Raw genomic sequence first — 57,395 nt, forward strand, 5'->3', positions numbered from 1 at the left:
CCTGGTTTTTTTCGTCATCACGTATCGGCATCGCGTGGTCACCGCCCGCCACCTCAAACGCATGGAAGCGATCATCCGGACCGTGTGTACCGACGTCGAGGTCGAACTGGTCGAGTTCACCGGCGAAAGCAACCACGTCCACCTGCTCGTGAACTTCCCGCCGAAGGTCGCCGTGTCGACGCTGGTGAACAGCCTCAAAGGTGTGTCGTCGCGCCGGATGCGGCAGGAGTTCCCCGAACTGGTCCGGCACTACTGGCGAGCCCAGAGACTCTGGTCGGGGTCGTACTTCGCTGGATCGGTCGGCGGCGCACCACTGTCGGTGTTGCGGCAGTACATCGAGCAGCAGGACCGTCCGGTGTAGGGCACGCTCGGCCCGTGGCGTGCCTCCCGGTGCGCTAAGAGCTACCCCGTGATCGCAGGAGGCGGCATGCAACTCACGTGGCTCGACCGCACCTGAATCGACGAATACTCACCGAACATCAGGTACAGCGCGACTACGGTCGGGAAGATGATCGCCTTCCCCTCCATCGAGGCCACGCCCGCACTCGTCGTCGACCGCACCGCCCTCGATGCCAACATCGCGCGCATGGCCGCATCGGCGCGGGAGCGCGGTCTCGTCATACGACCGCACGCCAAGACCCACAAGTGCATCGAGATCGCACATCTTCAGCTTGCCGCCGGTTCGAGTGGGCTTGCCGTGGCCACCGTGTCCGAGGCAGAAGTGTTCGCGCAGGCAGGGTTCGACGACCTCTTCATCGCCTATCCGCTGTGGGCCGACACCGCGCGCGGTGCGCGGTTGCAGACGCTGGCCGAGACTGTGCGACTCACCGTCGGGGTCGACTCCACCGCCGGGGCTCGCGCACTCGCCGAACACTGCGATGCATCGGTCGGTGTGCTCGTCGAGGTCGACAGCGGACACCACCGGACCGGCGTCGCTCCCGAGCAGGCGGGCGCAGTCGCGGGTGAGGCACACGCCCGAGGTCTGGATGTGGTCGGCGTGTTCACCTTCCCCGGCCACTCGTACGGGCCGGGGCTTCCGCACGTCGCTGCCGCAGAGGAAACCGAAGCACTCGCGGTCGCGGCTGCCGCACTGCGCGACGCGGGGATCGATCCGGTGGTGATCAGTGGCGGGTCGTCACCTACCGCACTGATCGAGATTCCTACCGTCGCAACCGAACTGCGGCCCGGAGTGTACGTGTTCGGCGATGCTCAGCAGCTCGAACTCGAGACGATCACGGAGGCGGATATCGCTCTCACCGCGCTGGCGACAGTGGTGTCGGCTCGCGGGGAGGTGGTCGTGCTCGACTCCGGAAGCAAGACGCTCGGAGCCGACCGCGCATCGTGGGCCACTGGATACGGGCGTATTCTCGGTGAACCAAACGCGCAGATCACTGCCCTCTCGGAGCATCACGCCACGGTGGGGTGGCCGAATACATTTACCCGTCCCAACCTCGGACAACGGGTGCGAGTGATTCCCAATCACGTTTGCAACGCCGTCAATCTCGCAGATGAGCTGATTGTGACAGACGGGCGCCACGCCGACGTGGTATTGGACCGATGGCAGGTCGCCGCGCGAGGATGCAACACGTGACACCCGTATTGTTACGCCACCCCCTGTTACGTCGCGTCCTGTTACGTCGCATCGCCCTCACCGCCCTGGCGGTTCCACTCGTCGCGTGTTCGTCTCCGGAGGGAGCACCCGCGACGCCCGCCCCGTCGACCCCCGAGTCTGCACCTACAAGCCCTGAGTCTGCGCCTACAAGCCCTGAGTCTGCGCCTACAGAACCCGCACCGCGTGTCACCGACACCGTCGCGTCCGGTCTCGAGACACCGTGGGGTATCGCTTTCCTTCCCGACGGGGCAGCGCTGGTCACCGAACGCGACACGGGCCGAGTCCTCGAGATCGGCGCAGACCAGCAGGTTCGGGAGGTCGACAGGATCACCGAGACCGTCGCGCAGGGCGAATCCGGCCTCCTCGGCATCGCGGTCTCGCCCACCTTCGACACCGACCGGTTCGTCTTCCTCTATGTCACAACGTCGTCCGACAATCGCATTCTGCGCGCCACGTACGACGGGGAGGCACTCACCGACCATCAGGTGATCCTCGAGGGTATTCCCGCCGCACGAGTCCACGACGGCGGGCGGTTGCAGTTCGGGCCCGACGACATGTTGTACGCCGCGACCGGCGAGGCAGGTGATCGACCTCTCGCTCAGGATCCGACGTCTCTCGGCGGAAAGATCCTGCGGGTGACAATGGATGGCGAACCGGCGCCGGATAATCCCGACCCGACTTCTCCGGTGTATTCTCTCGGCCACCGGAACGTGCAGGGCCTCGCGTTCGATGACGAGGGCAGGTTGTGGGCGTCCGAGTTCGGCCAGAACGACGTGGACGAACTCAACGAGATCGTGGCGGGTGGCAACTACGGCTGGCCCGAGATCGAGGGCAGCAGTGGTAGAGACGGGGGCGGAGACCAGTACATCGATCCGGTCGTGACCTGGCCGGTGTCGCAGGCGTCGCCGTCCGGAATCACCTTCGACGACGGCAACCTGTGGATGACATCACTGCGGGGAGAGCGACTGTGGCGCATCGGTATCGACGGTCTCGACACCACAGACTATTTTTTCGGCGAGTACGGAAGACTGCGGACCGTCGTCAGCGCACCGGACGGCTCATTGTGGTTGACCACGTCGAACCGCGACGGTCGCGGGGACCCCGCGGACGACGACGACCGCATCCTCCGTATCGAAGTACCCGGTCTCGAAGTACCCAGTCTCGAAAATCCCTGACGGGTCAGGGAACGAGGACGGAGATCGTCTCGGCAATGAGGGCCGGTTTGCTGCCGCCCTCGATCTCGACGGTGTATCCCACAATGAGAGTGGCGCCCTTCGCAGTGCGCTCGAACGACTTGAATACCACCGAGGCACGGACTTTCGAGCCCACCGGGACCGGTGCGGGGAACCGCACCTTGTTGACGCCGTAGTTGACCTTCATCTTCACGCCCTCGAGCGAGAAGATCTGCGCACCGAGCACGGGAAGCAACGACAGCGTGAGGTAACCGTGAGCGATCGTCGCGCCGAACGGGCCGCTCGCAGCCCGCTCGGGATCGACGTGGATCCACTGGTGGTCGCCGGTCGCCTCGGCGAACAAGTTCACCCGTTCCTGGGTGATCTCGAGCCAGTCGCTCTGGCCGATGATCTCGCCGACCGACCTCTCGACCTCGTCAATTCCGTTGAAGACCCGCATATTCAGCTCCTGGGGTTGGTTTGTCACGTCAACGTCCGGAGCGCCGGAGGGTGACGCGATAGGTGTAATGCTCCGGCAGGAAGTAGCTCACCGACAGCTCGATGGGAACCCCCGCCTTGTTCGAGTACAACCGGTCGACCCGCAACAGCGGGTGTCCGGCAGCGCAGTTCAGAACCTCCGCGACCCGCTCGGACGCAGGTGCGACAGTGATCGATTGCGCAGCTTCGACGATGGGGCTGTCGAGATAGGGCTCGAGCAACCCGATCACAGTGTTGCGGCTGGATGCACCGAGTTGCAGCGCGGGTTCGTCCAGCACATCCGTCGCAATCTCGTCGGGGAGGTGGATCGTGGTGTGCACGAATGGAATTTCGTCATGAACTCGTCGTAGAACCAGGGTGTACAGCAGATCGGTGTCGAGGCGCAGTCGGCTCGCCGCATCGATATCGACCCCGCGCCTCAGCGGCGACACGATCTCCATGACCGTGTCGGCCGACAACGCGAGCAGATCCTCGATCGAGCCGAGCTGGCGACGGTAACGCTTGCTCGACTCGTTCGCGAACGTGCCTCGCCCGGGCACGCGATAGACGATCCCGTCTGCAACCAGGTCCTGGAATGCCCGCCGCACTGTCTGACGACTCACCCCGTACTGCTCCGCAAGCTCTGCCTCGGTCGGCAGCCGCACACCGTCGTTGTACCGACCGGCTTCGACGGCGTCGCGCAGCTGACGTGCGAGTTGCGCGTATACGGGTTCCGTCTCACGTGTTCTGCTGTCCATGGCGGACATGATCCTAGTGGGCGACCATCAGAGGCCACCACGCGCCACGAGCTGCGACGCGATCACATTACGCTGAATCTCGTTGGTCCCCTCACCCACGATCATCAACGGCGCATCACGGAAATACCGCTCCACGTCATACTCCGTCGAATACCCATAACCGCCGTGAATCCGCACCGCATCCAACGCAATCTCCATCGCAACCTCCGAGCAGTACAACTTCGCCATCCCCGCCTCCATATCGCACCGCTCACCACTGTCGTACTTCTCCGCCGCATACCGCGCCAGCTGCCGCGCCGCCGTCAACTTCGTCGCCATCTCCGCCAGATAGTTTCCGATCGACTGATGCTTCCAGATCGGCTTCCCGAAACTCTCCCGCTGCTGCGCATACGCCAACGAATCCTCCAACGCAGCCGCAGCCACCCCCAACGCACGCGAGGCGACCTGCAACCGGCCCGTCTCGAGGCCCTTCATCATGTGCCCGAAACCCTTGCCGGGCTCACCGCCGAGGACCGCATCCGCCGAAATCCGGTAGCCATCGAAACTGAGCTCGCACGACTCGACACCCTTGTACCCGAGCTTCGGCAGATCCCGCGAGACCGTCAACCCCGGACCGTGCTCGACGAGCACCACCGAAATTCCCTTGTGCCGCGGACTGGCCTGCGGATCGGTCTTACACAGCAGCGCGATCAACCCCGCACGCCGCGCATTGGTGATCCACGTCTTCGACCCGTTGATCACCAGATCATCACCGTCACGGGTGGCGGTGGTGGTCATCGCCTGCAGATCCGAGCCGCCACCCGGTTCCGTCAACGCCATCGTCGCCCGGATCTCCCCCGTCGCGAGCCTGGGCAGATACCGGCGCTTCTGCTCCTCGGTACCGAACAGCGCCAGCAGCTTCGCGACCACGGTGTGCCCGCCCATCGCACCCGACAGCGACATCCAGCCGCGGGCGAGTTCCTCGGTGACCTGCACGTAGCACGGCATCGACACCGGCGACCCGCCGTACTCCTCCGGCACCGCGAGCCCGTAGATCCCGATCTGCTTCATCTGCTCGATCCACTTCTCGGGGTACTCGCCGCTGTGCTCGACTTCCTGCACCGACGGCTTGACCTCGCGGTCGATGAAGTCGCGGACGGTCTTGACCAGGAATGTCTCTTCGTCGTTCAGATGGCTCACGGAAGTCCTTAGGCTCGTCGCGGGTCCCGGTGACAGGGACACACTTTGTACGGCCATTTTGGTTGGCCGTACCAGCGCTTGTCAATCACTGACCCCGCTATGTCAGCGCTCCGAACCAGTGATATCAGCGATCCGTGTCGCTACCGATACCTATAGAACTGGCGCATCGCGACACAATGGCCGTACATTTACTGGCGTTCCCCACCCGTCGAACCCATGAGGTTTCCCGTGACATCCGAGCAACACCTTCGCCGGCGAGCGGTGCTCGTCGCCCCCGGCTCCGACGAACGCAAGGCCGGCAAAGCTCTGGCCTCCGCCGCAGATGAGGTCGTTCTCGATCTCGAGGACGCGGTCACCCCCGACAGGAAGACCGCCGCGCGCGATCTCATCGCTCCTCTGGTCCGTGCACACGGCTCCGACCGCACGGTGTCGGTACGCATCAACGGGCGCCGCACCGAGTGGTTCGAAGACGACCTACGCGCGTGCGCTGAACTCGGCACCGCACTCGCATCGATCGTGTTCCCGAAGGTCGAGAGCGCCGACGATCTCGTCGAGGCCGACCGCATTCTGGGCGAGCAATCCGGCGTCGGAATCCAGGCTCTCGTCGAGACACCGGCAGGCGTCCAGAACATCGACGACATCGTTGCCGGCCCTCGAATTGGGGGCGTGATCATCGGCTATGCCGATCTGGGCGCTGCCCTGGGACGGGCACGCACCGCACTGCCCGAGCAATGGCTGTACGCGCAGGACCGCATCCTGCACGCGGCGCGCTCCGCAGGCGTGCAGGCCATCGACGGTCCGTTCCTCGGCATCGCCGACGACGATGCATTCCGCCGCTGGGCGCGGTGGGTTTCCGATCTCGGATTCGACGGAAAGTGGGTCATCCATCCAGGCCAGATCGATTCCGCTGCTGCAGCGTTCACGCCCACCGCCGGGCAGGTAGAGGCTGCCCGCATGGTTCTCGCCGCCCTCGAGGAAGCGGAGGCTCGCGGCGCCGGTGCCGCGCAACTGGACGGCCAGATGCTCGACGAGGCCGTCGCCGTCGCCGCCCGTCGCACCCTCACCAGGATCGGAGCCTGAACATGTCCAGCAACCACGCGTCGGTCGGCGGACCGTACTTCGACGAACTGACCGTCGGCCAGGTCTTCGACACCGCACCTGCCGTCACTCTCACCGATGGTCTCGCTGCCGCGCACCAGTCGATCCTCGGCGACCGTTTGCGCCTGCCCCTCGACAAGCACCTCTCCGCCCGGGTCACCGGCGGCGCGGTCGCGCACGCCGGTTTCGTCACCGACATCGCCATCGGTCAGTCGACGCTGGCCACGCACCACGTCAAGGCCAATCTGTTCTACCGAGGGTTGCGTTTCCGCCGGTTTCCGCACATCGGCGACACTCTGTACACCACCACCGAAGTCGTGGGTCTGAAGGAGAACTCGGCCAAGCCGGGCCGCACACCCACCGGTCTCGCGGCGCTGCGTATGAATACCGTCGATCACGACGGCAACCTCGTCCTCGACTTCTACCGCTGCGCGATGCTGCCGCTGAGCGAACGCCCCGACCGGAACCGAGTGGTGCACACCGACGACCTGTCGACGATCGGCCCCCAGGACGATCCGCAATGGGCCGTCCCCGAGGGATGGAACCTCGACGAATATCGCACCTCGGTGCCCGGCGCACACTTCGACGCGGCACTCGCCGGGTCTGTGCTGCAGTCGAGCGGCGACGTCGTGTCGAGCGCGCCCGAGCTCGCGCGGCTCAGCTTGAACATCGCAGCGACCCACCACGACGAACGGGTCGGGGCCGCGGGCAGGCTGGTGTACGGCGGGCATACGATCGGCCTGGCGTTGGCGCAGGCGTCGCGGGCTTTGCCCAATATGGTGACGGTGCTCGGCTGGCAGTCGTGCGATCACACCGGGCCGGTGCACGAGGGCGACACCCTCACCAGCGACCTGCACGTCGAGTCCGCTGAACCCCTCGCCGAGGGTGGCGGCGTTCTGGACCTGCGGTCGCTCGTGTATGCGCACCGCGGCGACGCCGAGCCGGCACGCGTTCTGGATTGGCGTTTCAGCGTGCTCATGGCGTAGGTATCACGAAGCTGGCATAGCCATCACGAATCTGACGTAGCCATCACGAGCCTCGGGTGTCGACCCGTCTCACCAGCCTCTCGTACCGCTGCCTTGCGGCCTGGGTGCTACCCAGGCCGAGCCCGAAAGCGATTTGCTGCCAGGTCATTCCGTGTTCACGTGCGATCCCGAGGATCAGAGCTTCCAGTTGGTCGATTTCAGATCTCACCTTGGGCATGAGCCCAAGGGCCGCGGTGATGTCGGCTTCGTCGACCTCCGGTTCCCCCGGGCCCGGAGAATGTACGCCACCGGCAAGCGCTCCGACGATGCGCACAGCGCCCAGCGGATCCAGCATGTAGGGCTGTGCTTGACGAGCGCGTTGCTCCGGGGTGGCACCGTGGCGTTCGGCGATTCGGAACAAGCCGGCGTACTCACGATCAGCGCGCTCACGACTCGGACTCGGGGGTGCGAATTCGTTCTCGGTCATACACCCAGAGTGACCTGTGAACGACATGTTGTCAACATTCTATTGTAAACATAATGTTGATTCAGCTGATCTCGTCGACCAATCCCCACCCGCGCGCGCGGTCGACATCCAGCGGATGCGCGGTCACGAACAGGTGCATCGCCCGCCACCTCCCGATCCTTCGCGGAACGCTCACGGTGCCGCCTGCCCCCGGGATCAGTCCCATCGACACCTCCGGAAGCCGGAAGACCGTGCCGGGCGCGGCGACGACCCGATTCGCGAAAGCCGGAATCTCGATCCCGGCGCCGACGCAGTGCCCGTGCACGCGCACCTCGACCCGATCCGCAAGCCGCGCAACCAGTCGTCCAGCCCCACCACGCGTGCGGATCAGGTGCGCGGTGGAGGTATCAGGTGTGCGTCCGAACTCGTCGAGGTCACCGCCCGCACAGAACGACGGGCCCGCCCCGTCGACCACCACATGGCCGATGCTGTCGTCGAGCTCGGCCAGGCGCAGCGCCTCGACCAGCGCATCCCGCAACTGCGTGCCGTAGGCGTTGCGCCGCTCGGGCCGGTTGAGCGTGATCCGCAGCGTGTCGCCGTCTCGCGCGACGAGAACCGGGTCGGCGGGCGCGGGCGGCGGCAGCGGGCGAGGTCCACGCACGTCGAGCCACCGCAGGAACTCGGGACCACCCTGCAACGTCGAATACCCGAGCGACTCGATATCGATCGCTGCGGCAACCCCCACCGTGTCGGCAGCACGAAGCACATGACGAACCACCAGCGACGCGTGCGGATTCTGCGCAACGGCATCGCCGAACGCCGACAGGCTCGCCTCGAGATCGTCCGTGCCCACCACCGTCGACGACCGGGGGTCCGGCCCCGCCGCGTATGTCAGATCCAGGGATTCGAGTAGCGGCGCCAGGCCGCTCGCCTCGATGGACGCACCACTGCTCCTGCCGACGAGCAGGTGATCGCTCACCCACGCTCGTTCCGCTGCGCGCTCGAGCACCGATGCCGGCGCATCGTCGAGGTCGACGATCAGAAGCGGGTTCCGGACCGCGCCGTCGTCTTGGAGGACCGGCACATCGGCAACGCCGCCCGCCAGCTCCACGACGGAGATCGTGTTCGCGCCCATCAGTTCCGTCCTTGTGCTCGCTGCCTGCCCATCCTCGGGCAATGTAGCATCACGAACGTGTTCGAAACCCTGTCCGCGGACACCACACGCGACTGGGCCGAGAGCGGAATCGCCTGTCTGACCGGCAGGTCCGATGGCCCTCCGCTGATCCCACCCGGCCGCGCCGCAACCGTCGCGCGGGCAACGACAGCATGGATAGAGTCCGCGACGAACGGGGCGGTACGACTCGACGGGGCGCGTGTACTGTCCGAGCGCGCCGCGTTCACAGGTCACCGACGCGCGGGCGCTGTCTCGGCGGGTGGCTCTTGCCGGCTGCTCCCCACCGCCGATGGGTGGGCCGCCATCTCGTGTGCCCGCCCGGACGACCCGTCGCTGCTCGGCGCTCTCGTCGGGGCCGACATCGGCGACGACCCGTGGCCCGCCGTCACCACCTGGCTGGCAGAGCACACCGGCGAGGACCTCCTCGCTCTCGCCGAGCCGCTCGGCATCGCGGCAGGCCCGGTCGCACCGATTTCCGCGGCAGTACCCGAGCCCCTGGTCCCTCGGCCGGCCGACGGGTTGCTCGTCGTCGATTTCAGTTCGCTGTGGGCAGGTCCGCTGTGTGCACACATTCTCGGTCTCGCCGGGGCTCGGGTGGTCAAGATCGAGACCCCGACGCGGCCCGACGGTGCCCGCCGCGGTAGCGCCGACTTCTACCGGCTACTTCACGGTGGGCACGAGTCCGTCGTCCTCGACCCGGGCGACGACATCCAGCGCCGGGAACTCGCGGAACTGGTTGCGGCAGCCGACATCGTCATCGAGGCATCACGCCCGCGGGCTCTTACCGGGTTCGGTCTCGACGCCGACCGATTCGTCGCGAACGGCGGCACCTGGGTGTCGATCACCGCTCACGGTCGGGAGTCATTCCGCATCGGTTTCGGCGACGACGTCGCAGCCTCTGCCGGACTCGTCGCTCATGATGCGCAGGGCCCTGTGTTCGTCGGCGATGCCCTGGCCGATCCACTCACCGGCGTCACCGCCGCAGCGCTCGCACTGTCCCGGCCGGCAGACGGCAACGGAATACTGTGGGACGTATCGATGTCTGCGCTGATCGCATCAACGTTGGCGCCCGGCCCACCCGATTCCGAGCGAATGTATCGTTCGTCTCCTTCACCGGACGCAATGTGCCATTCGCTCGGGGGGCGTTGGTGGGTCGACGCACCGTCCGGCACCGTCGCGCTCGCCGAGCCGGAGCGCCGTGAACCCGCGGGTGCGGTCGCCGAATCAGGTCGCGACACATCGAAGGTTTTGTCCGAGCTGGGAATACGATGACCCTTCTGCTCTTGCGTGATGTGGAGATCGACGGCGATCCCGGCCTCGACGTTCTCGTCCGTGACGGCGTCATCTCGCAGCTCGGAAAGGGAATCGAGGTGCCCGAGAGGTGCGATGTCGTCGACGGCCGCGGTGGCGCACTGATCCCCGGTCTCCATGATCACCACATCCACCTGCACGCTCTGGCAGCCGATCGCGTGTCCGTGCGATGCGGACCACCTGACGTCACTTCGGCGGACGCCCTCGCCCGCGCCCTCGACGCCGCCCCGGGTGACGGCTGGATCCGCGGTGTCGGATACTTCGAATCCGTTGCAGGCATGCTTGATTCCCATACTCTGGATCGCATCCACTCCCGGCGACCGGTACGGATCCAACACCGCAGCGGTGCCATGTGGGTGCTGAACTCCGAGGCAGCGTTGCTCGCCCGCCTCGACTCGGCCGATCACCCGGGCGTCGAACGCGACGACTCCGGACGCCCTACTGGACGAATATGGCGGGGCGACACCTGGTTGCGTGACCGTCTCCCTGCCACCTCTCCCCCGGCAGTGGAAGCGATCGGCACGGAACTCGCCCGGTACGGCGTCACCGGGGTCACCGATGCGACGCCCGATCTCACACCGAGCACGATCGATGCGCTCGTCGAAGCGCACGTCACCGGTGCACTCCCCCAACGCCTGTACCTGCTCGGTGCCCCAGGCGATTTCACTGCGGGCGCGACGGGATGCTCTGCCGGTCCGTACAAGATCGTCATCGCCGACTCCGATCTCCCCGACATCGGCACTCTCATCGCCTCCATTCGTCGTGTCCACGACGCAGGTCGCGCTGTCGCGGTGCACTGCGTCAGCCGCGAGGCGTTCGCGATTCTCGTCGCGGTCTTCGACGAGGCCGGCTCCTACCCCGGCGATCGGATCGAGCATGGCGCGCTCGTACCGGCCGAATCCATCGACGACCTGAGACGACGCAGGATCCGTGTGGTCACACAACCCGGATTTCTCACCGACCGTGGCGACTCGTATCTGCGCGACGTCGACGCCGAAGATCTACCCGATCTCTACCGGTGTCGCAGCCTGATCGACGGCGGAGTCCCCGTCGCATTGTCGAGCGACGCTCCGTACGGCCCCGTGGACCCGTGGCAGGTCATGCGGGCCGCCGTCACCAGGCGCTGCCCCAGCGGAGTCGTCGTCGGTGCGGCTGAACGGATCACCCCCGCCGACGCGCTCGACCGCTACCTTGCGCCGCTCGACGATCCCGGCGGACAGGCACGACAGGTCACGGTCGGCGTCGCTGCCGATCTCGTACTGCTCGACGGGCCGCTCGTGGACGTCCTCGGCGAGGCCGATGCAAGCCGAGTGCGTGTCACTTGGATCGGTGGCCGCTGCGTCTATGCGACGCCCTGATCGGCGGAGCCGTCACCCCGCCGCTTCATGACACAGTCCAGGTGCTGGGGCCGTCCAGCAGCGACTGCAGATCGGCCGGTTCTTCGGCCACAGCGGCAGCCACCTGGGCACGTGCTTGGTCATCGTACGTGCGCCGCGACACCGACCGCACAATTCCCGTGACCGTGTAGGTGAGATCCTGCACCGACAGGCGCGACAGCGCGTAGGCGTATTCCGGGTCGTCGCTGTGAGCGTCGTGCACGACGATGTCGTCTCGATCCACATCGACGATCCGAGCCACGCGGAGACCGAACCCGGCGCGTACGACGCAGAGTTCGTCGTCGGTCCCGAAGACGATCGGTTCACCATGACGGACATGGATGAGGTGGTCCTCGGCGTTGCCCTTGCGGAGCTCGTCGAACGAACCGTCGTTGAAGATCGGGCAGTCCTGCAGAATCTCGACGAATGCCGCCCCGCGATATTCGGCCGCTGCGAGCAAAACCTCGGTGAGCCCCGCCCGGTCGGAATCGAGCACGCGCGCCACGAATCCGGCCTCGGCCCCGATCGCGAGTGACATCGTGTTGAACGGTGCGTCGATCGACCCCATCGGCGTCGACTTGGTGATCTTTCCGGCTTCCGAGGTGGGCGAGTATTGGCCCTTGGTCAGACCGTAAATACGGTTGTTGAACAACAGTATTCGCATGTTCACGTTACGACGCAACGCGTGGATCAGGTGATTCCCCCCGATCGACAGGGCATCGCCATCGCCCGTGACCACCCACACCGACAGGTCGGGTCTGGTGACCGCCAGACCGGTCGCAAAGGTCGGAGCTCGGCCGTGGATGGAATGCACCCCGTACGTGTCGAGGTAGTACGGGAATCGCGACGAGCAGCCGATACCCGACACGAAGACGATGTTCTCCCGCTTCAGTCCCAGCTGCGGCAGCACGGCTCGGACCGTCGCCAGGATGACGTAGTCGCCGCAGCCGGGGCACCACCGTACCTCTTGATCGGAGGTGAAATCCTTCGCTTTCTGTTCACTGTCGGTACGCGGCACCCCCTCGAGGGCACTGATCCCGAGATCGGTTCCGACAGGTCGGGAGGCACGTCCATTGCGCGCGGCTCCGTTCGTGGTGTCTCGCATCATCGATCATCTCGCTCGATCATCACGGCCGCGGAGGCCGCGGCGGGTGTCTTGGCGCTCTCGGCGTCACTCAATGTGCCGTCGAATTCCTCGAGGAGCGCTTCGTGCAGTTCGTCTGCGCGGAATGCCATGCCGGAGACCTTGGTGACGGATTGGAGGTTCGCATCGCACCGCGCCTTCAGCAGCATGGCCAGCTGGCCGAGATTCATTTCCGGAACCAGCACGCGTCGATAGTTTTTCAGCACTCCGCAAAGGTTCTTCGGCATCGGGTTGAGGTGGCGCAGGTGGGCTCTGGCTACCGCGCGACCACTGCGCCGCACACGCCGCACCGCTTCACCGATCGGCCCGTACGACGAACCCCAGCCGAGGACGAGGATCTCGGCATCGCCCGTGGGGTCGTCCACCTCGAGATCAGGGACGTCGATGCCCGCGATCCGGGCTGCGCGCACGCGGGTCATCAATTCGTGATTGGTGTGATGGTAAGAGATGTTGCCCGTGCCGTTGGCCTTCTCCAACCCGCCGATGCGGTGCTCTCGTCCGGCGGTACCGGGGATTGCCCAGTCGCGTGCAAGCGTCAGTGGGTCGCGTGCGTACGGCTGGTAACCTGGGTCGCCGTCACCCGGCGGTGCTGCAAACCGGGACTCGATCGGTGTGAGTGCTTCGACGTCCGGAATACGCCATGGTTCAGATCCATTGGCTATCGCACCGTCGGACAGCAACATCACCGGGGTCCGGTAGGTCACGGCGATGCGGACCGCGTCGAGCGCAGCGGCAAAGCAGTCTGCCGGGGATTGCGGCGCAACGATCGCGACCGGCGACTCACCGTTGCGACCGAACATCGCCTGCAACAGATCGGCCTGCTCGGTCTTGGTGGGCAGGCCGGTGGAGGGCCCACCTCGCTGCACATCGACGACGACGAGCGGCAGTTCGGTCATCACCGCGAGCCCGATCGCTTCCGATTTCAGCGCGACCCCCGGACCGGACGTGCTGGTGACCCCGAGTGCACCACCGTACGATGCCCCGACCGCCGCACCGATACCGGCGATCTCGTCCTCCGCCTGGAAGGTGTGGACACCGAAACGTTTGAGCCTGCTCAGTTCGTGGAGGATATCCGACGCGGGCGTGATCGGGTAGCTGCCGAGGAACACATCCATGCCGGCTGCCTTGCCCGCAGCGACCAGCCCATAAGCGAGTGCGGTGTTGCCCGTGATCTGCCGATAGGTGCCCGGTGGCAGTTCGGCGCGGTCCACTTCGTAGGTCGACGCGAAGGACTCGGTCGTCTCGCCGTAGTTCCAGCCCGAGTGCAATGCAAGGATATTCGCGCGGACGATATCTGGTTGCGACGCAAACTTGGTTTCGATGAATGCCTCGACCGAGACGATCGTTCGACCGTACATCCACGACAGGAGGCCGAGCGCAAACATGTTCTTCGCGCGGTGGGCCTCCTTCTTGCCCACTCCGGCGGGTTCGACCGCGCCGAGAGTCAGGGTGCTCATGGGGACGGTGTGTACCTGCAGGTGCTCGAACCCGTCCGACTCGAGCGGATTGCTGTCGTACCCGGCCTTCGAGAGAGTGCGCTTGCTGAACTCGTCGCTGTTGACGATGAGGATGCCACCGTCGGGCAGGTCGCCTACGTTCGATTTCAACGCCGCCGGATTCATCGCCACCAGCACGTCGGGCCGGTCGCCGGCAGTGAGGATGTCGTGGTCGGCGATCTGGATCTGGAAGCTCGACACCCCCGGCAACGTGCCCTGCGGGGCGCGGATCTCCGCGGGGAAGTTGGGTTGAGTGGCGAGGTCGTTGCCGAAGGCAGCTGCTTCAGCGGTGAATCGGTCGCCGGCGAGCTGCATGCCGTCACCGGAGTCACCGGCGATGCGGATGACGACCTGGTTCAGACGCTTGACATGTTTCGTCACGTGCCGGTCGTGCCCGGTCGCGTACGCCGTGCGGGTGTCCCTCGGCTCCATACCTGTCTCGCTTCCCCCGGGCCTGTGCAGTCCGGCACCTGCGCTCCATAGTCGTCCTCTGGCGCGCACATGCAACCGGTTCCAGTAGTTTCTGTCGATTTCCCCGGCTACGAGCCCAGCCCCGTGTTACGGACCCAGCACCGTGTCGCGGACGAAGCGCAAAACCTGGGGCCAGGACAGCGCGTACGCGTCGGCGTTGATCGGGTTCGTGTGCCGATCCCGGCTGCTGAATCCGTGCTCGGCGCCGGGGAAGACCGAGACGATGCTCGCGCCTGCGATACGCCCCTGCAGTGCGGTCTGCAGTTCATCGAACGTCGCGCGTGAGATGACGGTGTCGGCGCCTGCGTGCAGGAGCATGACCGGCGCTGAGATGCGCGACGCGGACTCGACCGCCTCGATCGTGTGGTTCGGTGGTGCGGGCACGACGATCGACGGGTGGTAGGCAACCACATTCGCAACTCGCGGGTCGCCGCCGCCGAGGATCAGTGCCAGTCGGCCACCGAGGCACCAGCCGATCACCCCCACCTTCGACAGCCCCAATTCACCGAAAGCGTGCTCGAGCAGGGTGTTCATCTCGGCAAGGACAGCGTCGTCCTGAAGGTCGCCCATCCACTGCACCAGCGTTTCCCGCGGGGTGTCGTCTGCACTGTGTCCGTGCCACGGGTCCCACACGAGTGCGGTCACGCCGGTGTCGGCGATGTCCTCTGCGTACTCACGGACCTGGTCGTTGATGCCGGTGATCATGGGGAGCATCAGCATTCCGCCGCTACTTCCGCCCAGTGGACGAGCGAGAAATGCCCGGAGATCACCGATTCTGACGAACTCCGCTTCGATGTCGGTCACGTGATGTCCTTTCGACGACGGGCCGTCCACCCATCATGCCGATCAGCGAGCCAAGGGCGCCCTGTTCCCACTATGTAAGATTCTCGAGAATGTCATTTTCATGTACGATAGGATCGTTATCAGTCTCGCGCCGGACCGGACCGGATCAACACGCGAGACCCCGACAAACACTCGGAAGGACGGTGACCATGACTCGCACCGCACTCGTCAGCGGCGGCACCGGCGGACTCGGCGCCTCGGTGACCACGCATCTTCTCGACACCGGCTGGCGTGTCGTGGTCCCATGGGTGGCCCCCGAAGAGCTCGAGCGTGTCGGTACTCATCCGAATCTGCAGCTCGTCAAAGCCGATCTCTCCGACGAACAGCAACTCGAGGATGCCTTGGCGGTCGCAGCCGACGACCCCAGCGCGCCTCTGTTCGGCGTCGTCAACCTGGTGGGTGGGTTCTCCTCCGGCCCGCGAGTCCACGAGACTCCGATCGGCGTGCTCGATTCCCAGTTCGACCTCAACGTACGCACAGCCTATTCCGTCAGCCAGGGCGCGCTGCCCCACCTGATCCGTCGCGGCGGTGGATCGATCGTCTGCATCTCCGCCGCCGCGACTCACAATCCGTTCTCGGGCGGCGCGTCGTACATCGCGTCGAAGGCTGCGGTCTCGGCACTTGTCGAGACCATGGCGGTCGAATACCGCGACGACCACATTCGCGTCAACGCACTGCTCCCCGTCGTCATCGACACCCCCGCCAACCGCGCCGCGATGCCCGACGCCGACACCAGCCGATGGTCGCAACCGGCCGATCTCGCGAAGGTCATCGAGTTCTTGCTGTCCGACGCCGGCGCAGCCATCACCGGCGGCCTGATTCCGGTGACGAACGTCGGCTGAGCACGAAGGTCCGGGTCTCGAATAGCATCGGCCGCTCGAACAACATCGGCATCTCGAATAACATCGGCGCAGATTCACCGTCGAAGATCGACTCGAACTCCGAAGGAGCATCAGTGCGTCTGCGCGATAACCCGACAGTCGAGGTCACCGGAACTCTGCGTTGCAGCCCGGGCCAGGCCTGGTCGTTGGTCACCGACATCGAGTTACCCACCCGCGTCGAAGGTGAGCTGCAGCGGGCCGAATGGCTGGACGGCGCCGACGGTGTCGCAGTCGGCGCCCGATTCCGCGGCCACAATCACAGTGCCGAGATAGGTCAGTGGCACACCGATCCGGAGGTCGTCGAAGTCGAGGACGGTCGCCGCTGGGTATGGCGCGTGGGTCCAGCCGAGGCACCCATCGCTCTCTGGGGCTTCGAGGTCGAGCCGGCCGAAAGCGGCGCCGTCGTCAGGCAATGGGCCAAGATGGGCCACGGCACATCACCGCTCTCCCAGTTCATCGAGCAACACCCCGATAGAGAGAGCGACATCGTGGCCCACCGCTTGGGCGTGTGGCGAGACGCCATGACAGGCAATATGTCTCTGCTCGAACAGCTCGCAGCCGAGACGACCTGACCGGCTCGTCTACCCGACGACCCCGGCTTCCCGCAGACCCGCAACCTGTTCGTCGGTCAATCCGAGCCCGGCCAAGATGGCATCGGTGTGCTGCCCGAGTCCGGGCACCGGCCCCATGGGCAACTCGACGTCGCGGAAGTTCATCGGCGGCCGGATTGCGCGTACGGCGCCCGCTTGGGTCTCGACCTCGCACCACCGGTCACGCTCACGCAGCTGAGGATGCTCGATCAGACCTCTCAGGTCGCGCAGACGCGCTGCGGGGATCCCAGCCTCGGCGAGCTTCTCGTCGAGATCGGCGCTGCTGTAGGCGGCGGTGGCATCTCCGACGAGCTTGTCGACCTCCTCCCGGCGCGCGACCCGTTCGACGTTGGTCGCATACCGCGGGTCGTTCGCGAGCGCTGGCATCCCCAGCACCTCCGTCAACTGCCTCCATCCTCGATCGTTCTGCACACCGATGAGAATTTCACCGTCAGCGGTGGCGTACTTGTCGTACGGGGTAATCGAGGTATGGGCCAGGCCCATGCGCGGAACCTGCCGATCCTGATACAGCTGCAGGTACATCGGATATCCGAGCCACTCTGCCGTCGCGTCGAACATCGACACGTCGATCGTCGCTCCCACACCCGTACGGTATCGGCGCAGCAGTGCGGCCTGGATCGAGGTCAACGCGTACATGCCCGCCGCAATGTCCGATGTGGGGATACCGGTCTTGACCGCGGTCTCCGGTGTGCCGGTGATCGAGCACAGTCCCGATTCCGACTGAACCAGCAGGTCGTATGCCTTTCGGTCGCGCATCGGACCGTCGGTCCCGTAGCCCGACATGTTCACGACGATCAACTCGGGATGATCGGCGCGCACGTCGTCGGCACCGAGGCCGAGACGATCGACGGCGCCCGGAGCGAGATTCTGCAGGAACACGTCGGCGCCAGCGATGAGCGACTTCACCGCGCCGACCCCGGCGGGAGCCTTGAGATCCACCGCGAACGATTCCTTTCCGCGGTTGAGCCACACGAAATGCGCGGCGAGACCGAGGACGGCACTGTCGTAGTCTCGGGCGAAGTCTCCGTCGCCGACCCGCTCGACCTTGACGACGCGCGCGCCCAGGTCTGCCAAGTGCCGGGTCGCCAACGGCGCAGCGACCGCTTGCTCGAGACTGACGACTGTGATGCCGGCGAGGGGCAGTTCGTCACGCCCCGCGGTTTCACCGTGGCGACTGTTGGCGTCTTCGTTCACGCGACTGCCACGGAATCATCGTCCTGTTTCGGGACGGGTCGGTAGCACGCACCGAGCAAGGCACCGGCCGCAGCGAGTCCACCGACCAAGGCGATGAGCCCACCGACCCCACCGTCGAGAAGGTTGTCACCGAAGATCAGGTGATCGAGGCTCACGCTGCCGGCACCCATGATCGCGACTGCCACAGCTCCTCCGGCAAGCACGAGGTTGTACTCCCAGCCGTTGGCCGTGACGAAGAATCCGCTACCGCGATGCACGGTCCACGCGGCGACGAACATCAACGAGACGAACCCGGCCGCAGCGAACGGAGTGAGCATCCCCAGCGCGAGCGCGATACCCGCGCCGACCTCTGTGAGGGCCGCGAGCCACGCATGAATCTTGCCGGGACGCATACCCATTCCGTCGAACCATCCGGCGGTACCCGGAATGCGGCCACCGCGGAAGAGCTTGCCGTACCCGTGCGCCGCCATCGTCAATCCCAGCAGCACCCGAAGTATCAGTAGGCCGGTGTCGATACTGTCCATTTTCAGCTCCGTTCCTGAACATGCCCGCTCATCACGGACGCTCCGACGTTGTCACATCGACCCCGCCCGGACACAACAAATCCATCGCCATGTCGGCGTAGCGGTCGGCGATCTCCTCCGGAGTGTCCGGGCCTGCCGGGTCGTACCAGTTGGCGATCGCCGAGACCATCGCCAGGATCGACCGGCGACAGTCGTCGGGATATTTCGCGGTGAACACGCCCTGGCGGACGCCTTCGTCGATGATGTCGCGCATCCGCTTTCGCCCCGCACGGCGACGCTCGTCGTACTGTCGCGCTCCGTCGGGTTCCAGGTTGCGGACCTCGGTCGCGATCAGCTGACCCTGCAGGGGATACTGAGTCCGGAACCTGACGTTTCCTCGCACGAACGCGCGCAGTTGTGCGACGGGATCGTCTCCGGCATCAGCCAGTTCGGCGTCGCACACTGCGTCGTAGGTGTCGGCACCGTCCAGCAGGATCGCGAGCAGCAGATCTTGCTTGTTCTTGTAGTGGTAGTACAGCGCCGACAGGCTCACACCCGCTTCCTGCGCGATCGTGCGGATCGACGAGGCACCGTACCCGTTGCGCGCGAACTCCTTGCGCCCCACATCGATGAACAGCCGTTGCTTGGGAGACGGAGCCATCACATGGCCCCCGAAGCGGCGCACTCGGCGATGAGGTCTTGCAGAGCACCCTTGACCATCTTGCCGGTCGCGGTGCGCGGCAGGCTGTCGACGAAGCGAACCCTGCGCGGGCATTTGAACTTCGACAGCCGCTCGTGACAGAAATCGATGACCTCGCGTTCGAGGTCATCGCATGGGACGACGCCGTCCGCGGGCCGCACGAACGCTTCGACGCGTTCACCACGGTCTGTGTCGGGCACACCCACGACCGCGACGTCGCCGACACCCGGGTGCAGGGCGAGGATGTTCTCGATCTCCTGCGGGTAGATGTTCACGCCACCGGAGATGATCGTGAACCTGTCGCGGCCGGTCAGGAACAGGTAGCCGTCTTCGTCGAGGTAACCGAGGTCGCCGTTGGTCGCCCAGTTCTTCTCGAACGGATGTCGTGCCGAGTCGGACTTGGCCGGATCCTTGTGATACTCGAGATTCTGCACCGGTTTCTCGAAGTAGACACTTCCCGCCTGTCCCGTCGGCAGTTCACGCCCGTCGCCGCCGCAAATGTGCGCGATCCCGCTGCTTCCGGGTCCGCCTGTGCGGCCTACACTTCCAGGCTTGCACAGCCACTCCTGGGGTGTGATGACGGTGCTCCCGACCGCCTCGGTGGCCGAGTAGTACTCGTACACGATCTCGCCCCACCACTCGATGAGACGCTGTTTGACCTCGACGGGACACGGCGCCGCCGAGTGGATCGCGTATCGCAACGACGACAGGTCGTACCGGTCCCGAACCTCTGCGGGGAGCCGGAGCAGACGCACGAAATGTGTGGGGACCCACTGACTGTGGGTGATGCGATGACGCTCGATCAGTTCCAGTGATTCTTCCGCGTCGAAGCGTTCCATCAGAACGACGGTGCCGCCCATACCCTGTGTGAGCACGCTGTAACGCAACGGCGCCGAGTGGTAGATGGGCGCGGGCGACAGGTAGACGGTGTCCTCGTCGAATCCGAAGTGCCGCAGCATACCGATGAGTGGGATCCCAGGATCCTCGTCGATCTGCACACCGCTGAGACGTGGCTTGATTCCTTTGGGGCGACCAGTGGTTCCCGACGAATACAGCATGTCGCTGCCCCGCGGCTGGTCGGCCGGCGGTACCGTGGACAGGCCCTCGACCTCGGTCTCGTAGTCGAGATGACCGGGTATCGAACCGCCGAAGGCGAACCGATGCTGTACCTTCGGTGTCGATGCGACAATGTCCTCGGCGAGCGCCGCAAGGGGAGCCGACACGAACAGGATCTTCGCGTCGCAGTCGTCCACGATGTACGCGGCCTCCGCGGCTGCGAGGTGCGAATTCACGAAAGTGATGTACACACCGGATCGAAGTGCACCCCAATACAGTTCGTATACCGTCGCGTCGTTGACGGTGATCACTGCGACATGGTCGCCGACACCTACGCCGTGCGCGCGCAGCCAGTTCGCGAACCTGACGGACCCCTCCTCGAGTTCTCGATAGGTGATCGTCCGCCCGGTTGTGGCCTCGTGTACCGCGGGCCGGTCCGGGTGCGTCACTGCGTAGCGGCCCGGGTACATGATTACAGCCCCAGGTCCTTGGAGATGATCGTCTTCATGACTTCGCTGGTGCCACCGTAGATCCGGGTGACGCGTGTGTCGGCGTAGAGCCGCGCGATCGGGTATTCGGTGATGTAGCCGTATCCACCGTGTAACTGCAGGCACTTGTCGACCACCCGGCCCGCGAGCTCGGTGCAGAACAGCTTGGCACGCGCGGCGTCGGCGACCGACAGTTCGTCGCGGTCGAGCAGTTCAAGGCAGTGATCGACGTAGACTCGCGCGGCCTGGGTCTCTGCGGAGCATTCGGCGAGCACGAACTTCGAATTCTGGAACGAGGCGACGGGTTTCCCGAACACCTTACGTTCCTGGGTGTATGCGATTGCGTAGGAGATTGCGGCCTCGGCGAAGCCGACCTGGTTCAGCGCGATGGCCAGGCGCTCCTGGGGGAGGTTGTGCGCCAGATAGCCGAAGCCTGCGCCCTCCTCGCCGAGGAGATTCTCCACGGGCACCTTGACATCGCTGTAGGACAGCTCTGCGGTGTCCTGCTGATGCAAGCCGATCTTGTTGAGCTTACGTCCGACTGCGAAGCCCTCGGTTGCGGTGGGAACGGCGATGATCGACAGGCCGCCGCGACGATTCTCCGGATCGAACGGCGAGGTGCGGCACACCGTGAGGATCAGATCGGCGGTGGCACCACCGGTGATGAAGGTCTTGGCGCCGTTGACGATGTAGTGCGAGCCGTCGTCGGACAGCTTTGCCGTGGTCGCGATGTTCGCGAGGTCGGAACCGGTGCCCGGTTCGGTCATCGCGATCGCAGTCATGATCGAGCCGTCCGCGAAGCCCGGGAGCCAGCGCTTCTTCTGTTCGGCGGTGGCGTACGCCATCAGATACGGAAGGATCAGACATGCGTGGACGGTGTAGCCGCCGAAAGACACTCCGGCGCGCGCGACCTCTTCGAACACGATCGTGTTGTAGATGAAGCTGGATTCACCTCCGCCACCGAATTCTTCGGGTACCTGGATACCGAGGATGCCGAGCTCGCCGAGTCGGCGGAAGAACTCGCGTGGCGGATGCCCGAGCTCGTCCCACTCTTCTCGGTGGGGTGCGACCTCGCGTTCGATGAAGTCGCGCAGCATCTGGCGGAACGCGTCGTGCTCATCGGTGAGGATCGTTCTCTTCACGGTGGTTTCCTTCGGTCTCGGAAGTCACTTGCCGGTGAAGTTGCCCGGACGGCGTTCCATGAACGCGGCGAGCGCTTCTCGGTGATCTTCGGTGTGATGGGACAGCGCCTGCAGCGACGCGGACAGCTCGAGGAGGGTGTCGAGGTCGACGCGCTGTCCTTCGCGGAGCAGCTTCTTGGTCATGCGCAGCGCGTGCGGCGGGTTGACGGCGACGCGGTCGGCGAGCGCACGTGCGGTCTCGAGCAGCTGCTCGGGTGAGGTGACCTGTGACACGATGCCCCAGTCGAGCGCGGTCGTGGCATCGACGCGGTCACCGGTGAAGGCCATCTCGGCGGCGCGGGCAGCACCGATCGCGCGCGGCAGCAGCCATGCGCCGCCGTCGCCGGGAATGATGCCGAGTTTGACGAAGCTCTCCGCGAAGAATGCCTTGGTCGAGGCGACCCGCATGTCGCACATCATCGCGAGGTCGCAGCCCGCGCCGACGGCGGGTCCGTTGACGGCCGCGATGATGGGAACCTCGCAGTGGAAGATCGCCTTGGGTAGCCGCTGGATTCCGCGGCGATACCCCTCGCGGAGTGCATGCGGAGCGCCGGCGAACATGCCGGTTCGATCGACCATGTCCTTGACGTTGCCGCCTGCAGAGAACGCAGAGCCTGCGCCGGTGAGGATGACGACGCGAGTCTCGACGTCGTCGTTCGCTTCCTCGACGAGCTCGACGAGGCGTTCGACGACGTCGTCACCGGAGATCGGGTTCCGTGCCTCGGGCAGGTTGATCGTCCACGTGACGACGTGGCCGTCCCGTGCGGCGAGTACGACGTCCTGCGATGCACTCATGAGGTCGTGATCCTTCCGTTGCGATGTCGTCGACGATGCCGAACCAACGAACTGGGTCGAACGATCGTTAAACTACGGCGTGCGCAAAGGACTGTAAAGACCACCTGTGCAATTCGCTCAATCGGGCAGGCTCACGCCCGATTCGGCGATTCGTATGGCCACTTCCTCGGGAAAGACATTGCGGAAGACGAACGGATCTCGGCCCAGCACCCAACCCGGTGCGAGAGCGGTCGCATATCGCTCGAAGTAACCGACCTGCTTACCGAACAACACCAGCTCCTCCGGACTCGTGGTGTTCCACTGGCGCCCCAGCGACACGAGCGCACCGATCAACGCGCTCAGCCGCAACTCCGAGAGGTCTTGCCCCAGCAGCGGCCCGAAGGTCTCCGCCACCTGCCTGCCGACCTCCGCGTCGTCGACATCGAGATCCTCCGAGACCCCGAGCTCGCGGATACTCTTCGCAACCGAGGAGAAGTCGCCGTCGAGCAAGGCCGAGCGGAACAGCTCGCGCAACACAGTCCGCCACTGTTCGGGGAGTTCGCCGACGATCCCGAAGTCGAGGAGCGCGACACGTCCGTCGTCGAGATGCCACAGATTCCCAGCGTGCACATCGCCGTGGAACGGGCCGTGCAACAGCACCGCCTCGATCCACACCTTCACCCCGCGCCGAACCAACAGCGCGGTGTCGAGACCGCCCTCCCCCGGCACGACACGGTCGAGCGGAGTGCCCTTCAACCGTTCCATGCAGATCACCCGTGGACCGCACCAATTCCAGTACACCTCGGGCACGGCGACGAACCGGTTGTCGCCGAAGGCCCCGATGTTGTCGCGGAAGCGATCCTGCCGGTCGGCCTCGACCGCGGCGTTGAGTTCGGTCATCGTCGCGTTGTAGAGATCGCGGATGATCGCGGGGGTGTTCGCGATCCGGAAGAACTCGAAGATCCGCAGGATCTTGGCACCGACGTAGGCCGCGCGCAGGTCGACGAGCATCCGTCGCGCGATCCCGGGCCGTTGCACCTTGATCACGGCTTCACGCCCGTCGCGGAGAACGCATCCGTGGACCTGCGCGACCGAGGCCGCCGCGAGCGGCACGTCATCGAACGATGAGAACATCTCGCCGATCGGGTGCCCGAGATCTTCCTCGATGACTGCACGAGCCTGCTCGGACTCGAAGGTGGGTACGTCGTCGAGCATGCGCAGGCAGGCGTCGGCAAGTGGCGCCGGAAACAGGCCCGGCGACGATGCGACGAGCTGCCCGAGCTTCACGAATGTCGGCCCGAGATGTTCGAATGCGTCGACCGTGCCGTGCGCGGCGGCGTCGACGAGACTGCGACGGGGTGCACGCCCGACCACGCTCATCGCAGCCCACCGCAACACCGCCCACGTCACGAACGCGACGAGCGCACACGCGACGACGACTGCGCGTCCGAGCTCCGCGAGCCCGAACCTGTCGAGCGGCGGAGTTTCGACATACAGTGCGTCCGGTGGTGGCCCACCCGCGAACGGGCCCACGGGCCCCATCCCATCCGGCGCTTCCCCACCCGGCTCATCGTTCCCCCCGGTGTGTTCGTGCAACACCGACCCCCAATCTTTCGCTCCGCGACCCACCGAGACACGGCTTCGTGCACGCTACCCGGTGAACAAGCGCAATCGAAGTGCCCGTGACCTCCATCGGAAGACTTCTCGGTCTGTTGTGTGTCGGTACCCGGGACTACTCTCGGTCAGGTAGTTGTTCAGACTGTCGACCGAGGGCGGAGACCATGCCAGAACAGCTCCTTGACACGACATCGAGTGGTCTCGGCGATGCCACATTCATGGATGCCGCCGAACCGTACCGGCGCGAACTGCTCGCGCACTGCTACCGCATGAGCGGTTCCCTCCATGACGCCGAAGACCTGGTGCAGGAGACCTACCTGCGGGCGTGGCGCGGATACGACAACTTCGGCGGTCGCTCGTCACTGCGTACGTGGCTGCACCGCATCGCCACCAACGTGTGCCTCACGGCGCTCGACGGACGCAAACGCAGACCCCTGCCCACCGGGCTGGGTGCACCCAGTTCCGACCCGACGGACGACCTCGTCTCCCGTCAGGAAATCCCCTGGCTCGAGCCGGTACCCGGCGGCTACACCGACGACGGCCATACCGACGACCCGAGCGATCCCGCAACGATCGTCGCGTCACGCGATTCGATCCGGCTTGCGTTCGTCGCTGCGCTACAGCACCTTTCGGCGCGGCAGCGCGCGGTACTCCTGTTGCGCGATGTATTGCAATGGCGCGCAAGCGAAGTTGCCGCGGCGCTCGATACCACCACCGCCGCAGTGAACAGCTTGTTGCAACGTGCCCGCGCACAGATGCGCGACTCCCGCAGCTCGAACGCCGAACTCAGCGAACCCGACAGCGCCGAAACCCGTGCGCTCGTGAAGCGCTGGGTCGAGGGGTTCGAGAAGTACGACATCGACTCGCTCGTCACAATGCTCACGGAGGACGCCATCTGGGAAATGCCGCCGTTCGACGGCTGGTATCGAGGTGCCGACGCCATCGTGACTCTGATCAAGTGCAACTGTCCGGCGAAAGGCCCGGGCGATCAGATCTTGCTTCCCACGGTGGCGAACGGTCAGCCTGCCCTCGGACTCTACATGCGCGGTGACGATGGGCAGCATCGTCCGTTTCAGCTCCAGGTGCTCGACATCGTCGACGGCAAGGTCGCGCACGCGACGGTCTTCTTCAGCGACGACACCGTCGGGTTGTTCGCGCGCTTCGGCCTGCCGGAGTTTCCGACAGGCCGACGCTGAAGTCGTGGCGGTTCCTGGCGTTCAGGCCTGACCGCACCCTCGCCCTCGGGCGCCCACTGCTTGGCGCAGCCGACGGAAACTCATCACGAACGATCAGGCCTTGCTCAGTACCCACACCGGCCCTGTGACCAGCCAGATCGCCGTAATGATTCCGAGTGTGGGGAAGATCGAGTTGAGGGCGGCGCTCTGTGCGTCGGTGGCGACCGTCGCGCCGAGGCCCAAGACTGCCGCGCCACTGATTCCTGCTGCAATGAGCCAGCGCCCGAAGCTTGCGATTTGGTGCCGGAGCGCTTCCGGCCCTTCCTTCGGCGCCGGCGCGGGCTTCTCGCCGTCGGCGAACAGGTAGGCGAAGCGACGATCGGCCCAGCGGACGATGCTCGGTCCGAACGCGACGCTCACCCCCAGATAGATTCCGGCGATGCGGTGGATGTAGCCGACTTCCGTGCCGTTACGCAGATCCAGTGCCACCGCACCGAGGAGCACGACATCGATGACCGGGATCAGTGCGAGGACCACCGCACCGACTTTCGGCAGGCGCAGCAGGTACCGAAGGACGAGCCCGAGGGCGAGGACAACCCAGAACCCGACCTCGCTGGCGATGATGAACGCGGTGATGTGGCTGGTGAACATGGGTCGAGCATCTCGCCGGGAGCGAGTGGGGCGCGTCCGCCGAACGGTTCGGAGGGCATCATCACTTCGGATGACGACGGCCGAAACGACGCGATCGCTGTGATCGAATGGCAGTGTGATCGACCGCTACGCGTCTGCACTCATCGCACTCGCCTACTTCATGCTCGGAGCGGTGCTGTACCGGCTCGACCTCGGTGCCCTCGTCTTCGACGAGCAAGGGCCGTCGACGCAGGTGCGCCTGCTCATCCTCGCTGCCGTGTGCGGTCCGCTCCTGCTTCGCCGATCACATCCGCTCATCGCCCTCGCTCTCGCCGCGGTTCCCGTCGCGGTGGACTTCGCCCTCGGTCTGTCCCTGCCGGTGTGGCTCGCCTACAGTGACCTGCTGTTCGCAGCCGCACTGTACGGAAGCGCTCGGCTGAGTGTGTTTCTGGAGAGGGCGCCGGTCGTGCCGATCGCGGCGCTCGCCGTGGGATTCGGTATCTACACGGGAGAACTGCGGGCGGCGGTGTTCGTCGCGGCCATGGGTGCGCTGCTCGTCTCGTTGCCTGTGTGGTGGGCCCGGTCGGTGCGTACCCACCGCGACGCCGCCGAAGCCGAACGCGTCAAAGCACAGGCGCTGGCCCAGGTCGCGGAACTCGACCGCGCGGCCGCGATCACCGTGGAACGACAACACCTCGCGCGCGATCTCCACGATATCGTCGCCGGGCACCTGTCGGCGATCGCCATTCAGAGTGAGGCCGCGATACGGCTCCGCGACCGCGACCCGCACAAAGCGATGACGGTCCTCGAGTCTGTGCGCGCCAACAGCGTCGATGCCCTCCGCGAGATGCAATCGATGGTCGCGTTGCTGCGCAGCGATGACGCCCGTGATGAGGCCGCCACCGCGGGGCGACTCTCCGATCTGACCACTCTCGTGGCGTCGGCCGAGGCGAGCGGCAGCACCGTGACCGTGGATGCAGACGGCCTACCCGAACTCGACGCCGAAGTCGATGTGACCGCGTACCGCATCGTCCAGGAAGCCTTGACGAATGCCACCAAGCACGCGCCCGGGCAACCGATACTCGTGGTTCTCGCGGCCGGCTGTGGCGAGTTGACGATCCGGATTTCGAATCCACTCCGCGCCGATGACTCCTGCGCCGTAGTCGCAGATGGTCGAGGCGAAGGCCGGCACGGATTGCGCAACATCGAAGAACGCGCCGCCGCGATCGGCGGGCGTGCCGGTTCTCGGATCGTCGAGCACCAATGGCACACGGAAGTGCATCTGCCCCTGCGAAACGGAGACCCCCGGTGACCATCACCGTACTGTTGGCCGACGACCACACCGCCATCCGCAGTGGCCTGCGGATGATCCTCGACTCCGACCCCGACATCGAAGTGGTCGGCGAAGCAGCCGATGGGGCCGTTGCGGTATCCCAGGTACGCGCACTGCAACCGGATGTGGTGCTGATGGACATCAGGATGCCGGGCACCGACGGCATCACTGCGACCCGCATCATCACCTCGGAGACCGGTAGCCGGGTCCTCGTGCTCACCAGCTTCGAGATCGACGAGTACGTATTCGACAGCCTGCGGGCGGGTGCGGGGGGCTACCTCCTCAAATCCGCACCCGCCGATGCGCTCCTGCACGCGATCCACACCGTGCATGCGGGCGATGGGGTGCTCGCGCCCGAAATCACCCGCGCGGTGATCGACGCGTTCGCTGCCGTGCGTGAGCGGACGCCGGCGCCGGTTCCAGGTCTCGCCGGCCTCACCGGCCGGGAACGCGAAGTGTTCGACCTGATCGGCGAGGGCCTGTCGAACAGGCAGATCGCCACCCGCCTCGGAGTCAGCGAAACTACCGTGAAAACGCATGTCGCGCGGGTTCTGCACAAACTGGATCTGCAGTCGCGGATCCAGGCCGCGATCCTCGCGCACGAGTCCCGGTGAGCTTGCCCACCGGACTCTGAGCGAGAATCTGTGCATGACGCTCGAAATTGGCACGTTCCCGATCGACCGGCCAGCCGCGTACTCGGGGGTCGGAGTGAGCGTGTCCCCACCCGACGCGGTGTCGGTGACCCAAACGGTCGGCCCCAAGTTCTTCGACCACCGCGGGCAGGTCACGATCTCAGCGCTCGGCGCGTTGTCCGACATCGTCGGAGCAGCCCCCGCCGGCGTCGCACGTGAGCACCGCACGGGGGTCCGCGCTCAGAGCGTGCTCGCGCAACTCACAGCATCGACCGCGAATCCGTTCCCCCGCGCCGGCCAGGTCTCCGGGGTCGGACTGAGCCTGCATTCCGACGCGACCTCGGGGTTGTCGTCCGCCGAGATCGTCGACGAGGACGGCAACCTCATCCTGCATCTGATCGGGCGGACCATCGTCGTCGGACGCGCGCCTGTCGACGGCGCCGGCGCGGAGACCTCCGGCTTCCTCACCGCCCCGGACGAGCACGAACCCTGGATCGACGGCCACGTCCTCGACACCAAGTCCGGCCTCGACATCGTCCGCGGCGTCGCTGCCGGCACGCTGCCGAGAGGCCCACTCGCCGCAATGCACGGTCTTCGGGTGCACAGCGTCGACCGCGGTGCGGTGCGCGCCACCGTCGCTCCGAGCGAATGGATGACCAACCTTCTCGGTTCCATCCAGGGCGGTGTGCTGCTCTCGATCGCCGAGATCGTCACCGGTCTCGCTGCGCACACCCTCACCGACCAGGGTGGGCAGTACCGCATGCTTCAGGTCACCCTCGACTACCTGCGCTCCCCCGCGGTACCCGGACCGCTCGTGCAGGTGCAGTCCGACGTGGTGCGGGCCGGACGGCGTCTCGCGTCGCTGGAAACGCTACTCACCGGCGAGGACGGCACCGTGTTCGTGCGGGCGTATGCGAGTGTGCAGTTGTTCGCCGGCCCTGCTGATCGCTGACCCTGCTGATCGCTAGCCTCGCCGAGCCGCGGTGACCACTGCTCCCCCGAGACGCGGGAACCGTCCGTCGGAGATCGTGGTGTAGGCATTGCCCAACCGGTTGGTCACGAAGGCGAACGACAGCCCGGTCTCGGGATCGGCGAACGCCCCGGAACCGCCGAAACCGTAATGCCCGATGGACCTGAGCGGCTGCGGCCGCAGCGCAACCCAGGCTGGGTGGTAGCCGAGTCGCCAATTGGGACGAAACCCCAGGACGTAGTCGCGCCGCCGTGTCTGTACCTCGAGCAACTGCTCGACGGTCTCCTCTTTCAGCAACCGATGGTCACCGCCGGCGAGTGCACCCCCGTTCGCGAGCGCGCCGTACATCCGGGCGAGTGAGCGTGCGGTGAACACTCCATTCCAGCCCGGCATCACGGCGTCGTGGGCTCGGGGACTGCGCATCACCTCGTCGAACCCATCGGCCATGCCGGCCTCGGCGAGACCTTTGACACCGGGCATCCGCGACATCACTGCGCCCGCGGTTGCCCACGGCGCGGGCAGAAAGTTGACCTTGGGGAACAGTCGCGCGATGCGGTGTCGCTGCTCGGGTGGTACGCGATACCAGAACTCCGCTGCATCGAAATCCTCCGCGCCGAGCGGCTCGGCGATCTCCTGCCGGACGAGGTCCTGGAACGGCACTCCCGAGACCCGCGCGGCGACCTCCGCGACGAGATTTCCGTAAGTGACGGCGTGGTAGCCCGGCCCGGTCAGCCTGCGCTGGTCGGGCCGCGCTGCCGCGAGTGCCGTAGCGACCTTCTCCGAGTCGAGAAGACCGTATCGGCCCGGCACGAGCCCGCGGATCTTGTGTAAACCCGCGCGATGGGACATGAGCTCACGGACGGTGATGGTGTCTTTCCCGGCCGCGCCGAATTCGGGCCAGTACTGCGCAACCGGTGCGTCGTATGACACCAGCCCCTGCTCGGCGAGGCGGTGCAACACGGTGCTGGCGACACCTTTGCCGGTGGAGAACGACAGCACGACGGTGTCGCCGACCCAGCGACGCTGCTTCTCGGCCCATCCGGCCCACACGTCGAGAACAGGTTCGCCGTGCAGATACGCCGCGATTGCACCGCCGCCCTGACTCGGTTTGTCGAACATCCGGAAGAAGAGGTCGGCGACGGGAAGGAATCGCTGATCGACGATCATCTCCGTGCGTAGCGCCGCTTTCGACACCGATTCGTCGCCGCTGGCCACCGTGTTCTTCTCCCGTCCGTAGCTTTCCCGACCCGATGGTAGGGATCGGCCGGAGGTCGCGTGCGCGTTCCCCGGCGTTCGAGCGCTTACTGCATCAAGACCGTTACGAGTGTAAGGATGTACAGCATGACCACTGCGCACTCGGAGACCCGATCCGGAATCGATCTCGACCATGTCGACGAGGGCACCCGCGCCCAGGACGACCTGTTCGAGCACGTCAACGGCCGCTGGCTCACCGAACACGAAATCCCCGCCGACCGCGCCCTCGACGGCGCCTTCCGCACCCTCGCCGACAAGGCCGAGGTCGACGTACGAACGATCATCGGGGAAGCGGCCGACTCCGGTGCCACACCGGGGACTGATGCGCAGAAGATCGGCGACCTGTTCACGAGCTTCATGGATACCGACACGATCGAGGCCGCCGGACTCGGGCCGATTACCGACGAACTGTCGTCGGTCTCGGGTGCAGTCGACCGCGCCGCACTCGCATCGGTGCTCGGACGGCTGCAGCGGGTAGGTGTCGGCGGTGCATTCGGCCACTACGTCGACACCGATTCGAAGAACTCCCAGCGCTATCTGATGCACGTTGCGCAGGGCGGCCTCGGTCTGCCCGACGAGTCTTACTACCGCGAGGAGCAGTACGCCGAGATTCGCGACGAGTACGTCGCGCACATCGGCCGGATGTTCGCACTCGCGGGCCTCGATCACGATCCGCAGCGCGTGTTCACGATCGAATCGAAGCTGGCCGCGGGGCATTGGGACGTCGTCAAGCGTCGCGATGCCGATCTGACATACAACCTCGTCACCCTCGAGTCGGTGCTCGCCGATCTCCCCGATTTCGACTGGTCCGGCTGGATCGCCGCGACGGGCGCCACTGCGGAGCAGTGGGCCGAGATCGTGGTGCGGCAGCCGAGCTTCCTCGACGTGTTCACCCAGGTGTGGGCAGGCGAGTCACTCGATGACTGGAAGGCCTGGGCGTCGTGGCGGATCCTGCGCGCACGGGCCCCGTATCTGGCCGACGGGTTCGTCGACGAGAACTTCGCGTTCTACGGCCGCACGCTCACCGGCGCCGAGGAGATCCGCGACAGGTGGAAGCGCGGCGTGTCACTCGTGCAGGATCTTCTCGGTGAGGCTGTCGGAAAACTCTACGTCGAACGCCATTTTCCGGCCGAGGCGAAAACGCGGATGCAGGTGCTCGTCGAGAACCTCACCGAGGCGTACCGGCAGAGCATCACCGATCTGGAGTGGATGAGCCCTCAGACCCGTCAGGCGGCGCTCCGTAAGCTCGAGAAGTTCACCCCGAAGGTCGGCTATCCCGACAAGTGGCGGGACTACTCGGCGGTCACGATCACCCCGGACGACCTGGTGGGCAACTACCGCTGCAGCTACGGGGCCGAGTACGACCACGAACTCGCCAAACTCGGAGGACCCGTCGACCGGGACGAGTGGTTCATGACTCCCCAGACCGTCAACGCCTACTACAACCCGGGCATGAACGAGATCGTCTTCCCTGCGGCGATCCTGCAACCGCCGTTCTTCGATCTGCATGCCGACGACGCCGCGAACTACGGCGGGATCGGTGCGGTCATCGGGCACGAGATCGGTCACGGATTCGATGACCAGGGCGCCAAGTACGACGGCGACGGCAACCTCGAGAACTGGTGGACGGATTCGGATCGCGCCGAATTCGGTAAGCGCACAGCAGCTCTCATCGCCCAATACGACGAGTTCGAACCGAAGGCTCTTCCCGGCCAGCACGTCAACGGCAGTTTCACGATCGGTGAGAACATCGGTGATCTCGGCGGACTGTCGATTGCGTTGAAGGCATACGAGATCGCGACCGGAGATGACGAACCTCCGGTCATCGACGAGCTGACAGGTCTGCAGCGGGTGTTCTTCGGATGGGCACAGGTGTGGCGAACGAAGGTCCGCGACGAGGAGGCGACGCGGCGGCTCGCCGTAGACCCGCACTCCCCGCCGGAATTCCGCTGCAACGGTGTCGTGCGCAACATCGATGCCTTCTATACGGCGTTCGATGTGACGCAGGGCGACGCACTCTACCTCGACGCGGAGGAGCGTGTGAAGATCTGGTGATCGAAGACCACCGCTCCCGCGCACCGGCGAGGTGTGCGGGAGCCGTGGTCGTTGCCCTGGTGCGGGTACCTCAGGACCGGTGGGTGCCGGGGATCGGAATTCCGCGGTTCGCCAGCCACGGGGCCGGATCGATCTTGGCGCCGTCTGCGAGGTGCACCTCGTAGTGCAGGTGCGGGCCGGTGGACTGGCCACGGTTGCCCATGGTGGCGATCTGGTCGCCGGCACTGACCTGCTGGCCGACCGAGACCAGCGACCGGTCGATGTGCCCGTAGACCCCGACGGTGCCGTCGTCCTGTTGCACGCGGACCCACAGCCCGAATCCTGATGCCGGGCCGGTCTCGATCACGTGACCGTTGGTGACGGCAAGGATCGGAGTTCCGATGGGGCCGGCAATATCGATGCCGTTGTGGTTGGTGCCCCACCGGGCACCGTAACCGGAGGTGAAGACGCCAGCGGCCGGGAAAACCGATGCCGGGCGACGCGCAGCCTCCTCTCGCGCGGCCTGCTCCGCCGCCTCACGCGCGAGGCGGTCCAACTCTGCCTGATGAGCGGCTGCCGCCTCGGCGATCCGCTGCTGTTCGCGCTCGGTGGCCTTACGCAGCTTCTCGGTGTAGCTCGAAGCGTCGACCCCGGGGATGGACAGCACCTGCGGCGCCGTGGACAGCGCCTCGCTGCTCCCCGTCCACGAGAGCCCGGCCTGCGCGCGCAGTGTGGCGTCGGCGCCAGTCGTATCGGTGGCGTTGGCAGCCGTCGTTCCGGCCGCCGTGACGGCCCCGGTCACGAGGACCACCGACACCCACCTCCCCAAGCGCGCGGCGGCGGGGCGGCGTCGGTGCGTGACGGACGAAGCAGAATTCTCGGCTGTGTAAGACAAAGCGGCGTTCCTCTGAATGGCCTCTCGGTAACGAAAGGGTTACGAATCCATCACAGAGTACGTGTCTCACGCCTGTTCGCGGCGTGTCGATTTGACGATCGCCCGATTGCAGGTAGTCAAAATGTCCGAAATAGCCCCACACGAGCCACATGCACATCAGGGAGAATCACGCATTCCGGCATTGCCGCTCGAAAATGTGTCGGGGCTCACTCGACCGCCTTCGTTATTTCCCTCGGTTCATCACCTTGTCCGCAGCCTCCCAATGAGCATCGGCGACCCACAGGTGCGCGAACGCATCGATCGCCTCTTCCGGCGTCGCGCCGGATACGACGCGCTTGATCGAACCCGAGGATTCATTGACGAGTGAGCGCGCAAGAGACCGCCAGCCCGCGTCGAAGGATTCGCGCGGCAGCACCAGATCGACGAGTCCGATGCGGTGAGCATCCTCGGCACCGAGGATCGTGCCGGACCCCGCGAGCATGATCGCTTTCCCTCGACCCACGAGCGCAGCGAGTCGCTCCGCCCCACCCCACGCGGGCATGATCGCGAGCGAGACCTGATTGAACCCGATCTTGATGTCGTCGGCGGCGACGCGGATGTCGGCCGACACGGCGAACTCCGCACCACCCCCGAGTGCATGACCGTTGAGTGCCGCCACCACAGGCCCCGGAAAAGCAGCGATACGGTCGCAGATCGTCCGCATGCGGCGCGCCATGCCCGCAGCCTCGTCCACCGTTCGTAGCTTGGCCAGCTCCTTCAGATCACCCCCCGAGACGAAGGCGCGATCGCCGGCGCCGGTGACGACAAGCACGCGAGCATCGCGGACCTTGTCGAGCTTCTCGTCGAGACGATCCATCGTCTCGAGCGAAATCGCGTTGCGCGCCTGTGGACGATCGATCGTGAGGAGCGCGAGTCCCTCGTCCAGTTCGAGCTCGACCATAGGGTAATTCTCCCAAGTGATATTGGAATTCTTGTCTGATGAGAATAACATGTTCACATGTCGGTGAAGGCCGACAGGAACTCCGCCGACGCCGCGGTGTACCTCGGCGCGGCTCCGTACCTACCTGGAGCGCAACAGATGCGGCAGATACCCCCCGAGCTCGTCGAACGCTACGAAAACGAAGGGTGGTGGACACGCGACACCCTCGGCGACCTTCTCGCCCGCGGCCTGAAGGCCACTCCGGACACCGAGTTCCGGATCTTCTCGGAGGTACGGCCCTGGGAGGGGACCTTCGCCGACGTCGAACTCGTGGCTCGCCGACTCGCAGGCGGCCTACGCAAGCGCGGCGTGGGCCCCGGCGACACGGTGGCGTTCCAGCTGCCCAACTGGATGGAGGCTGCGGCGGTGTTCTGGGCCTCGTCGTTCCTCGGCGCCGCGGTCGTGCCGATCGTCCACTTCTACGGACGCAAGGAACTCTCCTACATCCTGGGCGAGGCCAGGCCGAAGGTGTTCGTGAGCGCGGCACGTTTCGGAAACATGGAGTTCGCGCCGGACGTGTGTGCCGCGGTTCCGATCGTGGGCGTGGTCGGTTCCGACGCCGGCGAAATGCAGGGATCCGCAGTACAGGGCTCAACAGTACAGGGCTCAGCAGTCCCCTTCGAGGATCTGCTCGACGACGAGCCGTTCGAGGGTGTACTCCCCGCAGACACTGCCGCCGCTGCACTCCTGGCGTTCACGTCCGGCACCACGAGCAATCCCAAGGGCGTGATACATAGCCACCGGAGCCTCGGATGCGAGACCCGGCAGCTCGCCGCGCGGTACCCGTCCGACCGCGGTAAGCAGCTGACGGCGGCGCCGGTCGGCCATTTCATCGGCATGGTCAACGCCTTCCTCATCCCCATCCTCGACGGCAGCCCGATCAGTCTACTGGACGTGTGGAACCCCCAGCGGGCGCTCGAACTCATGGAGAGCGAGGCACTCGTCGTGGGCGGCGGCGCCACCTATTTCATGACGAGCCTCGTCGACCACCCCGACTTCGTCCCCGAACGGCACATCCCTTTCATGAAGTACGCGGGACTCGGCGGTTCCACGGTCCCGGCAGCAGTGACCCGGCGGCTCGCCGACTACGGCATCATCGTCTTCCGCGCGTACGGCAGCACCGAGCATCCGTCGATCACCAGTTCATTGGTGACCGCCCCGGAGGACAAGCGGCTCTACACCGACGGCAACGCCGCGCCCGGCGTCGAGATCCGCCTGACCGACGACGGCGAGATCCTCAGCCGCGGACCAGATCTGTGCGCCGGCTACACCGACCCCGAACTGACTGCGAAGGCGTTCGACGACGAGGGCTGGTACCACACCGGTGACATCGGAGTCCTCGACGACGACGGGTATCTCACCATCACCGATCGCAAGGCCGACTTCATCATCCGCGGCGGTGAGAACATCAGCGCCCTCGAGGTGGAGGAGGTTCTGCTTGCCCTCCCGTCGGTCGCGGAAGCCGCAGCCGTCTCCGCTCCCGACAACCGACTCGGCGAACACACCGCGGCGGTGCTTCGGCTACATCCGGGACACACCTTGCCGACCCTCGACGACGTACGGACGCACTTCGCGCAGGCCGGAGTCGCAAAGCAGAAGTGGCCCGAGGAGTTGCACGAAGTCACAGACTTCCCCCGCACTGCAAGCGGCAAGATTCAGAAATTCGTGGTCCGAAAGGACATTGCGGCACGCAACTGAAGAGAATAGTATTCTCACAGAGAGAGAAGGAGCATTTCTGATGACAGCGAAAGAATTGCCGTACCAGCTGTTCGACGCGGACAACCACCTCTACGAAACCGAAGAGGCCCTGACCAAGTTCCTCCCGGAGAAGTACAAGGGCGCGATCAAGTACGTCCAGGTCGACGGCCGCACCAAGATTGCGATCCGCAATCAGATCAGTGAGTACATCCCCAACCCGACCTTCGAGGTCGTCGCCCGGCCCGGTGCGATGGAGGACTACTTCAAGAACGGCAATCCCGAGGGCAAGAGCAAGCGGGAGATCTTCGGCAAGTCGATGAAGTCGATCCCGGCCTTCCGCGAGCCGGCCGCACGTCTCGAGCTGATGAACGAGTTGCAGATCGAGCGCACCTTGATGTTTCCGACGCTCGCCAGCCTCGTCGAAGAGCGCATGCGCGACGATCCGGATCTGATCCACGCGGTCGTCCACTCGCTCAACCAGTGGCTCTACGAGACCTGGGGATTCAACTACAAGGACCGCATCTACACGGTGCCGGTGATCAGCCTGCCCATCGTCGAGAAGGCGATCGAAGAGCTCGAGTGGTGTGTCGAGCGCGGCGCGAAGGCGATCCTCGTCCGTCCCGCGCCGGTCCCCGGGTTCAGGGGACCGAGGTCGTTCGCGCTCCCCGAGTTCGACCCGTTCTGGAAGCGGGTCGTCGAACTCGATGTTCTCGTCACCCAACACTCCTCCGACAGCGGTTACGCCCGGTACAACCAGGAGTGGGACGGCACCGGCGCCGAGATGCTCCCATTCGTGACCAACGCATTCCGCATGGTCAGCGAATGGCGCCCGATCCAGGACGCGGTCGCGTCGTGGGTGTGCCACGGTGCGCTCTTCCGCTTCCCGGAACTGCGGATCGCGGTCATCGAGAACGGCGCCTCCTGGCTCCCGCACGTGCTGCAAACCCTCGAAGACACCTACAAGAAGGCACCCGAGGGCTTCGGCATGCAGGATCCGGTCGCGGCGATCAAGAAGAGCATCCACGTCAGCCCGTTCTGGGAGGAGGACTTCAGCAAGCTGACCGCCCTCATCGGCGCCGAGCGCGTGCTGTTCGGGTCCGACTACCCGCACCCGGAAGGTCTCGCCGAGCCCACCACCTACATCAAGCACGTCGAACACCTTCCGCTGGAAGACCAGAAGCTGGTCATGGGCGGCAACCTCGCGAGGCTGCTGAAGGTATGAACTGGCAGACCATCCCCGAGATGGTCCTGAGTTCGGGCGATCGCTTCGGCAATGCCGAAGCGGTCGTCGACGGGGACCTCCGGATCACCTTCACCGAACTCACCGATCGGATCCGTCGAGCCGCCGGTGCCTTCGCCGACGCCGGCATCCGCAAGGGCGATCGGGTGGCGATCTGGAGTCCCAACTCGGCCGAGTGGGCAATCGCCGCGTTCGGTCTGCTCACCGCCGGCGGAGTCCTCGTCCCGATCAACACCCGTTACCGGGAGGACGAGGCCGGCGACATCATCCGCCGAAGCGGAGCGAAGGCCGTGCTCGTTCAGAAGGACTTCCTCGGACAGGATTTCACAGTCACCGAACCCGTACCGGTGTTCGATCTGAAGTCCGACTTCCTCTCCAGCGGCGAGCCGTTCGAAGAAAAGGTACGCGGCGACGATATCGCCGACATCATGTACACCTCGGGCACCACAGGTCGCCCCAAGGGCGTCATGATGAACCACACGCAGACCCTGCGGATGTTCTCGGAATGGTGCGATCTCGCCGATCTACGTCAGGGCGACCGCTACATGATCGTCAATCCGTTCTTCCACATGTTCGGCTACAAGGCCGGCCTGATCGCCTCGATGATCCGTGGCGCGACGGTCCTTCCGATCCCCGTACTCGACGTCGATGCCGTCCTCGAACTCGTCGAACGCGAGAAGGTCACGATGCTGCCCGGCCCCCCGACCCTCTACCAATCGCTACTGAATTCGGCGAGCGCCCGCAACCTCTCGTCGCTGCGCGCCGCTGTGACGGGCTCCGCGGACATCCCGGTCGACCTCATCCGGCGTATCAAGAACGAACTACCTTTCGAGACGATCATGACCGGGTACGGATTGAGTGAAGGCGGAACTGCCACCGCGTCGCGAGCCGGCGACACGTTCGAGCAGATCGCCACCACGGTCGGGACACCGTGCGACGGCATCGAGATTCGCATCGCCGACGACAACGAAGTGCTCATCCGCGGCTACAACGTCATGCAGGGCTATTTCGACGATCCGCAGGCCACCGCCGAGGCGATCGACGAGGAGGGCTGGCTGCAGACCGGCGATCTCGGCACGCTCGACGACGAGGGGCGGCTCCGCATCGTCGGCCGCAAGAAGGACATGTTCATCGTCGGGGGGTTCAACGCCTACCCCGCCGAAATCGAGGGTTTTCTCCTCGAACACCCCGCCGTCGACCAGGTTGCCGTCATCGGCGTTCCCGACGACCGGCTCGGCCAGGTCGGCAAAGCATTCGTCGTGTCGAGCAATCCGGTGCCGGTCGGCGACCTCATCGCATGGAGCCGGGCTCGCATGGCGGGATTCAAGGCGCCCCGCTTCGTCGAATATCTCGATGCGCTGCCACTCGGCGCCACCGGAAAAGTCATGAAAAACCAACTGCGGTAGTACGAATCACCACCGCACAGAGACCCATTACCGCACAACAGGAGGAGGCACGATGAGAGACGAAGCTGCAATGCTGGCCTTCGCCTTGAAGTGGAGACATTGGAACGGCGGCCCCGACGAAGACATCTTCGTCGAGTTCGGCATCAGCCCACCGGAGTTCTTCCACCGGTTGCGCGTGCTCCTGACGCGAGATCGGTGGAATCGGCTCGACCCGGATATCCTCGATCAACTCGTCAAGGTCTGCGACGAGCGGATCGGCGCTATCGATATCCGGTCGGTTGCCGACCGCGACCGGGCGAAGCTCGTCTCGCCCCGACACCCGCTCAGCAAGCTCTCGGCCTGACGCGGTGCTCCGGTACGGTCCTGCTGCGCCGGAGCACCGCTCAATGGCCGTCACTTACGCAGCTTGCTGAAATCCCAGCTCACGATCGTCGTCGGCTCGAGCTTCAGCCACGCATGCCGTCCATCGTAGGAGAAGCCGCGCCCGCCGGCATACTTGTCCGCGAAAAGCCTTTCAGGATAGTCAAGTTCGTCGACATTATCGCCGCGACGTGGCACTTCACCGACGATCGCTGCGCGGCCGCGTAGTTCCACGCCGCGAAGCCTCATGAAGTCGGAGCCCCCGTCGTCCACGATCACGGAAAGCCGTGCATCGCGATCGATGTCGGTCCAGCGTTGGCTACGGACCAGAGAGTTGAGCCACAACGCCTTTCCATCCCAGATGTACCAGAGCGCGCTCAAGTGGGGGCCACCCGACCCGAGGGTCGCAACCCGGCATACCGGCTGACTCTGTAGGAACTCGTCGCGCTCGTCATCGGACATCGCGATTGCGGTGCCTCGTCGTTGGCTGGTCATCGATCCCCGTTCCTCATTGTCGAGCCGCACTCCTCACGTCATCCGAGTTCGTGTCGACCGAGAATCGGACGCGGAAGCGAGGGTCACTGCCGCCGCAACCATCGCGCTGCCGGCACCTACCAGGCCCGACACTGCGTCGCTTCGATGCGGTGCTCTCCACCGGAGCGTTACCTACGACGCTTCGGCTTCCTCGAGGTCGATGGTCCCGACCTCGAACAGATTCTTGCGTCCCACGACAGAGGGCAGCGGGAAATGGCACGCCGCGTACTGCCCCGGACGCACCTCACGCATCTCCGGTTCTTCCTCCTCGCACCGGCTCTGCGCGCTCGGGCATCGTGTCCGGAAGCGGCACCCCGCCGGCGGGGCGAGCGGCGAAGGCACATCACCTGCCAGTGCCGGCCCCGCGAAAGCCTTGTCGGGGTCGGTCAAGGGAACCGAATCCAGTAGCGCCCTGGTATAGGGATGCGCCGGGTCGTCGTAGAGTTCGATGGAGTCACCGAACTCGCAGACCTTGCCCAGATACATCACCATCACGTTGTCGCTGACGGTGCGAACCACACCGAGGTCGTGCGCAATGAACACGACCGTCAGATCGAACTCCGCCTTGAGTTCTTCGATGAGGTTGAGGATCTGCGCCTGGACCGACACGTCCAGCGCCGACACCGGCTCGTCGCAGATCAACAGACGCGGTCCGAGCGCAAGCGCACGTGCGATCGCGACACGCTGCGCCTGGCCACCGGACAACTGCCGGGGCAAGATCTCCGCGAACCGGTCGCCCGGAAGTCCCACCTGCTCGAGCATCGACACAGACTTCTTCCCGCGCTCGTCGGCATCCGCGCCGGCAACCGTCAAACCTTCGACCACGATGTCCTTGACCGCGCGACGCGGATTGAGCGACGACACCGGATCCTGGAAGATCATCTGCATGTCGCGGCGCAGCGAGCGCATGTGCTTCTCGCTCGCATCCTCGATCCACTCGTCGCCGAAACGGATCCGGCCCGCCGTCACCCGGTCGAGACGGAGAACCGCACGGCCGGTGGTCGACTTTCCGCACCCGGATTCGCCGACGATGCCCAGCGTCTCGCCGGGAAGCAGATCGAAACTGATCTTCGACACCGCCTGCACCGTGCCGGCCTTCGACGGGTACTCGACGACGAGGTCCTGCACCGAAAGCAACGCTTCATCTCCGCGCAGATGCGCGGTACCACTACCTGCCATGTGATTCACCTCCGGATACAGACCCCACCGGAATCTTGACGGGGTTCGTGCATGCGACGTCGTGATCGACGCCGAATGATTCGAGCTCGATCGGCGCAGCCGAGCATGCGTCCTCCGCGTGCGAGCAGCGAGGAGCAAACCTGCACCCCTCAGGGGGCGAGGTCGGGTCGGGAAGCGACCCTTCGATCAGACGTAGCGGAGAATGTCGCTCGTGATCGATCGAGGGCGTCGCACCCAGCAGCGCATGGGTGTAACGATGCATCGGAGCGTCGAATACTTCACGGGTGGCACCTATCTCGGCGAGACGCCCCGCGTACATGACAGCCACCCGGTCGGTACGACCGGCAACGACGGCGAGGTCGTGGCTGATGAGCATCATCGCCATGTTCCGATCACGTTGTACGCGCCGGAGGAGGTCGAGGATCTGACGCTGCACCGTCACGTCCAGAGCTGTGGTCGGCTCGTCCGCGATCAGAAGATCCGGCTCACATGCCAGCGCGATCGCGAGCATCACGCGCTGACGCATGCCACCGGACATCTCGTGCGGATAGTTGCGCAATCTCCGCTCCGGATCGGGTACACCGACTTCGTCCAGGAGTTTCAGGGCGCGATCGTGGGCTTCGGACTTGCTCACTCCGAGGTGTCGTCGCATCCCCTCGGTGAGCTGACGCTCCACTCGTACAACGGGATTGAGGGAGCGGCCAGGATCCTGGAAGACCATGGCGATCTGGTTACCCCAGATCTCCAGCTTTTCCTTCTTGCTCAGGGACAACAGATCACGCCCCTGGAAGGTGACCTCGCCCGAGCGACCCGAGCGCGGCGGCATCAGACCCATGATCGCGCGGGCCATGACCGACTTGCCGGAGCCGGACTCACCGACGATACCCAGCGCCTGTCCGGAATCCAAGGTCAGCGACACATCGTCCACAGCGCGGACGGTGCCTCGCGGCGTGCCGATGTAAGCACGTAGATTTCTCACTTCGAGAAGCGGCTGAGTATTCACGGTGAGCCGGCCCTTTCAGTCGTGTCGGCTAGTTGCTACTGATCCAGAGCTCTTCGGGCAGGGTCGCGCCGAGTGTGAAGAGTTCGACTCCGTGGGTGTCCTCGCTGAAGGTCACCGACGGCAGCGCCCTCGTGTACCAGAGGCCCACCGCTGTGTCGGCGAGAATTTGCTGCACTTCGTCGTATGCTTCCTTGCGCTCGTCCTGGGTCGCGCCGAACCGGCCGCGTTCGAGCGCCGCATCCAGTTCGGGGTTGTCCACGCCCATGAAGTTTCCGGTGGAGTCCGACGCAAACGCCATCGACAGTGCGTAGTCGGGGTCCTGGGTGATCGCGGACGAGATGAGCATGTCGAAGTCGCGTGCACCTGCTCGGGCCGTCACTGCTGCGAAGTCGGTGACCTCCACGTTCATCTCGACGTTCTCGAATGCACTGAGCTGGGCCTGGATCGACTCCGCGAGGACGCGGCTCTCGGTGGTCGGGTACGACAGGAAGGTGAACGAGACGGGCTTGCCTTCTGCTGCGAGCTCGTCGAAGAGACTCTGCGCTTCTTCGGTATTCGTCTCGCCGAGTGGAATATCGGCGTAGAACGGCGAATCTTCAGGGAAGAACGTGGCGGGAACTTCTCCTTCACCGTTGTAGACAACGGTGTTCACGGCGTCGAGATCGACGGCCAGCGATACTGCACGACGCGCACGCTCGTCGTCGAAGGGCGCACGACGTTGATTCATGCCCACATACTGGCCGCCGCCGGTGGAGGTCACGACGTACTGGAGCCCTGCGGCGTCGGCCTTGTTGACGTTGGTCCAGCTGGTCTCCGCGGTCAGATCGGCACCGCCGGTGGTCATCGTGTTCGAACGCTGATTGGCGTCGGCGACGGTGCGAACGGTCAGGTTGTCGAGATAGGGCTTCGGCGCGTCCCAGTACTGCGGGTTCTTCTCGAGTTCGATCGCATCCTGACGCGCCCAATTGGTCAGAGTGAACGGGCCTGCACCGATCGGGTTTCGGTCGAACGCCTCACGCCCCTGCTCGAGCGCCGCCGGAGAGGCAACCCAGTTGAGGGCACCTGCAACGAGCGCCTGACCGAACTGTGGGTTCGGCTCGACCATCGTGACCCGCAGAGTCACCGGATCGACGACCTCGGTGGACTCCACCTCCACTGCCTGGCGAATGGTCGTGGATCCCAGGGCCGGATCCTTGAGCCGATCCCAGTTGTACTTCACCGCAGCAGCATCGAGAGGAGTTCCGTCGCTGAAGACCAGACCGGGTTGCAGGGTAAGAGTGAACGTCTTGCCACCGTCGTCGCTCGAGAAGTCCGTGGCCATCTTGTATTCGAGCTCGAACGTGTCGTTGTTCGTGATCATCAACGTGCCGTAGAGCGCGTTGCCGAGAAGTGGCTGGTGCGCCCAGGTGTTGGACAGGGCAGCGGGGTCGAGCGACCGCGGTTCACCCATCTGCAGGACGCGCGCAGTGCCGCCGGCGACAGGATCGCCGGCCTCCACTGTGGCCGCGGTCGAATTGCTGGCAGACCCGGAGTTTCCGCCGGAGCCGCATGCACCCAGAACCAGGGCCGCGGAGCAGGCAGCTGCGAACGCGGCTGCCATACGTCTGTGTCGGATCATTCTCGGCCTCTCGTGGTTCAAGTAGTTTGGGGAAGGACGACCGGTGCACGGCGAGATGACTCAGTCGTGCAGCGTGCGGTCGTACTTGGTGCGGAGGTGATCGCCTACCTGGTTGAGGCCGAACACCGTGAGGAAGATGACGAGAGAGGGAACCATCACCAGATGCGGCGAGGTGGACAGCGCGTCCTTTCCGTCGTTGATCATCCCGCCCCAGCTCGGCTGCGGTGGCGGAATACCGAGGCCGAGGAAGCTCAGGGAGCCCTCAGCGACGATGAGCGCCGCCATCACGATGGGCAGGTAAGACGCGAGGGGCGCGATCACATTGGGCATGATCTCTCGGAACAGGATTCGGCCGTTTCCGGCTCCCATATTCTTTGCAGCCCTGACGAATTCACGCGATGACCACGCAAGCGTATTTGCGCGGGACAATCTGATGAACGACGGAACGGCCATCAGACCGAGGCCCAGCAGCATGGTCTCCACACTCGGGGTCAGGATCGACGCCAGCGCGAGCAGCAGGATCAGCGGGGGGAACGCAAGCATGGCATCGGTGATCAGGGTGATCACGGAGTCGAGCTTCTTGCCGAAGTAGCCGGAGATCAGGCCGAAGAACGAACCGATCGTGAAGCCGGTCAAGCCGGCGACGGCACCGATGACGAGCGATACCTGCGCGCCGTAGATGATGCGCGAGAGCATCGATCGGCCTAGCGTGTCGGTTCCCAGGAGGGTGTCGAGTGACTCGAACGAGGGTGGCTGGCGCGGAGATCCGATCGGGACATCGTAGGGCGCGATGGGAAGTAGGCCTGCGAGGATCGCCGCGCCGATGATGACCACCAGCCACACAATCGACAGGTAGACCAGAATCGAACGCGTCTTCTTGACCTTGGGGACGTCGGGTAGCGCGTCCGCGGTCTTTTCTGTGGAGAGGCCGTCTCCACGCTTCTCGAGCGCGACCTGCGTCATGCTCCGACCACCTTCCTGACCCGCGGGTCGATGACTTGGTAGCTGAGGTCGACGAGGGTGTTGATCCCGACGTACACGACCGCGATGAAGACGACGATGCCCTGCACCATGATTACGTCACGTGACGTGATCGACGAGGCAACCAACTGCCCCAGCCCCGGTAGACCGAACAGCGTTTCGACGATCACAGTGCCGCCGATCAAACGACCGAGGTTGATGCCGGCGACCGTGATGAGAGAGAACGACGACGGCCTCAGTGCGTGCCGCATCATCACGTACCAGGAGGGCATCCCCTTCGCACGCGCCGACGCAACGAAGTCCTCGCGAAGGGTGCCGATGAGGTCGGTTCTCAAGAGCCGATGGAATGCGGCAATCTCGGTGAGGGCGATCGCGATGGCCGGAAGGATCGCACCGCGCAAATTGTCGCCGAGGCCTTCACTCATTCGCGACCAGCCCATCACCGGGAAGATCTGCAGCTGAATGGCGAAGTAGTAGATCAGCACCGGACCTGCGATGAAGGCGGGCACCGAGAGGAACACCGCAGACAGTCCGTTGATTGCCCGATCGACCTTGCTGCCCGGACGTGACGCCGAGATGATGCCCATCACGAGGGACACGACCAGCGCGATGATCAGGCCCATGGCCGCGAGCTGGAGCGTGACGGGGAGGCGCTCGACGATGGCTTCGCTCACAGATTGCCCGGTGAGCGGCGATGTTCCGAGATCACCACGGACGGCGTTGCCGAGCCAGTCGAAATAGCGCACCCAGAACGGTTGGTCCAGACCGAGTTCGGAATTCATGTTCGCGACCGCTTCGGGCGTTGCGTTTTCCCCCAGGATGACCTGGGCAACCGACCCCGGCGCGAAGCTGAGCAGGGCAACAACCGCAATCGTTACCAGCAGGACAACCAGAATGCTGCGCCCCACTCGTGTGGAAACCGTGGAAATCATCCGAACTCAACTTTCATCGCGATACGGAACCGTGCCGCCTAGAACAAGAGACGAAGAACTTGTGACGGCTCCCACAGTAGGGCGTTCTCGCTGCAACGGCAATATCAGTCCAGATAAAAAAGAATGGTTATGTTCAAATTACAGAACGGCAATCTTGCACTCCGGCAATATTTCATCGGAGCACCCGATCGAAACGGAGAAGGAACCACCTCGATACGACGAAAACCCGCGCGACACAATGTGTGTGCGCGGGTTCTCGTTGCCGATCGTCAGGCCTTTGCGGCTTCCAGAATCGTCACGGCTGCAACGGCGGTAGGCCCACCGACGTTGTGCGCCAGCCCTATCCGAGCTCCGTCGACCTGGTTGGCAGCACTACCACGCAATTGCTCGAACAACTCGACGCACTGCGCCACTCCGGTGGCACCCGGCGGGTGGCCCTTGGTATTGAGCCCACCGCTAGGATTCACCGGCAGCGACCCTCCGACGCTCACACTGCCGGATTCGATGAGTTTGAATGCCTCGAACTTCTCCGCGAATCCGAGATCTTCGTAACTGATCAACTCGATCCCCGTGAAGTAGTCGTGCACCTCGGCCACGTCTATGTCGGACGGGGTCATTCCGGCGATCGCAAACGCCTGCTTCGCCGCGCGCACCGTCGCCGCAAATGACGTCATATCGCGCTTGTGCTGGTGCATAACAGAATCGAGTCCGACCCCGGTTCCACGAATCCAGACCGGACGATCGGTGAACCTGTCGACCAGGTCGTCGGCCACCAGGACCACAGCAGCGGCACCGTCGCTCTGCGGTGCGCAGTCGTAGACCCCGAAGGGGGTGACGACGGTGTCCGCCGAGAGCGCCTCTTCGACTGTGAGCTCGAATCGTCGGCACGCCTTCGGGTTACTCATCGCATGGTGGTGATTCTTGACCGCCACCATCGCCATGTGTTCACGGGTCGCCGGCGATTCGTGCAGATATCTACGCACGTGCAGCGCGAATCCGGCCTGCGCGAGCCCGAGCGGATAGTCCCAGGCCATGTCGCGGGACATGGCCTCCCATTCCCACAACATCCCCTTCGATGCTGTTTCGCGGAGCTTGTCGGCCCCCATGACGAGCGCGACGTCATAAGCTCCGGATGCGATGCCGAACACGGCATTTCGGATTGCGTCATGTCCTGTGGCGCACGAATTCTCGACACGGGTGACAGGGATGTCACGCAAGCCCAGAGTGTCGGCCAGAATCCCTGACGGGAAGCCGTCGGTGGTGCCCATCGAGCCGAACCACGCGGCCTGCAGATCTGAGAGATCGAGCCCCTTGTCGATGCTCGCCGCACACTCGGAGAACGCCATCGGCAGGAGGTCTCTGATGCCCAAGGCGAAGTGCTCCGCGAACGGCGTCATTCCCGCACCGACGATCGCCACGTTCCTCATGCCGCATCCTCCGTTCCTGCACGTTCCACACCCGCGGTATCGGGCTCGAATGCATAGCCGTAGTCGGGTACACCCGAGCGGACCGCCACCCGCCTGAGCACCAGCCGGCCACGATCACCGATGTCGACAGTGCCTGGCTCGACGCCGGTGACCCGCACCAGGGCCCGTACGCCCACGTCGTCGAGTTCGACGATCACGAGGGTGTACGGCGTCTTCAGACCGGGCACCGAGACGTGCACGGTCACCTCGGTGTACACGGCGCCGGTACGAGGCAGTTCGACGAAGGTGTAGTCGGTCTTCAGCGTTCCATCCCTGTCCACTCGATAGCGGGGCGGGAAATCCAGCTCGTCGCTGTCCGAGAACTTTCCCGCCTCCCAGCGCACCTTCGCCTCGAAGGCCCGCTCGTACGCGGCAAGCGAGATGGGGATTTCACCGGTGGCGAGCCGGCCGGATTCGGGCAGAGGCTGCGGGGCACGCTCCCGGCGAAGGACCGAAGCCGAGCCGTCCGCCACCGTGATACCCGACAGACTCGCCTGTTCGATCCCTACCAGTGGTCCGGTCGTCGAAGCTTCCGTCATGGCTGCCAACGCGAACAGACTCGAACTCGCGCCGGTCGTGGGAAGTGCGACAGAATCACCGGCGGCGAGGGTTGCCGCGTCCTTGCGTCCGACGCCCGCAACGACGACGGGGCTGTCGACCCACGCCGTCGCCAGGGACGCGAGGTAGCCACGCTTCTCGAGTAGTCGCGGATCGCCGTAGTCGTGGACCTCCCCCGAACTGTTCCGCGTCCGGACCGGCAGGCTCCGAGACACCCGCGCAGCGGTGCGCACCTGCAGTCCACGTTCTGCGGTGAGCGCGGCCGCCGCACCCGCTCCGTCGATGTCGACCCCGATCACGAGAGTTCTCGGCCTCGCCGAGCCGAGCGCGTCGAGTGTCGCGGGAGCTCCGCCCAATCGCTCGATGACTTCGAGCTCGGGATCGAGCCCGAGACCGGCGAGGAGCACCGCGGCGTTGCTGCTCTCCGTGAGCGGCAAGTCGCGGCTCACGAGGACGACGTACTCGACCGAACCTCCGGATTCGAGCGCGGCGCGACCCGCTTCGACAGCAAGCGTGACAGCGTCCTCGTCGTCTCCCGGCACCCGGGAGTCAGGTGTACCCCAACACGGCAGGTACGTACCGATCGAAGCGATGTATGGCATGGGGTTCTCCCGACGAACGTGACGACTGCCGACCTAGGTGACCGCGCCGGCAGCCTTGAGGGCGATGATCCGATCCCAGTCGAGCCCGAGCTCGAGCAGGACTTCCTCCGTTTGAGCAGCGAATTCGGGTGCTGCTCCGGAACTCGGCGCGGTGAGGTCGAACTGGACCGGATTACTGACCAGTTCGAGCTCACCCGCCTTGACGATGTACTCGTTGGCTCTGACCTGCGGGTCGCTCGCCACCTGCAATGAATCCTGCACGGGCGCCCACGGGCCGGAGAGGCTTCCGAAACGCTCGGTCCACTCGGGGAGCGTACGGGTTCGGATCGCCTCGCGAATCAGATCGACGGCGTCTTCCGTGTGTGCGGCGATCTGCTCCGAACCGGCGAAACGGGGATCGTCGATCAGTTCGGGACGTTCGATGAGCGTGCAGACCTCGGCCCAATACTTCGCCGGCTGCAACATCACGAACGACAGGAAGCGTCCGTCCGCAGTCTCGTACAACCCGGACAGCGGGTTGGTGACAGCACCGTGCCCGCCGGGCACCGGTGCCACCATGTGATCATTCATGTGTACCGACAACGCAATTCCGTGGCCCATCGCCCACACACCGCTGCTGAGCAACGACACGTCGACGATCGACGGCTCGCCGGTACGCTCACGTTTGAACAGGGCCGCCGCGATACCACCTGCGAGGTTCGTCCCGGAGATGGTATCGCCGAATGCCGGTCCCGGCGGACTGATCATGCCTTCTGTTCCGGGCGGCGTGAGAGAGGCGGCAATCCCGCCTCGTGCCCAGAATGCGGTCATGTCGTAGCCGCCTTTGTCGGCTTCTTCGCCACGTGGACCGAGCGCGCTGCCGCGCGCATAAACCACCTTCGGGTTCACAGCCCGAATATCGTCGACGTCGATGCCGAACTTCGTCCGGGCCTGCGGGAGGAAGCTCGTCAGGAACACGTCGCAGTTGCGAGCGAGGTCGTGGAGAAGTTCCTTACCCTCAGAAGTGCTCATATCGACGCCGACGCTGCGCTTCCCGCGATTCGCATGTTCGACATTGGGATTCGGATCACCCTCGACGCGCATGTGACCGATCTGGCGAAGGCCACGCTGCGGATCACCGGTGACCGCGTGTTCGACCTTGATGACGTCGGCGCCCCACTCGGCCAGCACTGCACCCGCCGAAGGAACGAACCCGTACATCGCGACCTCGAGGATTCGGACACCGTCCAACGGCTTCATGACTTGACCACGGCCGCGTAGGCCTTGGTCTCGAGGAACTCTTCCAGACCCGAGGTGCCCATCTCACGACCGATGCCCGACTGCTTGTAGCCACCGAACGGCATGTCCGGGGTGAAGTAGTTGCCGCCGTTGATGCTGAAGGTACCGGTGCGAATACGCCGTCCGATCGCGATGCCACGCTCTTCGTCCGCGGTGAGCACACCGCCGGAAAGCCCGTACTTCGAATCGTTGGCTATCCGCACCGCATCGTCGTCACCGTCGTGCGGGATGACCGCGAGAACCGGACCGAATGCCTCTTCCTGGGCGAGTTCACTCGACGGGTCGACATTCGCCAGGAGTGTCGGCTCGTAGAAGTAGCCGGGATCGACGGGCTTGCCACCGGTCGCCAGCGTTGCACCGTCCTCGATCGCGCGCCGCACGAGTCCGTCGACCTTGTCGCGCTGCTTCGCGCTGATGAGCGGACCCATGTACATCTTGGGGTTCGTCGGGTCGCCGAACGGCACGTTGGCCATGAAGCCCGCGACCCGCGCGACGATCTCGTCGTGTTTTTCGCGCGGAACGACCAATCGGGTGGTGAGAGCGCAACCCTGCCCCGCGTGCGAGCAGATGCTGAAGGCCGCGAACTGAGCGACCATGTCGAGGTCGGCATCGTCGAGAACGATCAACGCCGACTTGCCGCCGAGTTCGGTGAAGACCTTCTTCATCGTGGCCGCCGCCGCGGCCATGATCTGTGCACCGACGGGGGTCGATCCAGTGAACGTGACGACGTCGACGTCGGGGTGGGTGGTCAGGACCTCCCCGACGGGAATCCCCGATGACGAGAGGACGTTGACCACGCCCGCCGGGATGTCGGTGTGCTCCTTGACGAGCTCGCCGAGTGCATTGGTGATGAGGGGGGTGTCGGGTGCTCCCTTGAGGACGATCGTGCACCCGGCAGCGAGTGCGGGTGCCAGCTTCGCCATGGCGAGCTGCACCGGGTAGTTGTACGCGGTGATTGCGGCGACGACACCGGCCGCTTCCTTGTCGATCCACCGGCGGTGCTTCTGCCCGCGAATCTCGATCTCGTCGAGTTCCTCCGTCAAAGGGTAGCCGCGCAGGAGGTCTGCGTAGTACTTGACGATCTCGAGCGGCGCTTCGAGCTGATTGCCGTGGGTGAGCACTCGGGTGGCACCGACTTCGCCCATCAGGAGCTCGCGCAGCTCTTCCTTGTTGTCCTGCAGCGCCTGGTACAGCTGATCCAGACAGTTGGCGCGGAACTCGGCATCGGTTGCCCAGGTGGTGGTGTCGAATGCACGGCGCGCAGCGGCAACCGCAGCCTCTGCTTCGTCCACGCCGGCATCCGGGGCGTGTCCGTACAGCTCACCGGTTGCAGGATTGTAGGACGGGAAGGTCTTACCGAGAGTGACCAACTCGCCGTCGATGAGCAAGGGTTTCGTCACGCCCGTCGACGTGGCGCCGTCGACTACTGCGGTCGACCCGTTGTCCTGCGGTGACATTCCGTCTCCTCACTCTGAGTGGAAATATTATTCTCGCATCTGAGAATCATCGATCTATTGGACGCGACTGTACCAAGCCGACGGGCTCACGCCTACCCCAGAACGTGATTCACACCACCGACGAGACGGGGAGCATCGCGAGTGAGACCCGGACAAATCCGGTCTTGCAACCCCCAATCGAACGAGAGTATGGTTCTCGCATATGGAAGGGAGATTCTTGTGATTGAGACAACAGCACTCAGTCCCTCGCTCGGGGTGGAAGTAACGGGCCTCGACAACCTCGACGACGACTCAGTGGCTGCTCAGCTGCTCGAGGCGCTCAAATGGCGAGGGGTGCTGCTCATCCGCGGCCTGAACCTCGACGACGAGGGCCAACTGGCCTTCAGCCGCCGTCTCGGAACGCTGGTACAGCCCGCCCCGGGGCAAGAGATCTTCACCGTTTCACTCGATCCCGCGAAGACACCCTCGGCCGAGTACCTCAAGGGCACGTTCTACTGGCACATCGACGACACCACCAACGATGTCCCGGCCAAGGCGACCACACTCTCTGCGCGCCACGTCGCGATGGTCGGCGGCGGAACCGAATTCGCCAGCACCTACGCCGCATACGAGAACCTGCCCGAGCACGAGAAGAAGCGTTACGAAGATCTTCGGGTCGTCCACAGTTTCGAGGCCGCACAACGTCTGGTGCACCCCGACCCCACCGAAGAACAGATCTCCGGATGGCGCAGACTCCCCGAACACGAGTCGTCCCTCGTGTGGAAGCGCCGCGACGGCCGCCGTTCCCTCGCGATCGGAGCAACAGCCGATCGGATCGTCGGCATGAGCCCGCAGGAGAGCCGCGAGCTCCTCGACGAACTTCTCACCTGGACCACGCAGGAGCGCTTCGTCTACTCGCACGAGTGGGCGGTCGGGGATCTCGTCGTCTGGGACAACACCGGCATGCTCCACCGCGCTCTCCCGTACGACCCGTCGTCCGAGCGCCTCATGCGCCGCACCACGATCGTGGGTGCCGAAGCATGGGCGTGAAAACAGCCGTCGTCACCGGCGGAAGCTCGGGAATCGGCAAGGCCATCGCGGAACGTCTGCGCAAGGACGGCCACCAGGTAGCCGTCTTCGATCTGAACCCGTCCGGCGAAGAGCTCGAGTACCAGGTCGACGTCTCCGATCCCGATCAGGTCGCCGCGGCCTTCGCTCAGGTCCGCGACGAACTCGGACCCGTAACGATCCTGGTCAACGGTGCCGGACTCGAGTTGTACAAGAGATTCAAGAACATCGACTACGCCACGTGGCAAAAGGTCGTCGACGTCAACCTCGGCGGCGTGTTCCACTGCGTCCAGGCGGCACTCCCCGACATGATCGACGCCGGTTGGGGTCGCATCGTGAACATCTCCTCCTCTAGCGCGCAGTCCGGTCAGCAGTTCATGTCCGCGTACGTGTCGGCCAAGGCCGCGGTCAACGGGCTCACGAAGTCGCTCGCGCTCGAATACGGCCCCGACGGAATCACCGTCAACGCGGTCCCACCCGGATTCGTCGATACCCCCATGCTCCGCCGCTCCGAGAGCAAAGGCCTGCTCGGCGGCACGATCGAAGACCACATCCAGCGCACACCGGTCCGTCGGGCCGGGCGTCCAGAAGACATCGCTGCTGCGTGTGCGTTCCTGATCTCGGAAGAAGCCGGCTACATCACCGGACAGATCCTCGGCGTCAACGGTGGCCGAAACACATAACCGCAGTAAGTGAACCGCAGTCAGTGCACAATGCCGGCCCACTTTCGGGCCTGTGACAACCACACACTCGATCGAAAGGACGGACAGTGGGACGCGTAGAAGGCAAGGTCGCATTCATCACCGGCGCGGCACGGGGGCAGGGTCGCAGCCACGCAGTCAAGCTCGCTTCCGAGGGTGCCGACATCATCGCCGTCGATCGGTGCGAGGACTTCTCGACCATCGGCTACCCGATGGCCACACAGGAAGATCTGGACGAGACCGCTCGACTCGTCGAGAAGGAAGGCCGTCGCATCGTGACGGTCAAGGCGGACGTCCGCGACGCCGCGCAGATGCGCGCAGCGGTCCAGCAGGGCCTCGACGAACTCGGGAAGATCGATATCGTGGTCGCACAGGCCGGTGTCGCCGGCATGAAGGGCGAGCCTCAGCGGCAAGCCTGGGCCGATGTGGTCGACACCAATTTGGTCGGCACGATCAACGCCGTGCAGGCCGCGCTGCCGCACCTCGGCGACGGCGCGTCCATCATCGCGACCGGTTCGACCGCCGCGCTGATGGATGTGTCGAAGGTCGATCAGCCGGGCAAGGACCTCGGTGGCGCCGCCTACGTGTTCTCGAAACGCACCCTGTCGCAGTTCATCCATGACCTGGCGACGCACCTTGCCCCGGCCGGTGTGCGCGCGAACGTGCTGCACCCCACCAACTGCAACACCGACATGCTGCAGAGTGAGCCGATGTACCGGTCGTTCCGTCCGGATCTCGAGCACCCGACCCGCGCCGATGCGGAACCGGCCTTCGGTGTGCAGCAGGCCATGCGGATTCCGTTCATCGAGCCGGAGGACAGCAGTAACATGGTGCTTTTCCTCGCCTCCGACGAATCTCGCTACGTCACCGGAATGCAGATGCGTGTGGACGGTGGCGGCTACCTCAAGTGGTACGACTACCACATCTGACGACGACCCCCGGCCTTCGCGCCGGAACAGACTCCCCGAAATGTACAGCCCATCCACAATATCCATTCGAACGGGAGGAACGCCATGAAGGTGCGAGTCGACCCCGAACGCTGCCAGGGGCACACATTGTGCGCCATGGCAGCACCGGATGTCTTCGAGCTGAGCGATATCGACGGCCACGCCACGGCCATCGACACCGAGATCCCGGACCACCTCGAGGAGAACGTGCACGAGGCGATTCGTTCGTGCCCCGAACAAGCGATCACCATTCTCTGAAATCCGCGAGAGGACAGTCATGAGTGTCGACCCAGTTGCCGACGCAACCCGCCGTACACCCACATTCGACTTCGACCGGCACGCACCGGAATACCGGGATCGCTTCCTCGACGTCACCCAGGAAATGCACTCGAAATGCCCGATGGCATGGTCCGACACCCACGGTGGCCACTGGGTCGCCGCCGGCAGCAGCCAGGTGTTCGACCTCGCACGTCATCCGGAAGTGTCCACCGACCACGACATCCACGGTAAGCGTAAGGGATACAAGGGTATTTCGATTCCCTGGAACTCACGCGCATCCGGTGTTCGTGGGGGCATACTCGAGATGGACGATCCCGAGCACCACGAGTTCCGGGCTCTGCTCAACCCCTACCTGTCCCCCGCCGCCGTCGAGCGGTGGATCCCCTTCGTCGACGAGGTCGTCCGCGCGGCCATCGACGAGAAGATAGAGAGCGGGCAGATCGATTTCGTCGACGATCTCGCGAACATCGTGCCCGCCGTCCTGACTCTGGCCATGATGGGGATTCCCATCGAGAAGTGGGTCATCTACAACGAACCGGTTCACGCCGCGGTCTACACCCCGCCAGACTCCCCGGACATCCCGCGCATCAACGAGATGCACCGCACCATGGGACTCGACCTGCTCACGAGCCTGATCGAGATCCGGGACAATCCCCGTCCGGGCCTGATCAATGCAATCGCAAATGTCGAGATCCTCGGCGAGAAGCCCGACGACATGGAGCTGCTGGGCATCCTCAGCCTCCTGATCGGCGGTGGATTCGACACGACGACCGCACTCACTGCCCATTCGCTCGAATGGCTGGGTCTCAACACCGAGGAGCGAACTCGTCTGAGCGAGGAGCGCGACACTCTCCTCAACCCCGCCACCGAGGAATTCCTCCGCTACTTCACTCCGGCGCCGGGCGACGGCCGCACCTTCGCCGCCGACTACGAACTCGACGGCACCGAGTTCAAGGAAGGCGACCGGCTGTGGTTGTCGTGGGCCATGGCCAACCGCGATCCCGAGTTGTTCGACGAACCGAACAGCATCGACCTCGAGCGACGGGGTAACCGTCACTTCAGCTTCGGACTCGGGATTCACCGGTGCGTCGGATCCAATATGGCGCGCATGGTGTTCAAGCGGATGCTGCTCGCCGTTCTCGATCGCATGCCGGACTACGAGGTCGACGTCGAGGGTACCGTGCACTACGACACGATCGGCGTGATCCAGGGTATGCGGCACCTGCCGGCAACGTTCACCCCCGGACCGCGTCTCGGCGACAATCTCGACGACACGTTGAAGAAGCTTCAAAAGATCTGCGACGAACAGCGCCTCGCAGATCCGATCACGCGGAAGAAGGATTCGGCGAACATCGGCAACTGAGCCGACAGCAGCCGATTTCACTGGGGCGCCGCGGCCTCGACGCGCAGCGGCGCCCAGCACCGACAGTAAGGAATTCGACACACGTGGCCGAGACAGCGGTGGTCGATCAGACCGGAGACACACCCGTGGCGAAAGCCTCGGGACGTCCCCTACCCCAGCTCACCTCTCAGAACCGATTCTTCTGGACGGCCGGCGCCGACGGGGTGCTGCGGATTCAGGAATGTGAGTCGTGCTCGGCTCTCATCCATCCGCCGCAACCGATCTGTCGGTACTGCAGGGAGCACCGAATGGGTGTCCGCGAGGTATCGGGCTTCGCCACTCTCACGGGGTTCACGATCAACCACCGCTTCGCGGTACCCGGCCTGCCCGCGCCGTATGTCGTCGCGCAGGTTGCGATCGAAGAGGACCCTCGGGTCCGGCTGACGACCAACATCGTCGGCTGCGACCCAGAGACGCTCGAACTGGGCATGCGGATGGAAGTCGTCTTCCAGCAGGACGCAGACGTGTGGCTTCCGCTCTTCCGGCCGGCGCAGGAGCAAGGCGAACTCGCGCCTCTCCCGCAGGACGAGATCGAGCCGGGCCAGTTCCGGTTCCATGTGCGCCCTCCGGCCACGCAGGACAAGTACGAGGACAAGGTCGCCCTCACCGGTATCGGCATGTCCGACATCGGCCGGCGGCTGATGCGGTCACCCATCGACCTGACCATCGACGCATGCGAGCGAGCGGTCGCCGATGCAGGTCTGACGATGGGCGACATCGACGGCATCGCCAGCTATCCCGGGGGCGGGAACGTCGGCGGATTCGGCGAGGGTGGAATCACACAGGTCGAAGCGGCGCTGGGTTTGCAGCCGACGTGGCACAACGGCGGTATCGAGACGTTCGGCCCCGGCGGCTCGGTGATCGCTGCGATGATCGCGGTCGCCAGTGGAGCCGCACGGCATGTGCTGTGTTATCGCACCCTGTGGGAGGCGACCTACGGCGAGTTGATCAAGCGCGGGGAGATCGCTCCTCCGTCCGGCGGGCGCACCCCGAATTGGTTCATGCCGTTCGGTGCCACGTCCGCTGCCCACACCCTCGCGCAGAACGCGCAGCGGCATTTCCACCGCTATGGAACCGACCGCGAAACGCTCGGGTGGATCGCGCTCAACCAACGCGCCAACGCGGCGCTGAACCCCACCGCGATCTACCGCGACCCGATGACGATGGACGACTACCTTTCCGCCCGCCCCATCACCACGCCGTTCGGACTCTACGACTGCGATGTCCCGTGCGACGGTTCGATCGCCGTCATCGTCTCGGCCGTCGACGCGGCACGCGACCTCCCGAAGACGCCGGTGCTCGTCGAGGCCGTCGGTTCCCAGATCGTGGAGCGAATGGACTGGGATCAGAGCACGTTGACCCACGAACCGCACACTCTCGGACCGGCCGCGCACATGTGGACCCGCACGACGTTGCGACCTCAGGACGTCGACGTCGCCGAACTCTACGACGGCTTCAGCTTCAACTGCCTGTCGTGGATCGAGGCACTCGGATTCTGCGGCATCGGCGAGGCCAAGGACTTCCTCGACGGCGGCAGGAACATCGCACTCGACGGCGCCCTGCCCCTCAACACCCACGGTGGTCAGCTCTCGCACGGCCGCACCCACGGCATGGGGCTGATTCACGAAGCCGTGACGCAATTGCGTGGCGAGGCAGGCGTTCGCCAGGTTCCCGGTGCACGCGTCGCCGTGGCCACCAGCGGCGGGCTCACTCCCGGCGGCGCGATGCTACTCCGGACCGACTCATGACCTTCTCTCCCCACCAGTCCTCAGCGATCGAGGAGGCCGATGTCGACGACGCGTGGAGTTCCTCACCCGTCTCCCGCGTCGTCGATATCGAGGGAATCCCGATCTCGGGACTGCTCCTCGAGGCCCCCGAACCGCGAGCGGTGATCATTGCGCTCCACGGAGGTGCCGCCTTCTCCGCCTACTGGGACTGCCCCGGTCACCCCGAACTGTCGATGATGCGCACCGCTGCCCAGCACGGATACACGGTGCTTGCGCTCGACCGTCCCGGCTACGGTACGTCGAGACCGTTCGCCGAGGAGCTTCGCGACCCGCAGCGTCGGGCCGACCTCACCTACGCGGCAGTCGATGCAGTCCTCGGCTCGGGTGCCTGCAGGAGCAGCCTGTTCCTGTGGGGACATTCGGTCGGCAGCGAACTGGCGGTTCGGATGGCCACCGACGATCACGGCCACGATCTGCTCGGCCTCGCAATTTCCGGTACCGGCCGCGAACATCACGCTCTCGCGGCCGGGA

54 protein-coding genes (1 of these 54 running past the window's edge) are annotated in these 57,395 nt (G+C 64.9%); 25 read left to right on the forward strand and 29 right to left on the reverse strand.

Annotated features, from left to right (window positions below):
• Position 1 precedes the first annotated feature (1 nt).
• The 3 genes from tnpA to ACZI8W_RS24050 all read left to right on the forward strand — a co-directional run bounded on the left by tnpA (position 2) and on the right by ACZI8W_RS24050 (position 2,787).
• Complete coding sequence (gene tnpA / locus ACZI8W_RS24040) at positions 2–361, forward strand: IS200/IS605 family transposase (protein WP_463371043.1); 360 nt, start codon at positions 2–4, stop codon at positions 359–361.
• Between the two features lie 147 nt (positions 362–508).
• On the forward strand, positions 509–1,591 hold the full coding sequence (locus tag ACZI8W_RS24045; RefSeq protein ID WP_463371044.1) for an alanine racemase: 1,083 nt from the start codon (positions 509–511) through the stop codon (positions 1,589–1,591).
• 38 nt (positions 1,592–1,629) lie between these two features.
• Positions 1,630–2,787, forward strand: coding sequence for a PQQ-dependent sugar dehydrogenase (locus ACZI8W_RS24050; RefSeq protein ID WP_463371117.1), 1,158 nt, complete (start codon positions 1,630–1,632; stop codon positions 2,785–2,787).
• Between the two features lie 4 nt (positions 2,788–2,791).
• Here ACZI8W_RS24050 and ACZI8W_RS24055 read toward each other — a convergent pair whose 3' ends face one another.
• From ACZI8W_RS24055 to ACZI8W_RS24065, 3 genes are read right to left on the reverse strand one after another with little or no spacing between them, the layout of a single operon-like run.
• Positions 2,792–3,244 (reverse strand): MaoC family dehydratase, encoded by a 453-nt coding sequence (locus tag ACZI8W_RS24055; protein WP_463371045.1) that lies wholly within the window; start codon positions 3,242–3,244, stop codon positions 2,792–2,794.
• Positions 3,245–3,272: 28 nt separating this feature from the next.
• A complete protein-coding gene (locus ACZI8W_RS24060) occupies positions 3,273–4,019 on the reverse strand; it encodes a GntR family transcriptional regulator (protein ID WP_463371046.1) in 747 nt (248 codons plus the stop codon).
• 27 nt (positions 4,020–4,046) lie between these two features.
• Positions 4,047–5,198, reverse strand: coding sequence for an acyl-CoA dehydrogenase family protein (locus tag ACZI8W_RS24065; RefSeq protein WP_463371047.1), 1,152 nt, complete (start codon positions 5,196–5,198; stop codon positions 4,047–4,049).
• 216 nt (positions 5,199–5,414) lie between these two features.
• Here ACZI8W_RS24065 and ACZI8W_RS24070 point away from each other — a divergent pair, with 216 nt between their 5' ends.
• The gene (locus ACZI8W_RS24070) at positions 5,415–6,278 is read left to right on the forward strand and encodes an HpcH/HpaI aldolase/citrate lyase family protein (protein WP_463371048.1); all 864 of its coding nucleotides are present in this window, start codon (positions 5,415–5,417) and stop codon (positions 6,276–6,278) included.
• A gap of 2 nt (positions 6,279–6,280) precedes the next feature.
• Positions 6,281–7,282 carry a MaoC family dehydratase gene (locus ACZI8W_RS24075; protein ID WP_463371049.1) on the forward strand — a complete coding sequence of 334 codons (1,002 nt, stop codon included), beginning with the start codon at positions 6,281–6,283 and terminating at the stop codon, positions 7,280–7,282.
• A gap of 43 nt (positions 7,283–7,325) precedes the next feature.
• Here the strand turns inward: ACZI8W_RS24075 and ACZI8W_RS24080 are convergent, their stop codons facing one another.
• Together ACZI8W_RS24080 and ACZI8W_RS24085 are read right to left on the reverse strand one after the other, a co-directional pair.
• Entirely contained in the window at positions 7,326–7,748 is a 423-nt protein-coding gene (locus ACZI8W_RS24080) for a DNA-binding protein (protein WP_463371050.1), read from the reverse strand.
• Between the two features lie 61 nt (positions 7,749–7,809).
• Positions 7,810–8,862 carry an enoyl-CoA hydratase/isomerase family protein gene (locus ACZI8W_RS24085; protein ID WP_463371051.1) on the reverse strand — a complete coding sequence of 351 codons (1,053 nt, stop codon included), beginning with the start codon at positions 8,860–8,862 and terminating at the stop codon, positions 7,810–7,812.
• Between the two features lie 57 nt (positions 8,863–8,919).
• Between ACZI8W_RS24085 and ACZI8W_RS24090 the strand changes: the two genes are divergently transcribed.
• Positions 8,920–10,173 carry a CoA transferase gene (locus ACZI8W_RS24090; protein WP_463371052.1) on the forward strand — a complete coding sequence of 418 codons (1,254 nt, stop codon included), beginning with the start codon at positions 8,920–8,922 and terminating at the stop codon, positions 10,171–10,173.
• Positions 10,170–11,570 carry an amidohydrolase family protein gene (locus ACZI8W_RS24095; protein WP_463371053.1) on the forward strand — a complete coding sequence of 467 codons (1,401 nt, stop codon included), beginning with the start codon at positions 10,170–10,172 and terminating at the stop codon, positions 11,568–11,570. Before ACZI8W_RS24090 ends, ACZI8W_RS24095 begins: the two co-directional genes overlap by 4 nt.
• Positions 11,571–11,595: 25 nt before the next feature.
• Here ACZI8W_RS24095 and ACZI8W_RS24100 read toward each other — a convergent pair whose 3' ends face one another.
• The 3 genes from ACZI8W_RS24100 to ACZI8W_RS24110 all read right to left on the reverse strand — a co-directional run bounded on the left by ACZI8W_RS24100 (position 11,596) and on the right by ACZI8W_RS24110 (position 15,503).
• Entirely contained in the window at positions 11,596–12,693 is a 1,098-nt protein-coding gene (locus ACZI8W_RS24100; RefSeq protein ID WP_463371054.1) for a 2-oxoacid:ferredoxin oxidoreductase subunit beta, read from the reverse strand.
• On the reverse strand, positions 12,693–14,660 hold the full coding sequence (locus ACZI8W_RS24105) for a 2-oxoacid:acceptor oxidoreductase subunit alpha (RefSeq protein ID WP_463371055.1): 1,968 nt from the start codon (positions 14,658–14,660) through the stop codon (positions 12,693–12,695). Before ACZI8W_RS24105 ends, ACZI8W_RS24100 begins: the two co-directional genes overlap by 1 nt.
• A gap of 126 nt (positions 14,661–14,786) precedes the next feature.
• Positions 14,787–15,503: a dienelactone hydrolase family protein gene (locus tag ACZI8W_RS24110; RefSeq protein ID WP_463371056.1), complete on the reverse strand. Its 717-nt coding sequence runs from the start codon at positions 15,501–15,503 to the stop codon at positions 14,787–14,789.
• 188 nt (positions 15,504–15,691) lie between these two features.
• Here ACZI8W_RS24110 and ACZI8W_RS24115 point away from each other — a divergent pair, with 188 nt between their 5' ends.
• Both ACZI8W_RS24115 and ACZI8W_RS24120 read left to right on the forward strand, forming a co-directional pair.
• Positions 15,692–16,384 carry an SDR family NAD(P)-dependent oxidoreductase gene (locus ACZI8W_RS24115; RefSeq protein WP_463371057.1) on the forward strand — a complete coding sequence of 231 codons (693 nt, stop codon included), beginning with the start codon at positions 15,692–15,694 and terminating at the stop codon, positions 16,382–16,384.
• A gap of 113 nt (positions 16,385–16,497) precedes the next feature.
• Entirely contained in the window at positions 16,498–16,995 is a 498-nt protein-coding gene (locus ACZI8W_RS24120; RefSeq protein WP_463371058.1) for an SRPBCC family protein, read from the forward strand.
• A gap of 9 nt (positions 16,996–17,004) precedes the next feature.
• Here the strand turns inward: ACZI8W_RS24120 and ACZI8W_RS24125 are convergent, their stop codons facing one another.
• From ACZI8W_RS24125 to ACZI8W_RS24155, 7 genes are all read right to left on the reverse strand, one after another.
• Positions 17,005–18,228 carry a CaiB/BaiF CoA transferase family protein gene (locus ACZI8W_RS24125; RefSeq protein WP_463371059.1) on the reverse strand — a complete coding sequence of 408 codons (1,224 nt, stop codon included), beginning with the start codon at positions 18,226–18,228 and terminating at the stop codon, positions 17,005–17,007.
• Positions 18,225–18,752 carry a DoxX family protein gene (locus ACZI8W_RS24130; RefSeq protein ID WP_463371060.1) on the reverse strand — a complete coding sequence of 176 codons (528 nt, stop codon included), beginning with the start codon at positions 18,750–18,752 and terminating at the stop codon, positions 18,225–18,227. The genes ACZI8W_RS24125 and ACZI8W_RS24130 overlap by 4 nt, the downstream gene beginning before the upstream one ends.
• Positions 18,753–18,783: 31 nt before the next feature.
• Complete coding sequence (locus tag ACZI8W_RS24135; RefSeq protein ID WP_463371061.1) at positions 18,784–19,392, reverse strand: TetR/AcrR family transcriptional regulator; 609 nt, start codon at positions 19,390–19,392, stop codon at positions 18,784–18,786.
• Positions 19,392–20,957: an acyl-CoA synthetase gene (locus tag ACZI8W_RS24140; RefSeq protein WP_463371062.1), complete on the reverse strand. Its 1,566-nt coding sequence runs from the start codon at positions 20,955–20,957 to the stop codon at positions 19,392–19,394. The genes ACZI8W_RS24135 and ACZI8W_RS24140 overlap by 1 nt, the downstream gene beginning before the upstream one ends.
• Before the next feature lie 2 nt (positions 20,958–20,959).
• Positions 20,960–22,117 carry an acyl-CoA dehydrogenase family protein gene (locus ACZI8W_RS24145; RefSeq protein ID WP_463371063.1) on the reverse strand — a complete coding sequence of 386 codons (1,158 nt, stop codon included), beginning with the start codon at positions 22,115–22,117 and terminating at the stop codon, positions 20,960–20,962.
• 24 nt (positions 22,118–22,141) lie between these two features.
• A complete protein-coding gene (locus ACZI8W_RS24150) occupies positions 22,142–22,951 on the reverse strand; it encodes a crotonase/enoyl-CoA hydratase family protein (protein WP_463371064.1) in 810 nt (269 codons plus the stop codon).
• Between the two features lie 117 nt (positions 22,952–23,068).
• Positions 23,069–24,472 carry an ABC1 kinase family protein gene (locus ACZI8W_RS24155; RefSeq protein WP_463371065.1) on the reverse strand — a complete coding sequence of 468 codons (1,404 nt, stop codon included), beginning with the start codon at positions 24,470–24,472 and terminating at the stop codon, positions 23,069–23,071.
• Positions 24,473–24,711: 239 nt separating this feature from the next.
• Here ACZI8W_RS24155 and ACZI8W_RS24160 point away from each other — a divergent pair, with 239 nt between their 5' ends.
• Positions 24,712–25,743 carry a sigma-70 family RNA polymerase sigma factor gene (locus tag ACZI8W_RS24160; RefSeq protein ID WP_463371066.1) on the forward strand — a complete coding sequence of 344 codons (1,032 nt, stop codon included), beginning with the start codon at positions 24,712–24,714 and terminating at the stop codon, positions 25,741–25,743.
• A gap of 93 nt (positions 25,744–25,836) precedes the next feature.
• Here the strand turns inward: ACZI8W_RS24160 and ACZI8W_RS24165 are convergent, their stop codons facing one another.
• Positions 25,837–26,373, reverse strand: a complete 537-nt coding sequence (locus tag ACZI8W_RS24165; RefSeq protein WP_463371067.1) for a hypothetical protein — start codon at positions 26,371–26,373, stop codon at positions 25,837–25,839.
• A 115-nt stretch (positions 26,374–26,488) separates the two neighbouring features.
• Here ACZI8W_RS24165 and ACZI8W_RS24170 point away from each other — a divergent pair, with 115 nt between their 5' ends.
• The 3 genes from ACZI8W_RS24170 to ACZI8W_RS24180 are packed head-to-tail and all read left to right on the forward strand — an operon-like array spanning position 26,489 to position 29,269.
• Positions 26,489–27,664 (forward strand): sensor histidine kinase, encoded by a 1,176-nt coding sequence (locus ACZI8W_RS24170; protein WP_463371068.1) that lies wholly within the window; start codon positions 26,489–26,491, stop codon positions 27,662–27,664.
• On the forward strand, positions 27,661–28,299 hold the full coding sequence (locus ACZI8W_RS24175) for a response regulator (protein WP_463371069.1): 639 nt from the start codon (positions 27,661–27,663) through the stop codon (positions 28,297–28,299). The genes ACZI8W_RS24170 and ACZI8W_RS24175 overlap by 4 nt, the downstream gene beginning before the upstream one ends.
• A gap of 34 nt (positions 28,300–28,333) precedes the next feature.
• Positions 28,334–29,269, forward strand: a complete 936-nt coding sequence (locus ACZI8W_RS24180; RefSeq protein ID WP_463371070.1) for a PaaI family thioesterase — start codon at positions 28,334–28,336, stop codon at positions 29,267–29,269.
• A gap of 12 nt (positions 29,270–29,281) precedes the next feature.
• Here the strand turns inward: ACZI8W_RS24180 and ACZI8W_RS24185 are convergent, their stop codons facing one another.
• Entirely contained in the window at positions 29,282–30,454 is a 1,173-nt protein-coding gene (locus tag ACZI8W_RS24185; protein ID WP_463371118.1) for a serine hydrolase domain-containing protein, read from the reverse strand.
• Between the two features lie 174 nt (positions 30,455–30,628).
• Here ACZI8W_RS24185 and ACZI8W_RS24190 point away from each other — a divergent pair, with 174 nt between their 5' ends.
• Positions 30,629–32,596 (forward strand): M13 family metallopeptidase, encoded by a 1,968-nt coding sequence (locus ACZI8W_RS24190; RefSeq protein ID WP_463371071.1) that lies wholly within the window; start codon positions 30,629–30,631, stop codon positions 32,594–32,596.
• Positions 32,597–32,666: 70 nt separating this feature from the next.
• On the opposite strand, the gene ACZI8W_RS24195 is transcribed toward ACZI8W_RS24190, so the two are convergent.
• Together ACZI8W_RS24195 and ACZI8W_RS24200 are read right to left on the reverse strand one after the other, a co-directional pair.
• Entirely contained in the window at positions 32,667–33,392 is a 726-nt protein-coding gene (locus tag ACZI8W_RS24195; RefSeq protein WP_463371119.1) for a M23 family metallopeptidase, read from the reverse strand.
• A gap of 301 nt (positions 33,393–33,693) precedes the next feature.
• Positions 33,694–34,410 carry an enoyl-CoA hydratase/isomerase family protein gene (locus ACZI8W_RS24200; protein ID WP_463371072.1) on the reverse strand — a complete coding sequence of 239 codons (717 nt, stop codon included), beginning with the start codon at positions 34,408–34,410 and terminating at the stop codon, positions 33,694–33,696.
• 138 nt (positions 34,411–34,548) lie between these two features.
• Between ACZI8W_RS24200 and ACZI8W_RS24205 the strand changes: the two genes are divergently transcribed.
• The 4 genes from ACZI8W_RS24205 to ACZI8W_RS24220 are packed head-to-tail and all read left to right on the forward strand — an operon-like array spanning position 34,549 to position 39,136.
• Positions 34,549–36,147, forward strand: a complete 1,599-nt coding sequence (locus ACZI8W_RS24205) for an AMP-binding protein (protein WP_463371120.1) — start codon at positions 34,549–34,551, stop codon at positions 36,145–36,147.
• Between the two features lie 40 nt (positions 36,148–36,187).
• Positions 36,188–37,369: an amidohydrolase family protein gene (locus ACZI8W_RS24210; RefSeq protein WP_463371073.1), complete on the forward strand. Its 1,182-nt coding sequence runs from the start codon at positions 36,188–36,190 to the stop codon at positions 37,367–37,369.
• Positions 37,366–38,793: a FadD3 family acyl-CoA ligase gene (locus ACZI8W_RS24215; protein WP_463371074.1), complete on the forward strand. Its 1,428-nt coding sequence runs from the start codon at positions 37,366–37,368 to the stop codon at positions 38,791–38,793. The genes ACZI8W_RS24210 and ACZI8W_RS24215 overlap by 4 nt, the downstream gene beginning before the upstream one ends.
• Before the next feature lie 52 nt (positions 38,794–38,845).
• Positions 38,846–39,136: a DUF3263 domain-containing protein gene (locus tag ACZI8W_RS24220; RefSeq protein ID WP_463371075.1), complete on the forward strand. Its 291-nt coding sequence runs from the start codon at positions 38,846–38,848 to the stop codon at positions 39,134–39,136.
• A 50-nt stretch (positions 39,137–39,186) separates the two neighbouring features.
• Here the strand turns inward: ACZI8W_RS24220 and ACZI8W_RS24225 are convergent, their stop codons facing one another.
• The 10 genes from ACZI8W_RS24225 to ACZI8W_RS24270 form a co-directional block, all read right to left on the reverse strand.
• Entirely contained in the window at positions 39,187–39,648 is a 462-nt protein-coding gene (locus ACZI8W_RS24225) for a pyridoxamine 5'-phosphate oxidase family protein (RefSeq protein WP_463371076.1), read from the reverse strand.
• 171 nt (positions 39,649–39,819) lie between these two features.
• Positions 39,820–40,866, reverse strand: a complete 1,047-nt coding sequence (locus ACZI8W_RS24230) for an ABC transporter ATP-binding protein (protein WP_463371077.1) — start codon at positions 40,864–40,866, stop codon at positions 39,820–39,822.
• Entirely contained in the window at positions 40,856–41,794 is a 939-nt protein-coding gene (locus tag ACZI8W_RS24235; protein WP_463371078.1) for an ABC transporter ATP-binding protein, read from the reverse strand. Before ACZI8W_RS24235 ends, ACZI8W_RS24230 begins: the two co-directional genes overlap by 11 nt.
• Before the next feature lie 103 nt (positions 41,795–41,897).
• A complete protein-coding gene (locus ACZI8W_RS24240) occupies positions 41,898–43,469 on the reverse strand; it encodes an ABC transporter substrate-binding protein (protein ID WP_463371079.1) in 1,572 nt (523 codons plus the stop codon).
• A gap of 78 nt (positions 43,470–43,547) precedes the next feature.
• Positions 43,548–44,450, reverse strand: coding sequence for an ABC transporter permease (locus tag ACZI8W_RS24245; RefSeq protein ID WP_463371080.1), 903 nt, complete (start codon positions 44,448–44,450; stop codon positions 43,548–43,550).
• Positions 44,447–45,400 carry an ABC transporter permease gene (locus tag ACZI8W_RS24250; protein ID WP_463371081.1) on the reverse strand — a complete coding sequence of 318 codons (954 nt, stop codon included), beginning with the start codon at positions 45,398–45,400 and terminating at the stop codon, positions 44,447–44,449. Before ACZI8W_RS24250 ends, ACZI8W_RS24245 begins: the two co-directional genes overlap by 4 nt.
• A gap of 269 nt (positions 45,401–45,669) precedes the next feature.
• Positions 45,670–46,827 carry a thiolase C-terminal domain-containing protein gene (locus ACZI8W_RS24255; protein ID WP_463371082.1) on the reverse strand — a complete coding sequence of 386 codons (1,158 nt, stop codon included), beginning with the start codon at positions 46,825–46,827 and terminating at the stop codon, positions 45,670–45,672.
• Positions 46,824–48,026 (reverse strand): Zn-ribbon domain-containing OB-fold protein, encoded by a 1,203-nt coding sequence (locus ACZI8W_RS24260; protein WP_463371083.1) that lies wholly within the window; start codon positions 48,024–48,026, stop codon positions 46,824–46,826. The genes ACZI8W_RS24255 and ACZI8W_RS24260 overlap by 4 nt, the downstream gene beginning before the upstream one ends.
• Positions 48,027–48,059: 33 nt before the next feature.
• Positions 48,060–49,265, reverse strand: a complete 1,206-nt coding sequence (locus ACZI8W_RS24265; protein WP_463371084.1) for a CaiB/BaiF CoA transferase family protein — start codon at positions 49,263–49,265, stop codon at positions 48,060–48,062.
• Positions 49,262–50,761, reverse strand: a complete 1,500-nt coding sequence (locus ACZI8W_RS24270) for an aldehyde dehydrogenase family protein (RefSeq protein WP_463371085.1) — start codon at positions 50,759–50,761, stop codon at positions 49,262–49,264. Before ACZI8W_RS24270 ends, ACZI8W_RS24265 begins: the two co-directional genes overlap by 4 nt.
• 219 nt (positions 50,762–50,980) lie before the next feature.
• Between ACZI8W_RS24270 and ACZI8W_RS24275 the strand changes: the two genes are divergently transcribed.
• The 7 genes from ACZI8W_RS24275 to ACZI8W_RS24305 form a co-directional block, all read left to right on the forward strand.
• Entirely contained in the window at positions 50,981–51,790 is an 810-nt protein-coding gene (locus tag ACZI8W_RS24275) for a TauD/TfdA dioxygenase family protein (protein ID WP_463371086.1), read from the forward strand.
• On the forward strand, positions 51,787–52,491 hold the full coding sequence (locus ACZI8W_RS24280; RefSeq protein WP_463371121.1) for an SDR family NAD(P)-dependent oxidoreductase: 705 nt from the start codon (positions 51,787–51,789) through the stop codon (positions 52,489–52,491). Before ACZI8W_RS24275 ends, ACZI8W_RS24280 begins: the two co-directional genes overlap by 4 nt.
• An 86-nt stretch (positions 52,492–52,577) precedes the next feature.
• Positions 52,578–53,438: a mycofactocin-coupled SDR family oxidoreductase gene (locus ACZI8W_RS24285; RefSeq protein ID WP_463371087.1), complete on the forward strand. Its 861-nt coding sequence runs from the start codon at positions 52,578–52,580 to the stop codon at positions 53,436–53,438.
• A gap of 84 nt (positions 53,439–53,522) precedes the next feature.
• Positions 53,523–53,714 (forward strand): ferredoxin, encoded by a 192-nt coding sequence (locus ACZI8W_RS24290; RefSeq protein WP_463371088.1) that lies wholly within the window; start codon positions 53,523–53,525, stop codon positions 53,712–53,714.
• A gap of 19 nt (positions 53,715–53,733) precedes the next feature.
• Positions 53,734–55,098, forward strand: a complete 1,365-nt coding sequence (locus ACZI8W_RS24295; RefSeq protein ID WP_463371089.1) for a cytochrome P450 — start codon at positions 53,734–53,736, stop codon at positions 55,096–55,098.
• A 125-nt stretch (positions 55,099–55,223) separates the two neighbouring features.
• On the forward strand, positions 55,224–56,885 hold the full coding sequence (locus ACZI8W_RS24300) for a thiolase C-terminal domain-containing protein (RefSeq protein WP_463371123.1): 1,662 nt from the start codon (positions 55,224–55,226) through the stop codon (positions 56,883–56,885).
• Positions 56,882–57,395: the 5' portion of an alpha/beta hydrolase gene (locus ACZI8W_RS24305; protein WP_463371090.1), read on the forward strand. Its footprint extends 425 nt past the window's final position; 514 of the gene's 939 nt are visible here — the first part of the coding sequence; it begins with the start codon at positions 56,882–56,884; its stop codon lies beyond the right edge, outside the window. The genes ACZI8W_RS24300 and ACZI8W_RS24305 overlap by 4 nt, the downstream gene beginning before the upstream one ends.

It is taken from the genome of Rhodococcus ruitaii (assembly GCF_055230935.1).

What these genes read in the sequence shown, in the direction of transcription:
- ACZI8W_RS24045 (WP_463371044.1), top strand. Translation starts at nt 509, where the DNA reads ATGATCGCCTTCCCCTCCATCGAGGCCACGCCCGCACTCGTCGTCGAC.
- ACZI8W_RS24055 (WP_463371045.1), bottom strand. Translation starts at nt 3,244, where the DNA reads ATGCGGGTCTTCAACGGAATTGACGAGGTCGAGAGGTCGGTCGGCGAG.
- ACZI8W_RS24060 (WP_463371046.1), bottom strand. Translation starts at nt 4,019, where the DNA reads ATGGACAGCAGAACACGTGAGACGGAACCCGTATACGCGCAACTCGCA.
- ACZI8W_RS24070 (WP_463371048.1), top strand. Translation starts at nt 5,415, where the DNA reads ATGAGGTTTCCCGTGACATCCGAGCAACACCTTCGCCGGCGAGCGGTG.
- ACZI8W_RS24075 (WP_463371049.1), top strand. Translation starts at nt 6,281, where the DNA reads ATGTCCAGCAACCACGCGTCGGTCGGCGGACCGTACTTCGACGAACTG.
- ACZI8W_RS24080 (WP_463371050.1), bottom strand. Translation starts at nt 7,748, where the DNA reads ATGACCGAGAACGAATTCGCACCCCCGAGTCCGAGTCGTGAGCGCGCT.
- ACZI8W_RS24085 (WP_463371051.1), bottom strand. Translation starts at nt 8,862, where the DNA reads ATGGGCGCGAACACGATCTCCGTCGTGGAGCTGGCGGGCGGCGTTGCC.
- ACZI8W_RS24095 (WP_463371053.1), top strand. Translation starts at nt 10,170, where the DNA reads ATGACCCTTCTGCTCTTGCGTGATGTGGAGATCGACGGCGATCCCGGC.
- ACZI8W_RS24100 (WP_463371054.1), bottom strand. Translation starts at nt 12,693, where the DNA reads ATGCGAGACACCACGAACGGAGCCGCGCGCAATGGACGTGCCTCCCGA.
- ACZI8W_RS24105 (WP_463371055.1), bottom strand. Translation starts at nt 14,660, where the DNA reads ATGGAGCCGAGGGACACCCGCACGGCGTACGCGACCGGGCACGACCGG.
- ACZI8W_RS24115 (WP_463371057.1), top strand. Translation starts at nt 15,692, where the DNA reads ATGACTCGCACCGCACTCGTCAGCGGCGGCACCGGCGGACTCGGCGCC.
- ACZI8W_RS24130 (WP_463371060.1), bottom strand. Translation starts at nt 18,752, where the DNA reads ATGGACAGTATCGACACCGGCCTACTGATACTTCGGGTGCTGCTGGGA.
- ACZI8W_RS24135 (WP_463371061.1), bottom strand. Translation starts at nt 19,392, where the DNA reads ATGGCTCCGTCTCCCAAGCAACGGCTGTTCATCGATGTGGGGCGCAAG.
- ACZI8W_RS24140 (WP_463371062.1), bottom strand. Translation starts at nt 20,957, where the DNA reads ATGTACCCGGGCCGCTACGCAGTGACGCACCCGGACCGGCCCGCGGTA.
- ACZI8W_RS24150 (WP_463371064.1), bottom strand. Translation starts at nt 22,951, where the DNA reads ATGAGTGCATCGCAGGACGTCGTACTCGCCGCACGGGACGGCCACGTC.
- ACZI8W_RS24155 (WP_463371065.1), bottom strand. Translation starts at nt 24,472, where the DNA reads ATGGGGCCCGTGGGCCCGTTCGCGGGTGGGCCACCACCGGACGCACTG.
- ACZI8W_RS24160 (WP_463371066.1), top strand. Translation starts at nt 24,712, where the DNA reads ATGCCAGAACAGCTCCTTGACACGACATCGAGTGGTCTCGGCGATGCC.
- ACZI8W_RS24165 (WP_463371067.1), bottom strand. Translation starts at nt 26,373, where the DNA reads ATGTTCACCAGCCACATCACCGCGTTCATCATCGCCAGCGAGGTCGGG.
- ACZI8W_RS24180 (WP_463371070.1), top strand. Translation starts at nt 28,334, where the DNA reads ATGACGCTCGAAATTGGCACGTTCCCGATCGACCGGCCAGCCGCGTAC.
- ACZI8W_RS24185 (WP_463371118.1), bottom strand. Translation starts at nt 30,454, where the DNA reads ATGATCGTCGATCAGCGATTCCTTCCCGTCGCCGACCTCTTCTTCCGG.
- ACZI8W_RS24190 (WP_463371071.1), top strand. Translation starts at nt 30,629, where the DNA reads ATGACCACTGCGCACTCGGAGACCCGATCCGGAATCGATCTCGACCAT.
- ACZI8W_RS24200 (WP_463371072.1), bottom strand. Translation starts at nt 34,410, where the DNA reads ATGGTCGAGCTCGAACTGGACGAGGGACTCGCGCTCCTCACGATCGAT.
- ACZI8W_RS24205 (WP_463371120.1), top strand. Translation starts at nt 34,549, where the DNA reads ATGCGGCAGATACCCCCCGAGCTCGTCGAACGCTACGAAAACGAAGGG.
- ACZI8W_RS24210 (WP_463371073.1), top strand. Translation starts at nt 36,188, where the DNA reads ATGACAGCGAAAGAATTGCCGTACCAGCTGTTCGACGCGGACAACCAC.
- ACZI8W_RS24215 (WP_463371074.1), top strand. Translation starts at nt 37,366, where the DNA reads ATGAACTGGCAGACCATCCCCGAGATGGTCCTGAGTTCGGGCGATCGC.
- ACZI8W_RS24220 (WP_463371075.1), top strand. Translation starts at nt 38,846, where the DNA reads ATGAGAGACGAAGCTGCAATGCTGGCCTTCGCCTTGAAGTGGAGACAT.
- ACZI8W_RS24225 (WP_463371076.1), bottom strand. Translation starts at nt 39,648, where the DNA reads ATGACCAGCCAACGACGAGGCACCGCAATCGCGATGTCCGATGACGAG.
- ACZI8W_RS24230 (WP_463371077.1), bottom strand. Translation starts at nt 40,866, where the DNA reads ATGGCAGGTAGTGGTACCGCGCATCTGCGCGGAGATGAAGCGTTGCTT.
- ACZI8W_RS24240 (WP_463371079.1), bottom strand. Translation starts at nt 43,469, where the DNA reads ATGGCAGCCGCGTTCGCAGCTGCCTGCTCCGCGGCCCTGGTTCTGGGT.
- ACZI8W_RS24245 (WP_463371080.1), bottom strand. Translation starts at nt 44,450, where the DNA reads ATGACGCAGGTCGCGCTCGAGAAGCGTGGAGACGGCCTCTCCACAGAA.
- ACZI8W_RS24250 (WP_463371081.1), bottom strand. Translation starts at nt 45,400, where the DNA reads ATGATTTCCACGGTTTCCACACGAGTGGGGCGCAGCATTCTGGTTGTC.
- ACZI8W_RS24255 (WP_463371082.1), bottom strand. Translation starts at nt 46,827, where the DNA reads ATGAGGAACGTGGCGATCGTCGGTGCGGGAATGACGCCGTTCGCGGAG.
- ACZI8W_RS24260 (WP_463371083.1), bottom strand. Translation starts at nt 48,026, where the DNA reads ATGCCATACATCGCTTCGATCGGTACGTACCTGCCGTGTTGGGGTACA.
- ACZI8W_RS24265 (WP_463371084.1), bottom strand. Translation starts at nt 49,265, where the DNA reads ATGAAGCCGTTGGACGGTGTCCGAATCCTCGAGGTCGCGATGTACGGG.
- ACZI8W_RS24270 (WP_463371085.1), bottom strand. Translation starts at nt 50,761, where the DNA reads ATGTCACCGCAGGACAACGGGTCGACCGCAGTAGTCGACGGCGCCACG.
- ACZI8W_RS24290 (WP_463371088.1), top strand. Translation starts at nt 53,523, where the DNA reads ATGAAGGTGCGAGTCGACCCCGAACGCTGCCAGGGGCACACATTGTGC.
- ACZI8W_RS24295 (WP_463371089.1), top strand. Translation starts at nt 53,734, where the DNA reads ATGAGTGTCGACCCAGTTGCCGACGCAACCCGCCGTACACCCACATTC.